Source organism: Streptomyces sp. P1-3 (assembly GCF_050613155.1).
Classification (GTDB): Bacteria; Actinomycetota; Actinomycetes; order Streptomycetales; family Streptomycetaceae; genus Streptomyces.
This window is the reverse complement of sequence record NZ_CP192512.1, coordinates 3,575,127-3,629,534: the sequence shown is the minus strand read 5'-3', so window position 1 is coordinate 3,629,534 and position 54,408 is coordinate 3,575,127. Positions and strand designations below refer to the sequence as shown.

The following is a 54,408-nucleotide window of genomic DNA, read 5'->3' as shown; positions in this document are numbered from 1 at the left end:
CGGCGCGGGCATCGCCTCGGGCCTGATCACCAAGGTGGCGGCGCGGCCGGTGCTGATCGCCGGACTGGCGCTGACGGTCACCGGGCTGCTGCTGATGTGGCGGGCTCCGGTGGGCGGCAGCTATGCCGTGGACCTGCTGCCCGCCTTCCTGGCCCTCGGACTGGGCTGCGGCATGTGCTTCGTGACGCTTCAGATCGCGGCGTTCGTGGGGATCGGCGAGGAGGAGGCGGGGCTGGGCGCCGGGCTCATCAACACCAGCCAGGAGACGGGCGGAGCGCTCGGCATCGCCGTCACGGCCACCATCGCGTACCAGGGGTTCGACGCCGACCTGGCCGCCGCCGGCGGGGACATGGACCTGGTGCGCAAGGCGCAGGAGTCGGCCAACCACGATGCCTTTCTGTCCGCCGCCTGCTTCGGCTTCGCGGCACTGCTGCTCGCGGCGTTCCTGATGCCGCGCGGAAAGGCGTCGATGAACTCGCAGCACGATGGGGAGCACGCCACACCGCAGCACGATGGGGAGCACGCCACACCGGAGGCGGTCACCGTCGCCCCTCGCGTTCCGTCGGAGAAGTGAGGTCGCCGGATTCCCCTTCTCCCGGAAGAGCGTGCGTTCTCCCGGAAGAGAGCGCGAGTTCTCGCGGAGGAGAGTCCAAGCGCGGCAGCCGAGAGGCCCCTTCCGCCGTGGGAAGGGGCCTCCGGCGCGCGCGGTGATACGGGTCAGGCGTGCCCGTATGCCCGCTTGAGTTGGTCCTTCGCCCGCTCCTCCGCGTTTATGGCCCGGGTCCTCTCGGTCGGCTTGTGGTGGTAGTGCGCGTTCAGGTTGTGGTCCCGTGCCTCACGGGCGGAGTCGTAGGCGACGGTCAGGCGGTCCATGACGTACCGCGGGTCGTGCCCCAGTCGGCAGATGGCCTTCGCGTCCGTGATCTTCTTCCACGTCGACTTGTTGTAGTCCGCGGCCTTCAGGTACTTCCGGCCGACGGAGGCGTCCAGGGCCTTGTCGTTGAGGCCGGAAGCCGCCTTGATCTTGGCGCGGCAGTCCGACGGGATGCTCGCGGCGTGGGCCGAGGCGACGGGCACGCTCAGGGCGCCGGCCAGTACCAGCATCGAGACCAACCCCGTTGTCTTACGCATGAGTTCTCCGTTTCAGTGATCAACTGACACGGAGAGGGACGGATTCTCCATGATCATCGGTTCCGGGGGTGGCCGTCAGCCGTTCGCCTTCCAGAACACCGGTTCCTTGTCGTAGTCGCCCGTGTAGGCGACCACCGAGGGCTTCTCGCCCTTGGGCAGCAGGAAGACGGCGCACTGCGTGGCGGTGGCCTTAGGAGCGAATTCCTCGAGGTCGCCGGCCGGGCACGGCTTGACGTCGTCGCCGAGGGTGATGACCTGCTTGCTCTCCTCGCCGCGGCCGTCGCGCAGCCTCGCGGGAACGGTCAGGGAGGGGTATTCGAGGCCGTTCTCGCCGATGTTCTTGAAGTCGAACGTGACGTAGTACGGCTGCATCGACCGCTCGGCGGCGTCCATCTTCACGGCGTCCAGATCGCTTTGCGAGCCCTTCGTCACGCTCTTGGCCGTGACCTCCATCGTGATGCTCCGGTCCGAGCCGCGCTTGTAGGTCAGGGCCGTCGTCTCGCCCAGTGCGAGTGTCTTGCCGGCGTCGCCGTCGACCTTTCGGCTCGCCGACGGCTTCGGCTTCTTGCCCGGCGTCTCCCCGGTGCCGGCCCCGCCGGTGGCGGCGTCCTCGTCGCAGGCGGTGCCGAGCAGGGCGAAGCCGGTCGCGAAGACGACCGCGGCGGCTGAACGTCGCATACGCATGGAAATGGTCCCCCGATGTGATGTCCGTGTGGTGTGCGCGTTCATCATGGCCGGGCCGGATGGCATGGGCATGCACGAAGATCCGTCCGCAGCGAGGCTGGGACGGCGCTGTTGCGGCCGCGCCGCGCCTGAGACCGCGCTGTTGCAAAGTAACTGGTCAAAGGGGGTATGGGCGCCCAGAAGCGGAGTCGCGGGGCGCGGCGGGGGAATGGATTTCCCATCGGCGGAGCATTGACGTAAGGTTGCGACATACCGACGCGGGGTGGAGCAGCTCGGTAGCTCGCTGGGCTCATAACCCAGAGGTCGCAGGTTCAAATCCTGTCCCCGCTACTCGTTCCGAGGGCCCGGCACCTGAGTGCCGGGCCCTCGGTCATTCTCTCTTCCCTTTCCGCGACAACCTCCGCCGTTCTCTCCTCCCTCTCCGCGACAACGCTGATGCCGCCGCTACGGCGTCGTCGGTGCGGGTCGGCGCGATTGTCAGTGGCGGGTGCGATGCTGCTGGGGCAGTGATCGCGGCTGTGCCGGACCGGACGGGGGTCGGTCCGGCACAGCCGCGATCGGAGGGCGATCGGCGGTGCGGCGCGCCGTCGGCTCGGCGTGTCGGTTCGTCGGCTTGGTGTGTCGGTCCGTCAGCTCGCCGCGGCCGTCAGCGGCAGCGCTTCGGCCAGGGCGCGCCACTCGCGCAGCGGGATGTCGTTGAGTGGGTCGGCCGTCACCACCTGGACCGCCAGATGGTCCGCGCCCGCCGCCAGGAACTCGTCGACCCGGTCCCGGACGGCGGCGGCGTCGCCGAGCGCGAAGACGGCGGAGAGCAGCCGGTCGCTGCCGCCGTCGGCGAAGTCGTCCTCGGTGAAGCCCAGTCGGACGAAGTTGTTGGTGTAGTTGGGCAGCGCGAGGTAGAAGGCGAGGTAGTTCCGGGCGATGGCCCGGGCGCGGTCGAGGTCCGGTTCGAGCACCACCTTGAGCTCCGGGGCGAGCACGGCCGCCTCGCCCAGGGCGGCGCGGGCCTCCGCCGTGTGCTCGGGGGTCACGAGGTAGGGGTGCGCGCCGACCGCGCGGTCGCGCGCGAGCTCCAGCATCTTCGGGCCGAGCGCTGCCAGGATCCGCCCGGCGGCGGGCACCGGGGCCGGGGCCGCGTCCAGGGCGGACAGATACTCCCGCATCGCGGAGTACGGCCGCGCGTAACGCTCGCTCCGCGCACTGTGGCTGACGCCCAGTCCCAGCAGGAAGCGGCCGTCGTGGGCGGCGTTGAGCGCGGCGTACCGCTCGGCGACCTCGGCCGCCGGATGGTCCCAGATGCTCACGATGCCCGTCGCGACGGTGATCCGGGACGTGGCCTCCAGCAGCACGCCCGCCTCGTCGGGGGCCGGGCTGCCACCGAGCCACAGCGTGCCGAAGCCGAGGTCGTCCAGCTCCGCGGCGGCTTCCGCGATCTCGCCGCGCCGGTCGGGGGCGGAGGACGCGCGCAGGACCGCGGTCCACACGCCAATGGTGCCGAGTGTCAGGTCAGTTGCCATGGCGCCGATAACCGGAGGGGATATCCGGTTATTCCCGGGAGCGCGCGGAGCGTGCGGCTGCCGTTCGGGCGCCTGGCCGGGGAGCGGCGGCGAGAAAAAAGGGTGTGCGGCACCCCGCCGGTTCCTGTACGGTGTATAACCCATGTCCTGTACGGCGTATAAGGAGCACGCGTGACGGCGACGTCAGCTGAAACCACCTCGTCACCAGAAGGAGCCCCGCGGAGCCACCCGCAGCGCTGGCTGATCCTCGGCGTCATCTGCCTCGCGCAGCTCACCGTCCTGCTCGACAACACCGTCCTCAACGTCGCGATCCCGTCCCTCACCGAGGATCTGGACGCGTCCTCCGCCGACGTGCAGTGGATGCTCAACGCCTACTCGCTCGTCCAGTCGGGCCTGCTGCTCACCGCGGGCAACGCCGCCGACCGCTACGGCCGCAAGAAGCTGCTGGCCACGGGGCTCGCCCTGTTCGGGCTCGGGTCGCTGGCCGCGGGGCTCGCGCAGACCTCCGGCCAGTTGATCGCCGCCCGCGCCGGGATGGGCGTCGGCGGCGCGCTGCTGATGACCACCACGCTCGCCGTCGTCGTCCAGATCTTCGACGACTCGGAGCGGGTGAAGGCCATCGGCCTGTGGTCCACCGTCAACTCGCTGGGCTTCGCCGCCGGTCCGCTCATCGGCGGGATCATGCTCGATCACTTCTGGTGGGGCGCGATCTTCCTGGTCAACATCCCGGTCGCGGTGGTCGGCCTGGTCGCCGTCATCGCCATGGTGCCGGAGTCCCGCAGCGGCACCGGCGATCGGCCCGACGTACTCGGCGCCATCCTGTCCACCATAGGAATGACCGGTGTGGTCTACGCGATCATCACCGGCCCGGTGCACGGCTGGACGTCGGGGCAGGTGCTGGGCTCCGCCGCCGTCGGGATCGTCGTCCTGGCCGCCTTCGCGGTCTGGGAGCTGCGGATACCGAACCCGATGCTGGACATGCACTTCTTCCGCAACCAGCGGTTCGTCGGCGCCGTCGCGGGCGCGATCCTGGTCGCGTTCGGGATGGGCGGCTCGCTGTACCTGCTCACCCAGCACCTCCAGTTCGTCCTGGGGTACGAGCCGCTGGACGCCGGGCTCCGCACGGCTCCGCTGGCGCTCACCGTCGTGGCCCTCAACTTCACCGGCCTCGGGGCGCGGCTGCTGTCGTGGCTGGGCACCCCCCGCACCATCGCGTCCGGAATGACCATGGTGTCCGCCGGGCTCGCCGCGATCGCGCTCCTCGGCGGTGACGGCTACGGCGGGATGCTGCTCGGGCTGGTCGTGATGGGCGCGGGCATCGCCGTCTCCATGCCGGCCATGGCCAACGCCATCATGAGCGCCATCCCGCCCGAGAAGGCGGGCGTGGGCGCCGGAGTCAACGGCACCCTCGCCGAGTTCGGAAACGGTCTGGGCGTGGCCGTCCTCGGCGCCGTCCTCAACTCCCGGTTCGCCGCCCTGATACCCGCCGCCGCGGGCGCGGTCTCGCTGCCCGCCGTCATGGCCACCGCGGACAGCGACGCAGAACGGTCCCGGATCTCCGACGCGTTCGCCGAGGGCCTCGAAACCAGCCAGCTGGTGGGTGCCGCGGCGGTGCTGGCGGGCGGCCTGCTCGCCGCCTTCCTGCTGCACCGCGCCGAGCGATCTTCACCGCAGGCCCAACCGGATCAGGACGCCGGAGCGCAATAGCATCGCCTACGCACCACCGGGCCTCGGAGAAAGAGAGCGCGCCATGGCAACCGGCAGCCGTGTCAGCAGTCCGCGTACGAGCGTCTGGCTCTCCGAGCGCCCGGCCCCGCGGCGCAAGACGGACCAGCAGCCGGACGGGCTCGACCGCGTGAAGATCGTCGCGGCCTCGGTCCGGCTGCTGGATGCCGAAGGGCTGGCGAAGTTCTCGATGCGGCGGCTCGCCGCCGAACTCGGCGTCACCGCCATGTCCGTCTACTGGTACGTGGACACCAAGGACGACCTGCTCGAACTCGCCCTGGACACGGCCATGGGCGAGGTCGCGCTGCCACCGGAGGCGGTCGAGCCCGCGGCGGCGCTCGCGCATCCGTTTCCGGTCGGGCAGCGCGACTGGCGCGACCAGCTGCGCCAGCTGGCCGGGGAGTACCGGAAGCTCATCGTCCGACACCCGTGGCTGTCGCCGCTGGTGGGCGAGTACCTCAACATCGGCCCGAACGCGATGGCCTTCGCGCACGCCGCCATGCGGGTGATGCGGAACAGTGGGCTGCCGGACGACAAGGTGCCTGGCGCGCTGTCGCTCGTCTACCAGTTCGTCTACGGCTACAGCACGATCGAGGGCCGGTTCGGCGCCCGCTGCCGGGCGGCGGGCGTCAGCGAGGACGACTTCCACCGGCAGGTGATGAACACGATCGCGGGACGCCCGGAGTTCGAGGAGTCGCGCGTCCTCGCGGAGGCCCGGGGCGGCGACACGGTCGCGGAGATGCGGGCGCGGGACTTCGCCGTCGCGATGGACTGCGCCATCGCGGGCATCGAGGCCCTGCGGGACGGCTGACCACGGCTCCGGCAGCCGGGTCCCCGTACGTACGGCGGTCGGCAGCCGGGTCCCCGTACGGCGCCGACTACGCCGTAGGCAGCCGTGTGCCCTGCACCGCCTGGATGTCCAGCTCCACCCGCAGCGTCGTGCCGATCGCCGCGATGCCCGCCGCGACCACCTGGTTGTAGTGCATCGCGAAGTCCTCGCGCCGCAGTTCGGTGGTGGCGCGGAACGCGGCCCGTACGCCGCCCCAGGGGTCCGGCCCCGTGCCCAGGTAGGCCAGGTCCAGGTCCACCGGCCGCCGGACGCCGTGCATCGACAGTTCGCCGTGCACCGTCCAGCGGTCGGGACCGGCGGGGGACAGCCGCGTACCCCGGTACTCCAGGAGCGGATGGCGCTCGACGTCCAGGAAGTCCGCCGATCGCAGATGGCCGTCCCGCATCCCGTTGCCGGTGTCGATGCCGGCCGCCTGGATCTCCGCCTCGACGGTCGACCGCGCCAGGTCCTCGGCGATCTCGATCCGGCCGCCGAACTCCGTGAACCGGCCGCGCACGCTGGAGATCCCCAGGTGCTGTGCGACCGCCGCCACCGTCGAGTGCGCCGGGTCCAGCGTCCACGGGCCCGGCGGCGGCAGCTCCACACCGCCCTGCCGCGCCAGCACCACGGTGCCGACCTCGGCACGGCCGGACGCGGTGACGATGGCGGTCGAGGCGGCCGGCGCGTAGCCGACGGCGGTCACGATCACCGTGTACGGGCCAGGGGCCAGCGCCTCCGCGACCCGTACGGCACCCTCCTCGTCGGCCTGCGCCCGCAGCACCTGTGCGCCCGTCATATCGGTGACGGTCAGCACCGCGTGCCGCACCGCCCAGCCGTCGCGCGTACGGATGCGTGCCCGCAGCCCCGCGCCCGTGGTCGTCGTCATCTCCGCTTCCCGCTCCCGTTCTCGTGGTGGTGCACGTGCCGCACATGGCTACGTGGTGCACGTGCCGCACGTCGTATCGGTCCTGGTGGCGGCGGGCGGGCTGTCCCCTGCCCGTCTGCTCCCGCCGCCACCAGGACCCTCTCTCCGCGGACCGTCCGTGGCCGGATCCGGTCCGGGACCGGGCTCCGGCGCGTCTCCGCTCGACGCGCGCCGGGGCCCGGGGCCGATGGGCCCGTCAGTCGCCGGGGTGGGCGAGCTCGACGTCGTGTCCGTCGACTCCGTCCCCGGTGACCGCGAGCGCGTCCGCGACCGGCGGATAGCCGCTCGCGATGACCGTGTAGCCGCCCGCGTCCAGGTCGGTGAAGGCGTACGCGCCGTCCTCACCGGTGGTGGTGGCCGCCACCACGTTGCCTGCCGCGTCGACCAGCGTGACCCGCGCGTCGGCCAGCGGCCGCCGCTCCGCCCCGGCGCGTACGGTGCCCCGCACGCGCGCGCCGGGCCGCAGCGCGATCCCGACCCGGGTGACGCCCTGGCCGGCGACCTCGACCGGCAGCGCGGCGGGCCGGAAGCCGGGCGCGTTCACGGCCACCGTGAAGGAGCCCGCGACCAGCTCGTCGAACGCGAACTCGCCCCGCTCGCCGGTCGCCCCGGCGGCGAGCACCTCGCCGCGTACGTCGGTGACGACGACCATGGCCGCCGCGACCGGCTGCCCGTCGGCGTCGGCGCGTACGGTGCCCGCCAGTCCGCTGGGGCCCGCCAGCGCGACGTCGTAGGCGAGGGGCTCCTCGCCGACCACGACGGTGGACGCCTGCGGCTGGTGGCCGTCGGCGGCCGCGATCAGTACGTATGAGCCGGGGCCGGGCGCGTCCAGCGCGTACGAGCCGTCCGCGTGCGCCACGGACCGGCCGAGCTGCCGCCCGGTGAGCGAGATCAGGGTGACGGCGGCCCTCGGCACGGCGGCGCCCTCGGCGTTCCGTACGAAGCCGTGCACACCTTGGCGGGGGCGCGGCTCCCCGGCGTCGCCGCCGGTGGAGACGTGCGTGGAGGCATCCGTGGCGAGGGCACCGGCCGTGGCGAGGGCGGGCGACTGGCCGCCCCCGCTCGCGGCCGCCGCGGCGGTGCGCGCCGACTCGGCCCCCGCACCGGCGTCCGCCGGTCCGGCGGGGCCGCCCGGATGCGCTCCGGCGCTGCTCCTCAGCGCGACCTCCTTGATGAACAGGGAGAAGAGGAAGGCCAGCAGCGCGGCGGGCGCGGCGTACAAGAAGACGTCCGCGACACCGTGCCCGTACGCGCTCTCGATCACCTCGCGCAGCGGCGGCGGCAGCTTGTCCAGGTCGGGGATGGCGCCGCCGCCCGTGCCGCCGTGCCCTGCCGCGCCCGCGGCCTTCGGCCCGAGGTCGGCCAGCCCGTCCCGGGTGTAGTGGGTGACCCGGTTGGCGAGCACCGCGCCCAGCGCCGAGACGCCCACCGCACCGCCGAGGGAGCGGAAGAAGGTGACGACGGAGCTGGCGGCGCCCAGGTCCTCGGGGGCCACCTGGTTCTGGGTGGCCAGCACCAGGTTCTGCATCATCATGCCGATGCCCAGGCCCAGCAGCGCCATGAAGATCGACAGGCGCCAGTACGGGGTGTCGTACCGCATCGTGCCGAGCAGTCCGAGGCCCGCGGTGAGCAGTGCGCCGCCGGCGACCAGCCACGCCTTCCAGCGGCCGGTCTTGGTGATGACCTGGCCGGAGACGGTCGAGGAGACGAACAGCCCGCCGATCATCGGGATGGTCATGACGCCGGACATGGTCGGCGACTCGCCGCGCGCCAGCTGGAAGTACTGGCTGAAGAAGACCGTGCCCGCGAACATCGCGACACCGACGAACATCGACGCCAGCGACGCCAGGGTGATCGTCTTGTTGCGGAACAGCCGCAGCGGGATGATCGGGTCGCTCGCCCTGGACTCGACGAGGACGAAGACCGCGCCGAGCGCCAGCGCCCCGCCGACCATGGCGTAGGTCTGCCAGGAGATCCAGTCGTAGTCATCGCCCGCGAGCGTGACCCAGATCAGCAGCAGCGAGACGGCGGCGCTGATGAAGAACGCGCCCGCCCAGTCGACCTTGACCTCCCGCTTCACCACGGGGAGCTTGAGGGTCTTCTGCAGCACGAACAGGGCGATGACGGCGAACGGCACGCCGACGTAGAAGCACCAGCGCCAGCCGAGCCAGTCGGTGTCGGTGATGACGCCGCCCAGCAGCGGACCGCCGACGGTCGCCACGGCGAAGGTCGCGCCGAGGTAGCCGCTGTAGCGCCCGCGCTCACGCGGGGAGATCATCGCGGCCATCACGATCTGGGCCAGGGCGGACAGGCCGCCCACGCCTATGCCCTGGACGACGCGGCAGGCGATGAGCATGCCGGTGCTCTGCGACAGGCCGGCGACCACCGAGCCCGCGACATAGATCACGAGCGCCACCTGGACCAGCAGCTTCTTGCTGAACAGGTCGGAGAGCTTGCCCCACAGCGGGGTGGCGGCCGTCATCGACAGCAGGGCGGCGGTGACCACCCACGTGTACGACGACTGGCTGCCGTGCAGGTCGGCGATGATCTCCGGGAGCGCGTTCGAGACGATCGTGGACGACAGGATCGCCACGAACATGCCGAGCAGCAGCCCGGACAGGGCCTCCATGATCTGCCGATGGGTCATCGGCTCCTGGGGGGCGCCGTGCGGGTGCCCGTGCCCGTGTCCGTGCCGCCTGGCGTGAGCGGGGTGCCCCGCGGGTCCCCGCACACCGCCGTCCGGTGTGGTCGTTGCCATGAAGTTCCTTTGCGAGTGCTACGTGTGTGCGGGTGTACGGGCCGTGCTCCCGGCAGGCCGCGCCGCGCAGTCGCGGGACCGCGGCTCGTCGAAGCTCGCCCGGAGTCTGGCCAGCAGCTCGTTGAGCCGGCCGACGTCGTCGTCGGACCAGTCGCTCAGGTGGGTGGCGAGCGCTTCCGTATAGCGCGCCGTGACCTGGGCCAGCAGCGTTTCGCCGCGGGTGCTGAGGCGCAGCAGCCGCGACCGCCCGTCCAGCGGGTCCGGACGCCGGTCGATCCAGCCCCGCGCCTCGACGTGCGCGACATGGCGGCTGGTGACGGACGTGTCGATGGTCATCAGCTCGGCGAGTTTGCTCATGCGCATCTGGCCGTAGCGGTCGAGAAGCATGAGGACGACGGCTGAGGCGGGTGGGCAGTCCTGCGGCAGGGCACGGCTGAGTTCGCGCTTGACGGCGCCGATCGCGCTCAGCTGCCGGGCCAGCTCCTCGTACTGGGTCTGGGCGGCCACGGGCACCTCCGAAACGTGATCAGTTGCTTGAGGCAACCGTAAAAGAGGTTGGTTGCTGAAGGCAAATGAAAAGGGGGTCGGAGGGGGTAAACAGCGGGCAAAAGTCGCCTCGGGGCGAGGTCAAGCAGCTGAATTCGAGCCAGGTGGGGGTGCCGGGTCGCGCAGCCGGGGGTGTGCGGGATTCCGCGTGTTCGCTAGGGTCGTGGCCCATGGCGAACAACCCCCACGGCTCCGACGGCAACTACGACCCGGCGGGCAGCACCCAGATGTTCCGCGCCTTCGTGGACGAGGCCGGTCCCCAGCAGACGACGCCCGCGTCCGGCGGCGGCCCCCGCATCGGCCTGATCGTCGGCGTGATCGTCGCGATCGCGGCGGTGGCGGGCGTCGCCTGGCTGGCGCTGGGCTAGTCCGCCGCCGGCGGGTCTCGCACCGTCACCGGGGCACCGCCCCCGTGACGGTGTCCACGGCGGTTCGGGACGCCTTGTTCGGGACGCCTCGTCCAGGGCGTCTCGTTCAGAGTGCTCCGTTCAGGACGCGTCGAAGGCGCGCGCCAGGGCGAGGCTGTCCTCGAACGTGATGTACCGGACGATCTTCCCTTCCTCGACCCTGAGGTGGAAGGCGAACGGCGAGTCGAAGACCTTCCCGGTGGCCTTGACGATCTGGCGCAGGTGCCCGATCACCACCGCGTCGGACCCGTCCACGACGATGCGGTTCACCGCGAACTCCTCCGGCTCCAGGTGGTCGGGGAGCGTCGCGAAGAACTCGACCGCTTCGGCGCGCGTGCGGCGCGGACCCGCCCACGGGACCACCTCCGCGCCGTAGATGTCCCAGTCGATCTCCTCGGCGATCAACTCGCTCAGCGCGTCGATCTCGCGGGCGGCCACATGGCGGTAGAACTGCTCCACGACGGCGCGGGTGTCACTCAAGTGGTGCTCCTCACAAGGCGGTTGTCGCTGTTGAAACAACAACGACAACACCACCCGCGACCGGGCTGTTCCCGGACGGCGGCGCTCAGCGGGGCGCCACGTCCTTCGTCACGACGTCGACCAGCTCGTCCAGCGTGAGCTCGGCGTGGACCGAGGTGAAGACGAGGGTCGGGGAGCCCGAATCCGCGGGCTTGTCCAGCGTGATGACCACGAACGGTTCGTCGAAGCTGTCGCAGCGCTGGGTGCACACCGTGTATCGCTGCGTGAAGGCGAGCGCCGGGCCCAGCGGGGTCCGCACCTTCCGGGCCGTGCGGGCCACGGCGGGTGGGATGTCGGCGGTCGTACGGTACGTGGGGTGCGTGCCGTTGATCGGCTTCTCGTTCGCGGACGGGTCGATCTCGCAGCCCGCGGGCTTGGCGGACCAGGAGAAGTAGCTGGTGCGGTCATCGCCGGAGGCGATCCAGACCGGCTCGTAGCACTCGTCCTTCCGCACGTCCTCAGGGGCGCCGCCGTCCGTGACCGCCACGCCCTCGGGCAGCGTGACGCGGAATCGGGGGACCGTGCCGCCCCCGGTGTCATAGGCCGTGCGCGGCTTCGCCTCGCGGTCCCAGCCCGACTCGGAGCGCGACGGCTTGTCGTGTGTGCCGCCGCCTTCGTCGTTCTGGCACCCGGCCAGCACGGTGATGCCGAGTGCGGCGACCCCGGCCATCCCCACCCGTATCCCCAGCCGCTTGCGCATGTACGTTCCCGCTTCCTCGCCCTGCCGGTCGCGCGATCACGCGACCGAGGGGAAGGGACGCGCCGACCCGGGCTCCGGTTCCGGGGTCGAGGTTCCGGGGTCCGGGCCTCAGCGCCACCGGGCGGAGACATCCCGCGTCTCGATGTGCATCCCCAGCGGCACGCGCCAGGAGTCCACGCACACCGTCCAGACCTTCTCCTTCTTCTCGCCGGCGGCGATCGGAACCGGTAGCTCCTGCGTCGTCTCGACCGTGCCCCAGTCGGTGCCGAGCCAGCCGATGATGTGCGTGGCGAAGGTGATCGTGCCGTCGCTCACGGGCCTGCCGCCGGTGTTGTGGACGGTGACCGCCACCTGCTCGCACCAGCGTTCGTCGGCGCTCGCGCGCTCGGGCTCGCCGAGGGTGAGGTAGGCCGGACCGTCGGGGGTCGAGGGCGGGCTCGGGCTCGGCGGCGGGGTGGTCGGGTGCTCCGGGTCCGACGGGGGTGTGCCCGGAGGGGTCGGACCGGGCGGCGAGGGGCGATCCCGGCCGGGGGAGTCGTCCCCCGGGCGCTGGCCCTCGGCGCCGGAGGGCCGGGGCGCAGGCGCGTCGGATCCGGTGCCGCCGGGGGATTCCGCGTCCCGGCGCGCGTCGGCACCCGTACCGGCACTCGTATCGGCTCCGGTATCGGCTCCGCTCCCCGATGGGCCGGGCGTCCGGCGCGACGGCGGGCCTTCGGAAGGGTCCCGGTCGCCGTCCAGCGGGACGAAGTCGATCCCGCCGCCCGGTGGTACCGGTCTCGTCGGGGCGCGGCCGTCCGCCGGTCCGGCGGCTCCCGTCGCCAGCTCGCCGTCGCCGCCTCCCGCGCAGCCACCGAGCAGCGCGGCGCCCAGGCACGCCGCGCACAGTGCCGCCGCCGGAGAGGAGTGGCGAGCGCTCCGTCCGCCTGTCGTCCAGCGTGTCAGCCGTCGCATCGGCACAGTGTTGCTGACGATGCGTCAGGTGTACAGGGCCGACTCAACCGCAAGTGCCGTACGGGCTTGCGGTACTGAGCCCGTACGGCACGTGAGGATCCGCGCGGCAGAGCGGGGCACGCTCGCGTCAGTCGGAGATGAGCCCCTCGCGCAGCTGCGCCAGCGTCCGCGTCAGCAGTCGCGAGACATGCATCTGGGAGATCCCGACCTCTTCACCGATTTGCGACTGCGTCATGTTCGCGAAGAAGCGCAACATGATGATCTGCCGCTCTCGCGGCGGGAGTTTGGCGAGCAGCGGCTTGAGCGACTCCCGGTACTCCACGCCCTCCAGCGCGCTGTCCTCGTACCCCAGGCGGTCTGCCAGCGAGCCCTCGCCGCCGTCGTCCTCGGGCGAGGGCGAGTCCAGCGAGCTGGCGGTGTAGGCGTTGCCCACGGCGAGGCCGTCGACCACGTCCTCCTCCGACACCCCCAGGGCGGCGGCGAGTTCGGTGACGGTCGGGGAGCGGTCGAGCCGTTGGGAGAGTTCGTCGCTGGCCTTGGTGAGCGCCAGCCGCAGCTCCTGGAGTCGGCGCGGCACCCGCACCGACCAACTGGTGTCGCGGAAGAAGCGCTTGATCTCGCCGACGACGGTCGGCATCGCGAACGTCGGGAACTCCACGCCCCGTTCGCAGTCGAACCGGTCGATCGCCTTGATCAGGCCGATGGTGCCGACTTGGACGATGTCCTCCATCGGCTCGTTCCGGCTGCGGAAGCGGGCTGCCGCGTACCGCACGAGGGGGAGGTTGAGTTCGATGAGGGTGTCGCGTACGTACGTACGCTCCGCGCTGTCCCGGTCGAGGGCGGCGAGCCGCAGGAACAGGGTGCGGGAGAGGGTGCGGGTGTCGATGGCGTCGCAGTCGTCAAGCACGTGCGGTGCGTCGTTGGTGAGCACCTTCGAGCTGCCCAGTTCTGCGGACATGCCACCCCCTTGAGGTCGCGGACGGATCCCAGCAGCGCTCCGTGCGTGCGCAGCCTCCCCCTGAATACCGGAGGACGGGCCACGGCAAACGCGGTTTCTGCAGAATGTCACATGTCGGCAACACGCTGTAGCGCCATATCGACATTCATACCCGGAACCTGCGGACTCCGGGTACCCCGAACCGGTTAGGTCTCGATCCGATTTGCGGACCGGAGCCGGGCGAAGCTCCGGGACAGCAGCCGGGAGACGTGCATCTGCGAGACGCCGAGCTCCGCGCTGATCTGGGACTGCGTCAGGTTGCTGTAGTAACGCAGCAAAAGGATGCGCTGCTCGCGCTCGGGCAACTGGACCAGCAGATGCCGTACGAGGTCGCGGTGTTCGACTCCGGCCAGCGCCGGGTCCTCGTAGCCGAGCCGGTCCAGCAGGCCCGGCAGCCCGTCGCCCTCCTGCGCCGCCTCCAGCGACGTGGCGTGATACGAGCGCCCGGCCTCGATGCAGGCGAGCACGTCGTCCTCGGTGAGCTTGAGCCGCTCGGCGATCTCGGCGGTGGTGGGGGAGCGGCCGTGCAGCACCGTCAGGTCCTCGGTGGCGCTGTTCACTTGCACCCACAGCTCGTGCAGTCGGCGCGGGACGTGCACGGTGCGCACGTTGTCGCGGAAGTAGCGCTTGATCTCGCCGACGACGGTCGGCATCGCGAAGGTGGGGAACTGGACGCCACGGTCCGGGTCGAAGCGGTCGATGGCGTTGATCAGGCCGATCGTGCCGACCTGGATCACGTCCTCCATCGGCTCGTTGCGGCTGCGGAAGCGGGCGGCGGCGTAGCGGACGAGCGGCAGGTTGGCCTCGATCAGGGCGTCGCGCACGCGCATGTGCTCGGGGGTGCCGGGTTCGAGCGTGGACAGCTCGGTGAAGAGCACCTGGGTGAGGGCGCGGGCATCGGCGCCCCGGCTTCTGGGCGTACCGCGCTCGGCCGGCCCGTCGCCGTGCGCGTCCCCCTCGCCCCCGTCTTCGCCTCTCTCGCCCTCCAGCGTCTCTGTCGCGTCCCTCCCGGCCTCTTCGTCCCTTCCGGCCCTCCCGTCCTCAGGCGCGCCGTTCGCGGCTCTGGGTCCGTTCTCGCTGCTCTCGCTGGGGAAGGGGGTTCTGTGAGCAGTACGGGCCGACACGGTCACGCCACCCCTTCTCGCCTTCTCGGTCCATACACCCGGCAAAAGCGGTCATAGCATCACAAGACATGTGCACTGTGTGCAAGCACCGCATAATGCCGTGTTGGTGGGGTAAAAAGGGCCGACCCCCCGTCCCAGGACGAGGGGTCGGCCCTTTCGGCGCGGCTCAGAATTCGTAGTCGGCGATCACCCAGGTGGCGAATTCCCGCCACTGCCCCGCGGCTTCCTGGTGGGCCGGGTGTTCGATATAGCGCTTCAGCGCGTCGGTGTCCTCGACGGCGGAGTTGATCGCGAAGTCATAGGCGATCGGCCGGTCGGTGATGTTCCAGGCGCACTCCCACGCCGTCAGCTCCGGGATGATCCCGCCGAGCTTCCGGAACGCCTCGACCCCGGCGACCACACGCGGCTCGTCGCGCTCCACGCCGTCGTTGAGCTTGAAAAGGACCAGGTGGCGAATCACTGCGGCGACCTCCGTACGGCGAGCGGGCCGCAGGTCACTCGACCAGCGCGGTCATGAAATCGCCGATGCTCTCTGCGGCTTCCGATATACCCTCGAAGCCTACCTGGACCAGGTCAGCGGCCCGTTCAGGGGTTTTGATGATGGTGAACAGCACGAAGACGATGAGCATGTAGGTGATGACCTTCTTCGCCTGTGCCATCTTCGTGCCGCCTCCCCTACGGTCTTTGCGCGATCGCGTGAGTCTATCCACACGTACGGACGATCCGAACGGATGATGCGATCATTCTGCCGGTCGGCGTGGCGGCGACGGGACGCGGACCTCTCGGGACCGGCGCCGCATCGGGGCCGGACCGGCCCCGAGGACGAGTGCGTGTACGAGAACGTGATCGCGAACGAGCACGAGTACGAGACCGAGACCGCGAACGAGAGCAGCGAGGCGACCGTGGCCGTATGTGACGACACCTCCCACCTCGCCCTGGTGCTGCGCCCGCCCGCGGCGCCGCCCCGTGCCGCCGTCCCGCCCCGTGCCGCCGTCCTCTTCCTGCACGGCGGCAGCGCGGACGGTTTGGCGCCGCCCCGGCCGTGGAACCTCCCGGACGCCCGGATGCGCCCGTTCGAGCGTGCCGTCGTCCGTGCCACCGCCCGCCACGACGTGGCGATCGGCCGGGTCCGCTACCGCCACCGCGGCTGGAACGGCACCCGTGACGACGCGGCCCGCGACGCCTCCCAGGCCCTGGCCGAACTCGGCCGGCGGTTCGGCGACGACATCCGTGTGGTCCTGGTCGGGCACTCGATGGGCGGCCGCGCCGCGCTGCGCGCCGCCGCGCACCCGCTCGTAGACGCCGTGGTGGCCCTCGCTCCGTGGTGCCCGGACGGCGAGCCCGTCACCCACCTGGGCGGCCGCCGCCTGGTGATCCTGCACGGCGACCGGGACCGTACGACCGATCCCCGCGCCTCGGTGGACTTCGCGCTGCGGGCCAGAGACAGCGGTGCCACCGCGTGCACGCTGCTGATGCCGGGCGGCGACCACGCGATGCTCCGCCGCGCCGCCGCCTGGCACACGCTCACCACGGGTACGGTCACCGGCCTGCTGGGCCTGGCCGCGATGCCGCGCGTGGTGGCCGCGGCCCTGTCCCGGGGAGACCGGGGCCGAGGCCGGAACCGCGACTGGAACTGAGACCAGAACCGAGACCGGGGAACGCGAAGGGCCCCACCCGTGCGGGTGGGGCCCTTCGCTTCGCTGGCGGTAGCGGTGGGATTTGAACCCACGGAGGAGTTGCCCCCTCACACGCTTTCGAGGCGTGCTCCTTCGGCCGCTCGGACACGCTACCGAGAGAGAGCTTAGCGGACGGGGGGCCGTGCTCCGAAATCGGTTCCTCAGGGCTTGCGGGCGAGCGTGCGGAAGAAGTCGGTCAGCAGCCCGGCGCACTCGTCGGCCAGCACCCCGTGGATCACCTCGGGACGGTGGTTGAGCCGCCGGTCCCGTACGACGTCCCACAGCGAGCCCACGGCGCCCGCCTTCTCGTCGACCGCCCCGTACACGACCCGGTCCACACGGGCCAGCACGCTCGCTCCCGCGCACATGGTGCAGGGTTCCAGCGTCACCACCAGCGTGCAGCCGGCCAGCCGCCACTCGCCGGTGGTCCTGGCCGCCGCGCGCAGCGCGAGGACCTCGGCGTGCGCCGTGGGGTCGCCGGTGGCCTCGCGCTCGTTGCGGCCCCGGCCGAGCACCGTGCCGTCCGCGGCCAGCACGACGGCGCCCACCGGCACGTCACCCGTCTCCGGCGCGCGTACGGCCTCCGCGAGGGCGAGCCGCATCGGGTCGCGCCACGGGTCGCGTACGGGGTCGGGCTCGCGCGCGGAGTCGGGTCCGGGGGCGGGGGTCGGCCGGGGAGCGGTCATGGCACCAGTGTCGCCTTCCGCGGGGCGGCGGACGGCCCGCCGCCCCCGGGACGCTCAGCGCACCGCTTCCAGGACGTCCGTGCAGCCCAGCATGTCCGCGACGACGGTCAGCGCGTCGCCGTCCAGGGACAGCAGGTCCTTCTTGCTGAGGCCGAGGTCGGCCAGCAGGCCGAGATCGCCCAGCGGCCCGTGCGGAACCGGTTCCTCAGCGGCCGCGTCGGCGTCGTCGGCCTCGGGCTCGCCGTCCTCCGTGCCGTCGAGGTCCAGACTGTCCAACTCGTCGGTACCGTCCTCGTCCCGGCCGAGCAACTCGTCGGTGAGCAATGCGCCGTACGAGCTGCGGGCGGCCGCGGCCGCGTCCGAGACGTAGATGCGCGGGTCGTCCTCGCCCTCCAGGCGGACGATGCCGAACCACGCGTCTTCCTGCTCGATGAGGGCCAGCACCGTGTCGTCGTCGACCGCGGCCTCACGGGCCAGCTCGGTCAGGTCTGCCAGGGTCTCCACATCGTCGAGCTCTGTGTCGCTCGCTTGCCACCCGTCTTCGGTGCGCGCGAGCAGTGCGGCGAAGTACACCGTGACTCTCCCACTGGTCATAGGCGTGCCGGGGCGGACAGGGCGATGCCCCGTCCATTCGGAATCGTGGCAGAAACCTCGGCATTGCGAGAGGTCTTCCGCGCTGCGTCGTGCACCAGTCCTAGGAGATGTGGCTCACGGGACGCCGGTTGCGGGGCATCGGGCGCCCGCTCACGCGGCTCGGTACCCGCTTGCCGGTAACCCGTTCGCCGCCCCCGGAAAGCCTGCTGCGGCCACTGGAAGGCCCGCTGCGACCCCCGGAAGACCCCGCTGCGACCACTGGAGGGTCCACCGCTACCACCGGAAGGTCCGCATCCGCATGGCTTGGCGCGCCCGCGCTGTGCGGGCGCGGCGCGGCTGGACCCGGTCGCGCAGCTCCTTGGCCTCGTTCAGCTCGCGCAGGAACTGGGCGCGCCGCCGTCGCCGCTCCGCGGCTATCTCGGCCGTTTCCTCGCCGAACTCATCCCGGTCCGCCATCCGTCACACACCACCTCGGTCCGAGGTTCCCGCTCACCCGCGCCGGCCCACTCCGCGGACAGTCGGGGCGTATGCCCCCACTTTCCCCCGAACCGGTGGTTTGATGCCAGTGCGGCGGCCAATGGTCGGAGGGTGACGGGCGGGCACTCGCGCCCGGAAGCTCGGTTAATGTCGATGCCATGCGGATCCACGTCGTCGACCACCCGCTGGTGGCGCACAAACTCACCACGCTGCGCGACAAGCGCACCGACTCCCCCACCTTCCGGCGTCTCGCCGACGAGCTGGTCACCCTGCTCGCGTACGAGGCGACCCGCGATGTGCGCACCGATCAGGTCGACATCCAGACCCCGGTGACGGCGACGACCGGCGTGCGGCTCTCCCACCCGCGACCGCTGGTGGTGCCGATCCTGCGGGCCGGTCTCGGCATGCTCGACGGCATGGTGCGGCTGCTGCCGACCGCCGAGGTCGGTTTCCTCGGCATGATCCGTGACGAGGAGACGCTGCAGGCGTCGACGTACGCGACGCGGATGCCGGACGACCTCTCGGGCCGCCAGGTGTACGTGCTGGACCCGATGCTGGCCACCGGCGGCACGCTCGTCGCGGCGATCAGGGAGCTGATCTCGCGCGGTGCGGACGACGTCACCGCGATCTGCCTGCTGGCGGCCCCCGAGGGCGTCGAGGTGATGGAGCGCGAGCTGGCGGGCGCGCCGGTCACGGTGGTGACCGCAGCGGTGGACGAGCAGCTGAACGACCAGGGGTACATCGTCCCCGGCCTCGGCGACGCCGGGGACCGGATGTACGGCGCGGCGGGCTGACCGGGCTGTTGCCCCTGTAAACCCTTTCGCTCGGTAGCCGGTAGCCGGTAGCCGGTAGCCGGTAGTCCGTAGCCGTCGCCCTGCGGCCTCGGTTTCGGGCTCCCGTCCTCTTCGCCCTCGGTCTCTCCCGCCGTCAATGCCGGGGGAGACCGAGGACGCCCGTCGTCCTCAGCAGTGATCGTCCGACGAGTGCTTCGGCACGGGCCGGGACAGCGCGGTCAGCGCCTGGTCCGCGTCCTTCTTCTTGGCCAGCTCGCTGAAGCCCTTGCCGATGATCAGGTCGACGTCCTTGCCCTCGCGCGCGTCGTGCTTGGTCCGGGCGCCCGGGAGCTGCGTTCCCAGGACGTCGAAGGCGCCGTCGGCGGCGGCGGGGGCGCCCAGCAGCAGCCCCGGCGTCTTGACCTTCTTGTCGTACTCCGCCGGCGCGTTGCCCACTTGCCCGATCTTGAAGCCGCGCTTCTTCAGCGCGTCGGCGGTCTCCTTGGCCAGCCCGGTGCGCTGCGTCGCGTTGTAGACGTTGACGGTGATCTCGCCGGGCTTCGGCAGCGCCTTGCCCGGCACCGTCGCGGCCCGGGAGGACGTCGACCCCTTCCCCGCCTTCGAGGGGGTGCCCGCGCCGTCGGCGCCGTCACCGCCGGGTGCGCGGGCGCAGTCGCCCGAGGCGTCCCGCCCGGCCGCGCTCGCCTTCGTGTCGCCGTCGCCCGAGAAGACGTCGATGAGCTGCCATGTCCCCCAGCCGGCCAGGCCGAGCGCGAGAGCCGCGCCGACGCCGGCCAGTGCGATCTTGTGGTGACCCCGGGGCCGGCGCATCCGCGGATAGCGATTACCCGTGATGCGGTACTTTCCGCCCATTCCAGGAGGCGTGAGCATGCTCATGAGCGCAGCGTAATGCCGCATGCGCGTCATGCCTACTAGATGATCAATTGTTCACGCGCGGGCCAACCCGAAAGGGCCAACCCGAATGGGCCAGCGGCGTGGCGAACCGGCCGCGGGCGGCGGGCCTCAGCCCAGTTCGAGCACGCGCGCGTGCAGCACCTGGCGCTGCTGGAGTGCCGCCCGTACGGCACGGTGCAGCCCGTCTTCCAGGTAGAGGTCGCCCTGCCACTTCACGACGTGGGCGAACAGGTCGCCGTAGAACGTCGAGTCCTCCGCGAGCAGCGTCTCCAGGTCGAGCTGCTGCTTCGTCGTGACCAGTTGGTCAAGACGTACCGGGCGTGGGGCAACATCCGCCCACTGGCGGGTGCTTTCCCGGCCGTGGTCGGGGTACGGCCGCCCGTTTCCGATGCGCTTGAAGATCACACGGAAAGCCTACCGGTCAAGTGGGTTCCGGCGCAGCCACGGCGCGGGAGTGCGAAGGTGGCATACAACGGCAAATCGGGAGTTACGCATGAACGAGAGGCCCTCGGCCCGCCGCGACTCCGCGCAATCTGCCGCCGAAGGCGCGGCCACCGAGGGGGCCGCGACCGGCGCCGGGGCCGCTCATGTGCCCGATGTGCCCGATGTGCCTGATGTGCCCGGTGGGATCGCCGCCGAGCTCGCCGCGGCCTACGCCTTCCCCGGTCCCGCCCTGGACCTGGGCGCGCTGCTCTGGGGTGGGGCCTGTCTGCGCGACGCGCCCGTCCGGGTTCCGCTGTCGGTCCTGAACCGGCACGGGCTCGTCGCGGGGGCCGGCGGCACCGGAGCGACCCGGACGCTCCAGCTCATGGCCGAGCGGATCTCGGCGCACGGCGTCCCGGTCTTCCTCACCGACGTGGACGGCGACCTCTCGGGCGTGTCGGTGCCCGGCACCGGCGGCGAGGAGGTCGAGCGGCGGATGGCCGAGGTCGGCGAGGAGTGGACCGCGCTCGGCTATCCGGCCGAGTTCTACGCGCTCGGCGGGCTCGGCACCGGCATCCCGCTGCGCGCCACCGCCACCGCGATCGGGCCGGTGCTGCTGTCGAGGGCGCTCGGCCTGGAGCGGGACCGGGAGCGGTCGCTGGAGAGGGTCTTCCAGTACGCGGACGGCAAGGGCCTGGAGTTGACCGGCCTCAGTGACCTGCGGGCCCTCGTCGCCTCCCTCGCCTCCGAGGGGGCGGAGGGCGTGCCCACTGGGCTCACGGACGTCGGCGGGCCGTCGGCGGCCGCCGCGGGGGCGGTCCTCGGCGTGCCCGAGTTCGACGCGAACGAGCTGCTGCGGATCGCGCCGGACGGTCGCGGCGTCGTCTCCGTACTGGAGCTGGCCGCCGTTCGGGACGCCTCGCGGCTCTGCTCCGCCTCCCTGATGTGGCTGCTGGCCGATCTCTGCCACGAGCTGCCGGACGTCGGCGACGTCGGCGTCGACAAGCCCAGGCTCGTCTTTTTCTTCGACGGGGCGCGCCCGCTCTTCGACGGCGCCTCCGAGGCGTTCCGGGCGTCGGTCACCCGGACGATGCGGCTGCTCGGTTCGAAGGGCGTGGGTGTGTTCTTCGTGACGCGAGGCCCGCACGAGGTCCCGGCCGAGGTGCTCGGTCGGCTCGGCACCCGGGTGCAGCACGCGCCGCGCACGGGGACCTCGGACGACGACGCCGAGGCGCGCGGGGCGGCCGTGCGGGCACTGCCCCGTGCGGCATACGACCTGGAGGAACTCCTCACCGGGCTCGGGACGGGGGAGGCGGTGGTGACGGTACCGAGCGGGCAGGGCGCCCCGACCCCGGCCGCGGCGGTCCGGCTGCGGGCGCCGCAGTCGCTGATGGGGTCGCTCGGGGCGGCCGAACTGGAGCACGCGGTCGCCGGCTCGGAGCTGTTCGGGCGTTATGCACAGGCTGTGGATCGCGGGCCGGGCTCCCGGACGGGTCCGGCCGGGCGCCCGGGCTCGCGGCCCGGCCAGGAGATCGCGCGCTCCCTGCTCGGCACGGCTCCTCGCGGCCGCTGAACGTCCACCGACGCGCGGAGTACCCCGTCGGGGCGCCGGACAGCACCGCTGCCCGGCGCCCCGAGGCGTCGTATCGGAATCGTCACTCGGTCACGCGGTCGTGGTCATGGTCGTCGTGCAGGCCGCCGCCGCTGCCCGCGTCGCCCTCCGTCGGCACGCTCTCCACCGGCTCGGTCAGCGAGCTCAGATCGTACGCGTACGTCCCCACCGCGTTGGCGATCACATCGATGTTGGTGCCGAAAGTCGACATGTCGATATTGGAGAGGTTGTCGCAGGCGGCGTGGTAGCAGGCGTCGTAGGCCGCGCCCGCGGTACCGCCGTACTTCGCGGCCTGCCCGGCCGTCTTGACGCCCTCCGCGCCGGTGAAGGTGCCGCCGGACGGGATGCCCGCCGCGATGAACGGCCCGTAGTCCGAGCGCCCGGTGAAGTCCGTGCCCTCGTGCGGCGCGCCCCGCCGGTCCAGGAAGTCGTTGATGTTCCTCTCGATCTGCGCCGAGCCCTCGGGGCCGGGGCCCTCGCCCACGCCGTCGGAGTTGTCGCCGTCGTACACGAACTGCCCGTGGTTCGGCGACGCGATCATGTCGAAGTTGAGATAGAGGGCGATCCGGTCGCGCTGCGCCTCGCTCAGCCCGCCGACGTACGCCTTGGAGCCGAGCAGCCCCAGTTCCTCCGCCGACCACCACGCGAAACGGATCTTGTGGTCGGGCTTCTTGTGGGTCTTCGCCAGTTCCAGCGCGACCTCCAGCAGGCCGGCCGAGCCCGAGCCGTTGTCGTTGATGCCGGGGCCCGCGATGACGGAGTCCAGGTGGGCGCCGAGCATCACCGTACGGCGGTCGTCGCCGCCGCGGGTCTCGGCGATGACGTTGTTGGTCGTCCGCTTCTGCTGGAGCTCGCGGATCTCGAAGCCGACCCGCACCTCGCCGCGCGCCGCCTCCGCCGCCAGCGCCTCGCCGTCCGCCCGCGTGACGCCGCCGGTCGGGATCCGGGCGGCCCCCGCGTCGCCGAGGGTGCCGGACAGCGCGCCGTCGGTGTTGTTGTAGACGATCGCGCCGACCGCGCCCGCGTCCGCCGCCGCGGCCTGCTTGGCGGCGAACGCGCAGCCACCGCGCTTGATCAGCGCGATCTTCCCGGTGAAGGTCCCCGACGCGTAGTCGGACGCCTCGCAGCCGGTGGTCTCATCGACCGGCACCGCGGCGACGGCGGCCGTGATGCCGCCCACCGGGGTGCTCTTGGTGTACGACATGGCCTTGATCGCGACCTCGCGCGGATGGGGCGCGACGACCGCGAGCTTCTCGGCCAGGGTCTCGATGTACGTGAACTCGAACGGCTCGTACGAGACCCGGTAGCCGGCCTTCCGCAGCACACCCTTGACGTACTCGGCGGAGGCGTCATGGCCGGGCGAACCCGCGGCGCGATGGCCGCCCGAGGCGTCCGCGATGGCCTGGAATCTCTCCAGATGGGCACGGGCGTCGTGGGCCGAGGATCTCTTCACCAACTGGCGTGCGAGGGCTGCGCCTTTGGCCGGGCCACTGCCACCCGGTGACGATGACGACGGCGACGCGGTGGCGGGGGAGGCGGCGGAGAGCAGCAGCGGGGTGGCGAGCGCCGCGGCCGCCAGGGCGGCTATCGCCCGGCGCGCGGGCGGCAGGGTACGCAGGTCCACAGGGGTCGGTCCTTTCCGACGTAGGGCTGGGACGGGGTCCCGAGTCGCCAGATCCTGCCCCGGCGGCGGCCCGGTGAAGCGCACGCGGGGTCAGCGGGGCTTCTCCCCGCGCGCCTTCGCCTCCTTCGCCGCCCGCTTCGCCTGCTGCTTGTACGCCCGCACCTTGCCCAGCGACGCGGGCCCGGTGATGTCGGCGACCGAGCGGTAGGAGCCCGCCTCGCCGTACGCGCCCGCGGCCTCACGCCATCCGCTGGGCTGTACACCGAACTGCTTGCCCAGCAGCGCGACGAAGATCTGCGCCTTCTGGCGGCCGAAGCCGGGAAGCGCGTTCAACCGGTCCAGCAACTCCGCCCCGCTGCCCGCGTCGCGCCACAGCCCGCTCGCGTCACCGCCGTAGTGCTCGACCAGGTACTGGCACAGCAGCTGCACCCGCTTGGCCATCGCCCCCGGATAGCGGTGCACGGCGGGCTTCTCGGACAGCAGTGCCGCGAAGCGCTCGGGGTCGTAGACGGCGATCTCATGGGCGTCCAGATCGTCCCGGCCCATGCGTCGCGCGATGGTGTACGGGCCGGAGAAAGCCCATTCCATGGGGACCTGCTGGTCGAGGAGCATCCCGGTGAGGATGGCCAGCGGGCTGCGGCCGAGCAGGGCATCGGCCTCCGGCTGCTGCGCGAGCCGAACGGTGGTGTCCATGGGCGGTCGGGGCGCGGTGCGCGAGGGCCGCAGCCCCGCCCTCCTTTCACTGCGTGAGTGCCCGTCCCCCACTGCGGTCATTCTCGGCACGGCGCGAGACGCGCGCCAGTCAGAGACGCCGGCGCCGGCGCCGTCCAGCGAGCGGCCCGCGCACCGCTCTGAGAGGGTGTCAGCCCGCCCGCACCGCGTAGTCGCCCAGCGAGGGCTCCAGCAGATCGAAGGCGGCACGGCCTTGCTCGGCCACCGCGGCCGCTATCGCGTCGTCGCTCTGCCCGGCGAGCGTGCGCCGCTGGAGCTCCGCGAAGAGCAGCCGGTGGACGCCGCCGAACTGGGCTGCCGCCACGCGCGGCACGATGTCGTCCGGACCGGCGCCCGTCTCGGCGGCGAGGACCTCGGCCAGCGCCCGCTCCCGCTGCTCGTGCAGATCGCGCAGGCGGGCGGTGAGGGTGGGGCTCTCGGCGACCATGCTGGCGAAGACGGGCCCGGAAAAGCCGATGACGGGGTCGCGGCGCTCCACGGCGGCGAGGAAGGCCCGGCGCAGCGCGGCGAGCGCGGACTCCCCGGGAGCCCGCTCGCCGACCGTGGCCGCCGGCCCCGCGACGAACTCGTCGGAGCGGTCGAGAGCCAGGTCCTCCTTGCGCGGGAAGTAGTTGGTGACGGTCATCTTGGCGACGCGGGAGGCCGCCGCGATGTCGGCGATGGTCGTCGCGTCGAAGCCGCGCTTGAGGAACAGCCGGGTCGCGTGGTCGGAGATGGCCTGCCGGGTCTCGCGCTTCTTCTGCTCGCGCAGGCCGGGGGCCTTGGCCTTGTCGCTCATGCGTTCGCCTCCTCCATGTCCATCCTCTCCCTCTGGTTCGGGTCCGGACTGGTGCGGGTCCGGAAGATTTTTGGGTCGGACCTCATTTTAGGTTGACGACAGGCTAGGGCGGATCTAATGTTATGTCGAACCTAAGAAGTGTCCTGAGTGTGCCTGGGTGTCCCGAGCGCCTTGCCCGATCCTTGTGTCCGCTCTTCGAAGGAGCCCCTTTTGCGCATCACCTCCTCTGCCATCTGCCTCACCGTCGACGACGTGGCCGCGTCCGCCGACTTCTTCACCCAGCACTTCGGCTTCCGTACGGAGATGGAGGCGGACGGCTTCGCCTCGTTGGGGCGGGACGACGCCGCGCCGAACATCGTGCTGATGCGGCGCGGTGTCGACGTGCTTCCCGCGAACATCCGCGACCGGCGAGCCGAGGGCGTCATCGTCGTCTTCACCGTCGATGACCTCGCGGGCGAAGAGGCGCGGCTGCGCGCGGAAGGCGTCGACATCACCATGCCGCTGCGGGAAGAGCCGTGGGGCGAGCGGCTGTTCATGGTCACAGGGCCAAATGACCTGATAGTCGAGTTGGTTGAGTGGGTGACACCGGCGTCTTCCGCTTCCGCTGAGCCCGGCACCCCTGCTTGACCCTCACGCCACGTCAGGCTCCAGGCTGGAACCCGTCGCGAAAGGCGGGACGGTGAGCTATTCGGTGAGCTATTCGGTGGGGCAGGTCTCCGGGTTCGCGGGGATAACGGTGCGTGCCCTGCACCACTACGACAGGACCGGGCTGCTGACACCCAGCGAGCGCAGCCCGGCGGGCTACCGGCTCTACAACGACGCCGACCTCGCCCGGCTCCAGCAGATCCTGTTCTACCGCGAACTGGGCTTCTCTCTCGATGAGATCGGGGCCATCCTCCAGGACCCGCAGGCGAACGTGCTGGACCATCTGCGGGCCCGGCACCGGCTCCTCAACGAGCAGATCGACAAGCTGCGCAGGCTCGTGGAGGTGGCCGAGCACGCCATGGAGGTCCAGCAGACGGGGGTCGAACTGACCCCGCAGGAGCGGTTCGAGGTCTTCGGCGAGGTCGCCTTCGATCTCAGTTACGCCACCGAGGCGCATCTGAAGTGGCAGGACAGCGAGGGGCATCGGCGCTCGATGGCCCGTGCCGCCGCACACACCAAGGAGGACTGGCGGCAGATCATGGCGGAGGCCGCGGACTGGCGGAAGCGGCTCCTCGCCGCGTTTGATGCCTTCGAGGCGGACGAGGCGGACGAGGCGGACGAGGCGGACGAGGCGGACGAGGCGGACGAGGCGGACGACGGCGGCCTGGCCATCGACCTCGCTGAGGAACACCGCATGCACGTCAGCCGCTGGTTCACGCCCTGCCCGCCGGAGATGCACCGCCGGATCGCCGACGACTACATCGCGGACGCGCGGGCCTTCGCCCTGGTGGTTCCCGCCTCCGAACAGCGTCCGGGGCTGGCCGCGTACCTGCATGCCGCGATCCACGCCAACGCCGCCCGCCGCACGGTGGACTGAGGCGGTTCCGGCATCTGCGCTTCGGGCACCCGAAGCGCGCCCGAAGCGGGGCGGAAAGCGAGGTAGCCCCCGTCAATCGAGGAGTTCTGGCCAGGATGAGGATTCTGATCACGGCCGCCGGATCGCACGGCGACGTCGTTCCGTACACCGGGCTCGGTGTGCGTCTGCGGGAGGCGGGCCATGAGGTCACGCTCGCCACGCATCCGTCCTTCGCGGCGCGGGTGGCGGAGTGCGGGCTGGGTTTCCGGCCGCTGCCCGGGGACCCACGCACCGATGCTGCCGGGCCGATCGCACCGTCCGGCGCGCCCGATCCGTGCGGCCCGGCTGCCGAGGCGGATGTGGCCGCCGCGTCCGGGGAGGGGGCGCGGTCGGTCGGGGCCGGTGAGGGGCCGCGTACGCGGGCCCTGCTCCGTCAGGCGTCCACCGCGATACGGCACCTCGGCGAGGGCCTCGCCGACGCCGCCGAGCCCGGCACGGAGCTGCTGCTGCTCTCCAACACCACCGCCACGCTCGGCCGCCACGTGGCCGAAGCGATCGGCGCCGACTGCTTCGGTGTGGCCCTGCAACCCACGGCGCCCACCGGGGACTTCCCGCCCGTGGTCGGCCCCACCCGGTCCCTGGGCCGCTGGGGCAACCGGGCCGCCGGCCGGCTCGCACTGCGCGTGGTCGACCGCCTGCACCGCGATGCGGTGCGCGACCTGCGAGATCGGCTCGGCCTGCCGGCGGCGACCGGTGGGGGCGCGGGGGCCTCCACCGTCCACCGTCGGCGGACGCGCTCCGGGGCCGGGGCCGCCGGGGCCGGGACCGGGGCGCCGGTGCCGTATGGGCTCAGCGCGATCATGCACGGCTTCAGCCCGGTCCTGGTGCCGCGCCCGGCGGACTGGGGCGCCGGGCTGGACGTGGTCGGCACCTGGTGGCCACACCTGCCGCCGGACGCCCGGCTCCCGGCCGCGGTGGAGGAATTCCTGGATGCCGGACCGCCGCCCGTCCTCATCGGGTTCGGCAGCATGGGCGGCGGTGCTGGGGAGCGGTTGAGCGCGATGGCCACCGAGGCGCTGCGCCGGGCGGGGCTGCGCGGAATACTCCAGTCCGGCTGGGCCGGGCTCGCGGCCTCCGGAGACGACGTGCTGACGGTCGGAGAGGTCCCGCACGCACTGCTCTTCCCGCGGATGGCCGCCGTCGTCCACCACGCGGGCGCGGGCACCACCGCGGCCGCGCTGGGCGCGGGGGTGCCGGCCGTGCCGGTGCCGGTGACGGCGGACCAGCCGTTCTGGGCCCGGCGCGTCGCCGCCCTGGGCGCGGGTGCCGACCCGATCCCGTACAAGGCGCTGACAGCCGACCGGCTCGCGGAGGCACTCCGACGGGCGGTCCACGACGGTACGTACCGCGAACGGGCAGCGGCCGCGGCCCGGCGCATGACCACGGAGGACGGCGCGGGACGGGTGACCGAGGTGATCGGGAGGCTCAAGCAGACGAGTTGACGGCCGGGTCCGGCTTGGGCCGGCTTGGCTCGTGCGGCTACGGCTGAGGCCTGGCTCGGACCCGGCCTGACTCGTGCTGCCACGGCTGGGTCCGGCTCGGACCCGGCGGCCTGTGCCGCTACGGCTGGGTCCGCGTGGACCGGCTCGGCCCGTGCTGCCACTGCTCGGCCTCGCTTGGACCGGCTCGGCCCATGCCGCTACGGCTCGGCCCGGCTGTGGCCCGTTCCGGCCCCGTGCCCGCCACGGCTCGGCCCTACTCGGACTGTCCCGGCCCCGTGCCCGCCACGGCTCTGCCCGGCTCGGACCAGCTTGGTCCGTGCCGCTACGGCTCGGCCCCGCGTGGACCGGTCAGCCCATCCCGCTACGCCTCGTCCCGGCTCGGCCCGTCCCGGCCCGCCCCGGCCTGGACCCGCACCCCTTCGGCCGCCCGGGGCGCATCCCCGCCGGGCTCAACGCGCGCCGGGCGCGGGCCCTTTCTCAGGGGCCCGCGCCCGGTGGTGGCGGTCAGCCGTGGTCAGCCCTGGCCGGCCTTGCTGCCGTGGTTGGCCTTCTTCTTACGGCGGGCCTTCTTCTTGCGGGCGCGCTTGGATGGGTACGGACTCCTCGGAGTTGGCAGGGGAGAGGGGGATCAGGCGGCCTGGCCGGCGAGTTCCTCGGCGAGCTTGACCAGGCGGCGGACGGTGCGCGGTTCGTTGGCGACGGGGGCGGCCGGGGAGAGCGCCGTGCGGTCGTAGTAGGCGCCCGGTTCGAGCTCGGTGGCCGGGTCGCACAGCCGCGCCACGCGTGCGGCGCCCTCCGCGGCGGAGTCGCCCTCGTGCCCGTACAGCGGGAGCAGCGCCGTCTCGCAGACGCCCGGGTGCACGCTGACCGCGGTGCCACCGGAGTCGGCCGGGAGCGCCGCGCGGGCGAAGACCGTCAGGGCGAGCTGCGACTGGGCGTAGGCGGCGAGCCGCGAGTAGCGGCGGACGCGGTTCGGGTCGGACCAGGAGATGGACGCGGTGCGGTGCATCGACGACGACACGTTGACCACGCGGCTTCCCGGGCGCGCGGTGAGCGGCCCCGCGAGGCCGCGGGTGAGGACGTATGCCGCCAGGAAGTTGACCTGGAGCGAGAGTTCGATCCCGTCCTCCGTGATCGTGTGCCGCTCCGGGGCCGCGACGGCCGCGTTGTTGACGAGCACGTCGATGACGGGGTGCGCGGCCGCGACGGCCGCGGCCATGGCCCGCACCTCCGCCAGCCGTGAGAAGTCCGCGACGGCGAGATCCACCCGCTTCGGGTCGGCCCCCGCCGCGACGAGCCGCTCCACCGCCGCACCGCCGGACGCGGTGTCCGGGGCGTGCAGGACGACGGTGCAGCCCTGATCGCTGAGGAGGCGGGCGGTCTCCCACCCGATGCCGGAGGTGGCTCCGGTGACGAGCACGGTCCTGTCGGTGGGCACAGCTGAAGACATGGTCGATTCCTGGAAACGGGCACGGCGGAGCGGCCCCCGGCCACGGGGGAGTCCGAGCGTGCGAAACGGTGCGGAAGCCGTCCCCGCGGGTCAGCGGAGCGGCGGCCGAGTACGGGCGGTCCGGTACGCGATACGGCTATCCGGTACGGGGACGCGGGTATCCGGTACGGGGACGGCGGGCGCGCGGTGCGCGTATCAGAACCAGTACGGGTACGGGTACCAGCAGCACTAGGAGTGCGCGTACTGGAACCAGTGCGCGTGCGAGTGCGCGTACAGACGCGAGTACGGGTTCGAGGAGCGTGTCCGCGGCGCGTCAGCGCGCCGGCGGCCGAACAGCGCGCTTCGCCGGCGGCACCGTATGAGGTGGCCGGTCGTGATGGCGCGGACCGCTGTTCATGACGTCCATCCAAGGCGGAGGGCATCCGGGACTTCAAGGGCGCCGGGCCGTCCTTGACGACGCCCTGATGCCGCACCCGGACGCGATGGTTCCCGTGTCCGTCAACGGCGCGTCAATGTCGTGTCAACGGTGGACGGTACGCCGTCAGCGTCGTGTCATGAGGGGTCGGACGCCAGGGGGGCTCGGGCGTAGCCTCACCGGCAGGCTCCGGTCCTCCTCCCCGGACCGGGCCCATTACTTTCCGAGGATCCCGAGGAAAGGGTCCTCAAGGAGGATTCCCATGGCAGAAATGCTCTACGGAGACGATCCGGAGCCTTCTGATCGTTTCCCGGCCGGACCGCTGTACGTGCCTGTCCGGTCGGGACCCGCGGGGTGTGCGGCCCGCCTGTTCCGCACACCACTCGGCGGTCGTACGGCCGTCGGCTTCACCACCGAGCGGCGGCTGATCGCCGTTCTCGGCCCCGAACAGGCCTGGATCCGGCTGGCGGAATGCGCGCTTCGGGCGCTGGCCGAGCCGCTGGGGGTCGGCGCGGTCACGGTGGATCCGCAGTTCGCCGCGCCCGCCGCCTCGCCCTCGCCCGCCCCCTCTCCCACGATCGCCTCCTCTCCCGCGCCCGCCCGTCCCGCGATCGCCGCTTCTCCCTCGCCCGCCGCCTCGTCCCCGCCACCGGGGGCCGAACGCCCCTGGCACGGCTGGGATCCGCGCGGCGCGGAGCCGCCGGCACCGGTCCTCAGCGCCCCGGCGGGGCTGCGGGGGGCGGGACGATGACCACACCGCTTGTTCCCGGCCCCGCCTCGGCTCGTCCGGTGAGCGCAACAGGCGCAACAGGCGCAACGGGCGTAACAGAGGCAACAGGCGTGTTGGGCGCCGACGGCGCCTCCGGCCCCGTCCCCCGCGGACACGCCACCGCCGACCTGGCCGTCTGGCCCGCCACGACCGCCCGGCTGCCGCACGGCGACCTGGCCGTGGGCGGCGTGTCGCTCGTCGAACTGGCCGACCGCTTCGGTACGCCCACGTATCTGCTGGACGAGGACGAGGTGCGGACCCGCTGCCGTACCTACCGCCACGCCTTCCCGGAGGCCGAGGCCGAAGTCCTCTACGCGGCCAAGGCGTTCCTGTGCCGCGCCATGGCGCACTGGGTGGGCGAGGAGGGCCTGGGCCTCGACGTGTGCTCCGCCGGGGAGCTGGAGCTCGCCGTCACGACGGGGTTCCCGCCCGACCGGATCGTGCTGCACGGCAACGCCAAGAGCCGCCACGACCTGGAGACCGCGCTGCGGCTGGGCGTCGGGCGCATCGTGCTCGACAGCTCGTCGGAGATCGCCCGGCTGGCGGCCGCGGTGCCCCAGGGCAGCCGCCAGAAGGTCATGGTCCGGGTGGTGCCGGGGATCACCGCCGGCGGCCACGCCAAGATCCGGACCGGTGCGGAGGGGCAGAAGTTCGGGTTGTCGATCACCGATGGCTCGGCGCAGCACGCCGTGACCCGGATCCTGGACCAGCCGCGGCTGGAACTGACCGGTCTGCACTGCCACCTGGGCTCGCAGATCACCTCGGCCAAGCCCTATCTGTCGGCGGTCCGCCGCATGGTCGGCCTCATGGCCAGGATCCACGAGCAGCACGGTGTCACGCTCCCCGAACTGGACCTCGGCGGTGGACACGGCGTCGCCTACCGGCCCGGCGAGCCGTCCCTGGACATCACCGCGCTGGCCCGGCGGCTGCGCGCCGCGCTGGTCGAGAGCTGCGCGGCGGCGGGGCTGGCCGTGCCCCGGCTTCTCATCGAACCGGGCAGGGCCGTCGCGGGCCCGGCCGGGGTCGTGCTGTACCGGGTCCTCGCGGTCAAACGGTCAGGCGGGCACACGTTCGTCGCCGTGGACGGCGGGATGAGCGACAACCCGCGGCCCGCGCTGTACGGGGTCCGGTACGCGCCCGCGCTGATCGGGCGGCACTCGACGGCGCCTCCCGTCACGGCGGACGTGGTCGGCCGGCACTGCGAGGCGGGCGACGTGCTCGCCACCGGCGTCCCGCTGCCGGGCGACGTGCGCCCCGGTGACCTGCTGGCCGTACCCGTCGCGGGCGCCTACCACCTGGCCATGGCCTCCGGCTACAACCTGGTCGGCCGCCCGCCCGTGGTCGCCGTCGCGCAGGGCCGGGCGCGGCTGCTGGTGCGGCGCGAGTCCCTGGACGACATCCGCAGCCGCGACGTCGGCCTGTGAACAGCCGCGACGTCGGTCTGTAGACAGCCGCGGCGTCGGCCCGTTAGCGCGTCCGGGGCCCCGGAGCGGCCGCGCCTAGGCGGTCGTCGCCGGAAGGGTGAAGGCCGCCGTACGGACCTTTCCGTCGTGCTTGAAGTCGAGGAAGAGGCGGTACGTGCCGGCGCTCGGCGCGGTGGCGGTGAACGAGATGTCGGGGCCCGGCCCGGTGGCGGCGTCGCCGGGCGCGCCGCCGGGGTGGACGTGGAGATAGGCGAGGTCGCCGGAGCGCAGGGCGACCAGGTGGCCGTAAGCCTCCAGGTAGGGCTGGAGATCGGTGACGGGGCGGCCGTCCCGGGCGACCGTGAGCGTGAGCTCGCGGGCCTCGCCCGGGGTGAGGCCGCCCCGCAACGTGACGGTGTAGCCGTCCACGGTGGCGGTGCGCGCGGTCGCGGACACGTCGGCCGGTTCGTACGCGCCTGAGGCGGCCAGATCGGCGCCGAGGGTGAGGTTCCGTCCGTCTCCGGCGGCCGGGGCGAAGTCGGCGAGCACGCGGTAGTCGCCCGCCTTGGGCAGGTCCACCGTGGTGCGCCAGGTGCCGTCGCCGGAGCGGGTGGGATGCAGGTGCCGGAAGGTGCCCAGGTCGCGCGCCGCCAGGATCAGGTGGAGCTCCTTGCCGTGGCTCTCGCGGTAGGCGGTGACCGGGCGGCCGTCGCGGTCGCGGACGGTGAAGCGGAGTTCGGCGCGCCGGTCGGCCTCGACGCGCGGGGTGCGCAGGTCGAGGGTGTATCCGGACTCCGAGATCTGCAGCCCGCCCGCCGGGTGGTCTGCCCGGCCCTCCCCACCTGTCCGGTCCGGGTGGCCTTGATCGGCCGCGTGGCCGCCGTGGTCGCCGCGGTCCCCGTGATCCCCGTGGCCGCCGCGGTCTCCACGACTCTCCTGGTCCCCCTGGTCCCCCTGATCCCCGTGGTCCCTGTGGTGTTCCGTGCGCTCGGCCGCAGATATGCGGTCGACCGAGCCGCCCACCGCGTAGGCGGTACCGAAGGTCGCGGCAAGTGCGGTGGCGAACGCGCCGACCTTGAGCCCCGTGTTCATGGCGATTCCCTTTCTCTGCCCGTCTCCCGCCCAAGATACCCCCGGGGGGTATCAAGTCAAGTGGTTCACCGGCTTGCGTCTAATACCGGGTGGGGGTATACCTGACATCGCAATACCCCCGTAGGGTATGTAGTCGAGGAGAGAGTCCGAGGAGCGGTGATGACAGCCACGGTGACCGGCACGGCCGAGGTGGAACTGGCCATCGGCGGGATGACCTGCGCCTCGTGCGCCGCCCGCGTCGAGAAGAAGCTCAACCGCATGGACGGGGTCGAGGCCACCGTCAACTACGCGACCGAGAAGGCGAAGGTCACCTACCGCCGCGACATCGGCGTGGCCGATCTGATCGCCACGGTCGAGGCCACGGGCTACACCGCGACTCCTCCCGCCCCTGCCCACGCCCCCGCCCGTACGCGGGCCGCGGGCCCGGACGGCTCCGCGGTGGAGGAGGCCGACGCGGCGGACGAGCTGCGGCCGCTGCGGCAGCGGCTGGTCACCGCCGTCGTCCTCGCCGTTCCCGTGATCGTCCTGGCCATGGTGCCGGCCTGGCAGTTCGAGTACTGGCAGTGGCTGTCCCTGACGCTCGCCGCGCCGGTGGTGACGTACGCGGCGTGGCCGTTCCATCGCGCAGCCCTCACCAACGCCCGGCACGGCGCGGCCACCATGGACACGTTGATCTCGGTGGGCACCGGCGCCGCGTTCCTGTGGTCGCTGTGGGCGCTGTTCCTCGGCACCGCCGGCACCCCCGGCATGACCCACGGCTTCGAGCTGACCATCGCCCGCACCGACGGCGCCGGCAACATCTACCTGGAGGCGGCCGCCGGGGTGACCGCGTTCATCCTCGCCGGGCGGTACTTCGAGGCCCGCTCCAAGCGCAAGGCGGGCGCGGCCCTCAAGGCGCTGCTGGAGTTGGGCGCCAAGGAGGTCTCCGTCTTGCGCGACGGGCGCGAGGAGCTGATCCGTACCGAGGAACTCGCCGTCGGCGACCGGTTCGTGGTCCGGCCGGGCGAGAAGATCGCCACCGACGGGGTGATCGTCGAGGGCGGCTCGGCGGTCGACGCCTCGATGCTGACCGGCGAGTCGGTGCCGGTGGAGGTGGCGGTCGGGGACGCGGTCACCGGCGCCACGCTCAACGCGGGCGGACGGCTGGTGGTGGAGGCCACCCGGGTCGGCGCCGACACCCAGCTGGCCCGGATGGCCAAGCTCGTGACGGACGCCCAGAACGGCAAGGCCGCCGCCCAGCGCCTCGCCGACCGGATCTCCGCCGTCTTCGTCCCCGTGGTCATCGCGCTGGCCCTGGGCACCCTGGGCTTCTGGCTCGGCAACGGCGCGGGGCTGACCGCCGCGTTCACCGCCGCCGTGGCCGTACTGATCATCGCCTGCCCCTGCGCCCTGGGCCTGGCCACCCCGACCGCCCTGATGGTCGGCACCGGGCGCGGCGCGCAGCTGGGCATCCTGATCAAGGGCCCGGAGGTGCTGGAGACCACGCGCAGGGTCGACACGATCGTGCTGGACAAGACCGGCACCGTCACCACCGGCAAGATGACCCTGCTGAAGGTCCACACCGCGGACGGGCAGGACGAGGCGGAGGTGCTGCGGCTGGCGGGTGCGCTGGAGCACGCCTCCGAGCATCCGATAGCTCGGGCGGTCGCCGCCGGGGCCGAGCAGCGGGTGGGCGCCCTGCCCACGCCTGAGGACTTCGCGGGCGTCCCCGGCCTCGGTGTCCAGGGCGTCGTCGACGGCCACGCCGTGCTGGTGGGGCGGGAGGCCCTGCTCGACGAGTGGGCCATGGAGCTGCCCCCGGAGCTGGCGGGAGCCAAGTTGGAGGCCGAGGCCGCGGGACGCACGGCCATCGCGGTGGCCTGGGACGGCCGGGCCCGCGCCGTACTGGAGGTCGCCGACGCGGTCAAGGACACCAGCGCGGAGGCGGTCCGGCGGCTGCGCGCGCTGGGCCTGACCCCCATCCTCCTCACCGGCGACAACACCGCCGTCGCCCGGGCGGTCGCCCGCGAGGTCGGCATCGACGAGGTGATCGCCGAGGTCATGCCGGAGGACAAGGTCGACGTCGTCAAGCGGCTCCAGGCCGAGGGGCGGAGCGTGGCCATGGTCGGCGACGGCGTCAACGACGCCGCCGCGCTCGCCCAGGCCGACCTCGGTCTGGCCATGGGCACGGGCACCGACGCGGCCATCGAAGCGGGTGACCTGACCCTCGTCCGCGGCGACCTGCGCACCGCCGCCGACGCCATCCGGCTCTCCCGCCGCACCCTGGGCACCATCAAGGTGAACCTCTTCTGGGCCTTCGCCTACAACGTCGCCGCCCTGCCGCTGGCCGCGAGCGGTCTGCTCAACCCGATGATCGCCGGAGCGGCCATGGCCTTCTCCTCCGTCTTCGTCGTCGGCAACAGCCTCCGCCTGCGCCGTTTCCAGGCCGTCGGCTGACGGGGAGCACGGGCGAACGTGCGCGATACGGGGACCGTAGGATGCCGGGCATGAGACGTCAGCGGTGGCCTGAGGCCCGGCCCGGATGGGCGCGGGCCTGGTTCCTGACGCTGACGCTCGCGGTACTGGCCGGTCTGGCGGCGATGCACGGACTGGGCTCGACGCCACCGGCGGCCGCGACCACCTCGCCGTCGGCGACCACGGTGACGGCGGCGGGCGCGGTCGTACGGGCCCATGCCGGCGCCGCGTCGGAGCACGCCATGCCCGCTCCCGCTCCCGCCGCCGTACGACAGGCCGTACGACAGGCCGAGGACTGCGCGCACGCGGACGCCACGCGAGTGGACGACCACGGCCAGGGCCACGGTGGCGGGCACACGGAGCACGCCGACCCCACATGCGCGGCCGGCGGTACCGGCACCGGGCCGGTGCTGCCCGCGCTGCCGCCCTCCCCGGTCCCGGCCGTGGCCGACGGGGCCCCGGTCGAGCGGGACGCCGTGACGGCGGTGGGCGGCCGCGCTCCTCCGTCGCTGAGCGAACTGCAACTCCTGCGCATTTAGAGGCACCCGCGGTGCCCGGCCCTTCCTCCGCAGCGGGGATCGCCGGACGCCGCTCCGGCATGCCCATCAGCGCGTACACGCGCATCAGCGAGCGCGTACGCGCATCACGCGTACGAACACCAGGAGTTGCCCACCATGACCACTTCACGCATGACCAACCGCTCCCTGGCCCGCCGGGCGGCCGCCGCCGTCGCCGTGGCCGCCGCGGCCGCGGTGCTCGCCGCCTGCGGCGGAAGCGACGACAAGGGCTCGGGCGGCCACTCCGGCCATGGCAAGGACGCCACTCCCTCCGCGACGGCGTCGCAGAGCACCGGCAAGACCCACAACGCCGCGGACGTCGCCTTCGCGCAGGGGATGATCCCGCACCACCGGCAGGCGGTCGAGATGGCCGACCTGGCGGCCGACCGCGCCTCCTCGCAGAAGGTCAAGGACCTCGCCGTCAAGATCAAGAAGGCGCAGGACCCGGAGATCAGGACGATGTCCGGCTGGCTCACCTCGTGGGGCGAGCAGACGCCCGCCGAGGGGGCGAGCTCGCACCACGCCGGTCATGACATGCCCGGAATGATGGGCGAGGAGGACATGGCCCGGCTGGAGAAGGCGTCGGGCAAGGCGTTCGACACCGCGTTCCTGGAGCTGATGATCGAGCACCACCAGGGCGCGGTGCAGATGGCCGGTACGGAGCGGAGCAAGGGCTCCCACCGGGCGGCCAAGGACATGGCCGAGGACATCGTGTCCTCGCAGAGCGCGGAGATCACCCAGATGAAGACGCTGCTCGGCAAGGACTGACCCGCGTCCCCCGGGCGGCGCCGCCACGCAGGCGGCGCCGCCCGGCGGCACGGCAGGTCGGCGGCACCGCCGCCCGGCTGCCCGCAGTGCACGAAGGGGAGGACACGAAGGGGAGCAGGGGCGGGACATTCTTCTTCTTTCGGGTACAGAGTGATCAATGCCCTGGACACACCCGATGGAGGAGGCCGGCCATGGCACAGGACACCGATGTCGTCGTCATCGGGATGGGCGTGGGGGGTGAGCACGTCGCCGGGCGGTTGGCCGAGTCCGGTCTCGACGTCGTCGGGGTGGAGGCGGAGCTGGTCGGCGGGGAGTGCCCGTACTGGGCCTGCGTCCCGAGCAAGATGATGATCCGCGCCGGGAACCTCCTCGCCGAGGCCCGGCGCATCGCCGGTATGGCCGGGCAGGCCCGTGTCACCTCGGACTTCGCCCCGGTCGCGGCCCGGATCCGCGATGAGGCGACGGACGACTGGAACGACCAGGCGGCCGTGGACCGGTTCACCGGCAAGGGCGGCCGGTTCGTGCGCGGCCGCGGACGGCTGGCCGGGCCCGGCCGGGTCGGCGTCGACGGCCGGATGTTCACCGCCCGGCGCGGCGTCGTGCTCGCCACGGGCAGCCGACCGCAGATCCCGCCCGTACCGGGCCTGGACACGGTGCCGTACTGGACCAACCGCGACGCTGTCTCGGCCAAGGAACCGCCCGGCTCACTGATCGTCCTCGGCGGCGGCGCCGTCGGCCTGGAACTGGCCCAGGCATTCACGCGCTTCGGCACCCGGGTGACCGTCGTGGAGGCGATGGGCCAGCTGCTGCCCGCGGAGGAACCCGAGACCGGCGCCCTGCTCGCGGAGGTGCTGGGCGCGGAAGGCGTCACCGTACGCACCGGGGCGCGGGCCACCGCCGTACGCCATGACGGACACGCCGGTCGCGCCGGGAACACCCAAGGTGCCGGACACGCCGGACACGCCGGAGGCGCCTTCGTTCTCACCCTGGACGGTGGCGACGAGGTCACCGCCGACCGCCTGCTGGTGGCCACCGGGCGGCGGCCCAACCTGGTCGGCCTCGGCCTGGAGACCATCGGTCTCGACCCGGCCGCCCGCGCCCTGCCAGTGGACGGGCAGCTGCGCGCCGCGGAGGGCGTGTGGGGGGTCGGCGACCTCACCGGCCTCGGCGCCTTCACCCATGTGGCGATGTACCAGGCCGAGATCGCCGTACGCGCCATCCTCGGCGCGCCGGGTCCGGGCGCGGACTACCACGCCCTGACGCGGGTCACCTTCACCGACCCGGAGGTCGGCTCCGTCGGACTGACCGAGCGCGCGGCCCGCGAGCACGGGCTCCGGGTCCGGACGGGCACCGCCCGGGTGCCCTCCTCGGCGCGCGGCTGGATCCACAAGGCGGGGAACGAGGGCCTGATCAAACTGGTCGAGGACACCGACCGCGGGGTGCTGGTCGGCGCCACCTCCGCCGGGCCCGCCGGCGGCGAGGTCCTCTACGGGCTCGCTGTGGCGGTGCAGGCCGAGGTGCCCGTCGACCGGCTCCGCCACATGATCTACGCCTACCCCACCTTCCACCGAGGGGTGGAGGACGCGCTCGCCGCCCTGGCCCGCGACTGACGGGCGCCCCTCAGCGGACGATCTTGACGCCGAAGCGGGCGCCGCCCAGGCCGAACTGGATCGCGCTGTGCATGTGGGCGTACATCTCCATGCCCCGGGCGCACACGAGGCCGCCGAGGTCGAGGATGTCGGTCCAGCCGTAGGACTTCAGCAGGTCGGTCGCGACCTGCTTGGCGTCCGCGTCCTCACCGGCGACGAACATGGTGTGGTCGCCGCCGCCGATGGCCTTGGGGGCGACGACGGTCTCCTGCTCCTGGGTGACGAAGGACTTCACGACCTTGGTGTCCGGCAGGGCGCGCTGGATCTGCTCGCCGAGGCTGTCGATGTCGCAGGGGTCGAGCTTCGGCATCACGCCCCAGGGGGTGGGCCACGGGTGCTCGACATCGGGGTTGTAGACGAAGGGAACGGCGTAGTCGATCAGCACCTTCCCCGCCAGTTGGTCGGCGATGGCGGTCAGCGCCCGGACGGCGTTGTGGCCGTCGATGCCGTTGATGATCACGTCGGCGGCGGCCGCGGCCTCCGCGAAGGTGGCGAGCCGGATGCCGGGGTGCTCGGCGAGCCACTGCTTGTAGGGCGGGTTGCCCATCATGTCGGGCTCGGTGCGGGCGAGGGTGGCCTCGGGGTCGCGGGTGCCGACGGTGACGTCGTGGCCGAGCTCGGCGAGCTTGGCGGCGTGCGCGCGGCCACCGCCGCCGGTTCCCAGGACTGCGATCTTCATCTTCGTGGCTCCTCGTGTGGTGCGGGGGCGACGGGTTCAGCCACCCCTCCAGCAATCGATACATTTGTACTGTAGGAGATGAGTCGAATATGCGCAATACGGGCATATGTGTCTTACGGCGTGCGAATCGGGGTCCATGCGCGACGGATCGGAGTGATACATCCGTACTACGATGGTGCGCCCCGACGGAATCCGGAGACTGGAGGCGGCGATGGCCGACAAGGCGGCCCCCAAGCGGCGGCGCGATCCCCAGCGGCGGATCGAGGAGATCGCCGCCGCCACCGAGCGCGTCATCGCCGCGCGCGGCATCGAGGGGCTGACCCACAGGGCCGTCGCCGAGGAGGCGGGGGTGCCGCTGGGGGCGACGACGTACCACTTCGCCACCAAGGACGACCTCATCGAGGCGGCCCTGCGGCGCTCCGTCGACCGGTACGCCGCCTATCTGGACGACTGGGTCGCCCAGCGGCCCGGGCTCACCGCAGAGCAGCTCGTGGTGCTGCTCACCGATGTCCTGATGGGCTGCTTCGGGCCGGACCGCGACGAGCGGACCGTGGAGCTGGAGCTCTTCATGGCCGCGCTGCGCCGCCCCGCGCTGCGGCCGATCGCCGACCGCGACATCGAGCTGACGACCAACGCCCTGCTCGCGTACGTCGACCAGGACACCGCCGCGGCCGCCGCCGCCGCGATGACGGGCCTGACCCTGCGCGGCCTCGCGGGCAGCCGGCCTCCCACCCGTACCGAAGTGGAGGCCGTCCTGCGGCGCGTCCTGACGCCCAACCCCGCCCTGCCGCCCGCCCCCACGCGTGAATGACGGGGCGTCAGGCCGACGTCACGGCAGCGCCAGGCAGAGTGCGTCCAGCGCGGCCGCGTAGGCGTGGTCGGGCGGGGTGCCGTAGCCGATGACGAGGCCGTCGCGCGGCGGCATGGCGGCGGCCGGGTGCCGGTAGTCGGAGAGCCCGTCGACGGCGAGGTCCAGGCGGCGCGCCGAGCGCAGGGCCGCCGGCTCGGTGCCCGGCGGGAGTTCCAGTACGGCGTGCAGTCCGGCGGCGATGCCGCTGACCCCGATGTGCGGGGCCCGCTCGGCGAGCGTGGCGACGAGCTGGTCCCGGCGGCGCCGGTAGACCTGGCGCATGCGGCGCAGCTGGCGGTCGTACGCGCCGGAGGCGATGAAGTCGGCCAGCGTCAGCTGTTCCAAGGCGCTCGACCGCAGTTCGCGGGCGCCTTTGGCAGCGAGGACGGCGTCGACGAGCCACTCGGGTACGACCATCCACCCCAGGCGCAGGGCGGGGGAGAGGCTCTTGCTGGCCGATCCGAGATAGACCACCCGGTCGGGTTCGAGGCCCTGGACCGCGCCGATCGGCTGCCGGTCGTAGCGGAACTCGCCGTCGTAGTCGTCCTCCAGCAGCAGGCCGCCGCCGGCGCGGGCCCAGTCGACGACCGCCGCCCGGCGCTCGGGGTGCAGGGGCCCGCCGGTCGGGTACTGGTGGGCGGGCGTCAGCAGCACGGAGTCGGCGCCGGTGGCGGGCAGTTCGCCGATCCGCGCGCCGCCGGAGTCGACCGTGAGGGGGACGGTGTCCAGGCCGGCCCTGGTGAGCAGGTCGCGGTGGAAGCCCAGGCCGTACGACTCGACCGCGACCGTGCCGCGCAGGCACCCGCCGAGCAGGCGCAGGGCGTGGGCGAACCCGGCGCAGACGATGATCTGGTCCGCGGTGGCGCGTACGCCGCGCGCCCGTGCGAGGTACTCCGCCAGCGCGGCGCGCAGCTCGCGGCGGCCACGGGGGTCGCCGACCCCGAACGCCTCGCTCGGCGCGGCGCTCAGCGCGCGCCGCGCGGACGTGAGCCACGCCGCCCGGGGAAACGCGGACGCGTCGGGGGAGCTGGGCATCAGGTCGTGGACCACGCGGCGCGGGGCCGGGGGCTTGCGGCGTACCGGTCTCGGGGCGAGGGGCAGGGCGCGCCGGGCGACGTACGTACCCGATCCCTGACGGGCGGTGAGCCAGCCCTCGGCGACGAGTTCCGCGTAGGCCTCGCCGACCGTGTTGCGGGCGATGCCCAGATCGGCGGCGAAGGACCGGTACGGGGGGAGGCGGGTGCCGGGAGCCAGCCGACCGGAGGAGACGGCGTCCCGCAGGGCGCGCATCAGCTGCTCCCTGCGGCTCCCGGCGCCGTCCAGCACCAGGTGCAGATCGGCGCCCGCTCCCACCTCTGCCGGCTCCATGGCCCGCCTCCCCGACGTCCGCTGAATTGCCCCATTGAATCACTGAAGAAATGCACCCTGTCCAGGGCTCATTCGGCACGTAGGTTCATGACATGACAGCGATTCAGATTCCCCAGCGCATGGACTTCACCAAGGTCGCCCCCAAGGTCTTCAAGGCGGTCCTGGCCCTCGACGCGGCAGCCCGCGAGGGGCTCGATCCGGTGCTGCTCGAACTCGTGCAGATCCGCGCGTCCCAGATCAACCGGTGCGCGTACTGCATCGACTACCACACGGGTGACGCCCGCAAGGCGGGCGAGACCGAGGAGCGGATGCATCAGCTCAGCGCCTGGGAGGAGTCCAGCCTCTACACCGCGAAGGAGCGTGCCGCGCTGGCTCTCACCGAGGCGGTCACCCGGCTGCCCGAGGGCGTACCGGACCACGTCTACGACGAGGCGGCCCGGCACTTCGAGGAGTCGGAGCTCGCCCACCTCATCGCGCTGATCTTCACGGTCAACACCTGGAACCGGATGAACGTGACCACGCGCAAGACCCCCGGCACGATGTAACGCCGCAGCTCTTCGGCGGGTCAGTCCTCTTCGGGGGCCGCGATCTCTTCCTGGGAGGCCGCGATCTGCTCCGCCGCCCAGGTCGCCCACTCGCGCTGCATGGTCATGAAGCGCAGGCCCCATTCGAGCGTGATGCGGCCGTAGACGGTCAGGCCGGTCCCCTCGCCCCACGGCACCTTGTCGTTGATCGCGCGCAGCTCGTTGTAGAACCCGTCGAAGCGGGTGGCGAGCGCCTGGAGGTGGTCGAGGGCCTGCTGGTCCCGGACCGTCCCGAGGAGGAAGACCCGGAGCAGCATGTCGCTGCGCCGCACGGTCACCGGTTCGGTCTCCAGCAGCCAGTGCCGCAGCTCCTGACGGCCCGCGTCGGTCACGGCGTACTCCTTGCGGCCGCGCGGGCCCTCGGCCGACACCGACAGCAGGCCGGCGTCGGCGAGGCGCGCCAGTTCGCCGTACAGCTGGCTCTGGGTGGCGGGCCACACGTTCGCCAGCGAGGTCTGGAAGGTCTTGAGCAGGTCGTACCCGCTTGCCGGACGCTCGGTGAGCAGTCCCAGTACGGCGTGTCGAAGGCTCATGCCCGCATCCTACCCCTCACATTCCACCTTTGACATGTCGATGAAGGAGGTTCTAGGTTTCACCTGTCACTATTGGAATGTCGGAGGTCGAGCATGTCCCAGGTCCGCGGTTTCCTCCCCTGGATCGCGTTCGTCGTCATCGCCACACGGGTCGACTGGAGGTACGGCGCCGTGACCGGCCTCGTGCTGGCGGGCGCGTTGCTCGCCGCCGACCGCAGGGCCGGCCGAGCCTGGGACGGGATGGTGATCGAGGTGAGCGGCGTGGGGTTCTTCGCCGTCCTGGGAGTCATGGCCTTCGCCGCCCCCGACTCGCCGCTCAAGGACTACGCTCCCGCGATGTCGCTGGCGTGGCTGGCCGCCACCGCGTGGATATCGCTGGCCATACGCAAGCCGTTCACCCTCGGAATCGCCCGCCGCGCGGCACCGCCCGAGGCCTGGGGGCTTCCGCTGTTCTACCGGATCAACGCCGTCATCACCGCGGTGTGGGCCGCCGCCTTCACCCTCAACGCCGCGGCGCTCGCCGTCCTGCTGCACCAGGCCCCGCACGCGACGGCCGCCGTCATCGCCGTCAAGGTCGCGGGCTTCGTCCTCCCGGCGCTGTTCACCGCCCGCTACCCGGCCATCGCCCGCGCCCGCGCCGGAGTCTGAGCCGCGATGTGGCGCGCGGCCCCCAAGTCTCCGTGGAACGACGGCACTCTGGTGTCCTGACTCCCCTCCCCTTACCTTGACGGCATCGAACGACTTGCCATGTCCTCGTCCGATGAAGTCCGATGACTTCAGACAAGAGGTGAGTCTTGTTCCTCCGCCGCACACGCCTCGTCGCCTTGCTCCTCGGCCTCCTGGCCGCCGTCACCGCGGGACCGGCCGGGGCGATACCCGACGCCGCGTCCCGGGCCCCCGGCTCGCGACCGCCCCTCGTCCAGCCGATCGACCCGCAGCAGTGGCGCAACCCCGATGACATGACATGGGCCGAGTACCGCTCGGTCCCCGGCACCGACTGGGCCGACCCCGACGTCAAGCCCACGAAGCGCACGTTCAAGGGCGCCCTGGTGCTCCTGGACTACCCCGACGAGGAGTTCTCCGTCAGCAAGCCGGCCGGCTCCGCCCGGTTCGGCAATCCGCTGCCGAGCGCCGCCGGCATCCCCCGCGAGCGACTGCCCGGGTTCTACCGGGACTTCCTCAACAAGCCCGGTCCGCTCAACCACGGCCACACCATCAACGAGTACTGGATGGAGGACTCCGGCGGCCGCGTCGGTGTCGAGCTGACCGCCTTCGGCGTGTACCGCATGCCGTGGAAGTCGTACCAGTACGGCGTCGAGCCCGGCATGAACCCCGCCGCCTGCCCGCGCGGGGACAGCTGCGGCAAGGACATCCGCGCCGACGGCAAGCGCGCCTGGACCGCCGACGTGGGGCCCGACAGGCCCGCCGACTTCGACTTCGTCTTCTACCTGACCGCCGGAGTGGACGAGTCCTCCGCCTGGCAGGAGTTCGGCCAGATGAGGTTCGCGTCGCCGCAGGACGTGCCCGCCGCCTGGGGACCGCCGTCCCCCACCCCGGACGGCGGCAACGCCGCCCGTACCCGCTACGTGCCATGGACGTCCTGGCAGGCGGCCGCCCGCATCTGGCCCAACGCCGCGAACGGCTCGTCCACCCAGGCGGAGAGCTCCGGCATGGCCACCTTCGCGCATGAACTCAGCCACATCCTGGGCATCGGGGACAACTACAACAACCCGTACGGCACCCCTGTGAGCCGCGCCTACACCGGCATCTGGGGCATGCTCTCCCGAGGCTCGTTCAACGGCCCCGGAGGGCCGCACACCCGCTGGCGGATACCGGCCACCGGCGGCGGCTCGATGGGCGCCCAGCACGTTCTGCGGGACAAGATCAAACTCGGCATCGTCGACGAGAAGAACGTCCTGCGCCTCGACCGCGACGCCCTGAAGGACTCCGGCCTCGTCGTCGCCCGCGTCACCGCGCGCTCCGCGCCACCGGGCGAGAAGGGGCTCAGCGGCGTCAACATCACCATGGGCCGCGACCTGTCCCCGACCTGCGACCGCGAGACCGACCCCCTGTGCGACGGCGGCGGCTACGACAACTACACCGTCGAGGTCGTCGACCGCATGGGCATGGACTCGTTCACCCCGGACAGCGGAGTGCTGCTCAGCAAGACCAAGAACGCGGACCGGGCCCCGTTCGCCTGGGTGATCGACGCGCACCCCGAGGACATCGACCTGGTGGACTTCACGCGCCCCGACGGCACCGAGCAGAAGATCACCATCGGCGACTACCGGCAGCTCAGCGACGCGCTCTTCCACGCCGGGGCCGACTCCGGCAGCTCCTACGAGTACGTCGACGAGGCCAACCGCCTGCACTTCTACGTCCTCGACGTGCGCCGGGACGCGTCGGGAGTGCTCTCGTACGACGTCGGTGTGAAGTCCCTGGACGGCACGGACCCGCAGGACCGCGGGCTCGCCCTCGGCCCCGGCACGCCGCACGGCAGGCCCGCCGACGGCCGCGCCCTGTGCACCTTCGACCTCGCCAACACCGCCGATCCCACCCCGGCCTCCGGAGGGGGTCACGCCGAGGACGTCAGCCCGTATCTCTCCTCCGACGTCTACCGGCTCTCCGCCACCACCTCAGGACGCGGCTGGTCCGCCTGGCTCCCCAACCGCCTCGCCACCGCCCCGTCCGGCGCCTCGGTCCCCGTCGACGTCGCCGTGACCGCGAAGGCGTCCGCCGCTCCCAAGGGCAGGGTCACCCTGACCGCGCGCTCGGAGAGCGACCCGGCCAAGACGGCGAAGGCCACCTGCTCGCTCACGAAGTCGGGCAGGTGAGGCAGGCCGAGTACGGTCAGCTTCCGGCGGGGGCCAGCAGGGCGTCCGCCACGGATGTGCGCGCGTAGAGGACCGAACGGCCCGTGCGGTGGGCGGTGACCAGGCCCGCCTTCCGCAGGGCTGTGAGGTGTTGGGAGACCCCGGCGGCGGACAGGCCGGAGTGCCGGGCGAGTTGGGTGGTGGAGGCCGGCGTGTCGAGTTCGGTCAGGAGCAGGGTGCGGGAGCGGCCCAGGACGGCGGCGACCGCGTCGGCGGAGGCCGTGGCCCGCGGCTCCCACAGGGTGCCGATACCGCGTGCCGGATAGGCGAGTTGCGGCGGCTCCGGCGGCACCGAGCGGGTGAGCACCCGCGGCCAGGCGAACGCCGAGGGCACCAACAGCAGTCCCGAGCCCGCCTCGGCGCGGGTCAGCGCGCAGTGGCGGCGGACGAGGCGCAGGCTGCCGTCGTCCCACCGCACGGACTCGTGCAGTTCGTCGAGGACCTGCGCGACGCCGTGTTCGGCCACCTGCCGCGCCCGGTGGAACACGTCGGCTTCGAGGAGTCGCCGGATCCGGGCCCAGTAGGGCGCCAGCGCCAGCTCCCAGAAGGTCTCGATCTCGGTGGCGACCTTCTCCAGCGCGGCTTCGGGAGCTTCGTACAGCAGCCTGACCCGCGGAGACCGGACGGGGCCGCGCCCGGCGCCCAGCGTGTCGAGGTCGGCCCGCACCCGCTCGGGCGGAGTCCGGCGGATCGCCTCCAGCTCGGCCGCGAGTGCGGGAAACGGGGTGGCGGGCGTCGGGTTGAGGAAGTCCGCCAGATAGCCGGCGGCGGGGATCAGCGCCGCCAGCCAGCCGCGGTCGAGCCCCGCCTCCACCAGCCGGGGCCGTACCTGCGCGGCCCATCGCCGGTGCGGCGGCGGCTCGGTCCCGGCCCGGTGCAGCAGCCGGAAGCTGGTGACGACCTCCCACATCGGGGAGACCGCGAAGCGCGTCTGCGCCAGGTCGGTGGTGGAGAAACTGAGTTTGGATTCCATCTGCCCCTAGCCATCCGGTTCCGTGCTGTATTCACCCTTTACCGGCCCACTGGATTCGGTCTGAGCTTAATCAATGGTGTGCGATGGGGCCCCGGCCGCAGTCTCCTCGCATGCTCTCCACCTTTCGCGGACTCCCGCCCACCGTCTGGACCCTCTTCGCCGGCACGATCGTCAACCGGCTCGGTTACCTGGTCACACCGTTCCTGGTCTTCTTCCTGGCCGCGCGCGGCGTCACCGGCACCCAGACCTCGTACGTCCTCGGCGCCTTGGGCGCGGGCAACCTGATCGGCCCGGCGGTCGGCGGGCTGCTCGCCGATCGGATCGGCCGCCGCCCGACGATGCTGCTGGGACTCGTCGGCGCGTCGGCGGCACAGGGTGCGCTGTTCCTGGCGCCGGGCGTGGTGTCGATGGCCGCCGCGGCGCTCCTGATCAGCGCGGCGGGCGCGATGGTCGGCCCCGCCGCGTACGCGCTGATGGCCGACTCCGTGGACGCGGAACGCAGACAGCGGGCGTACGCCCTGTTCGGTTGGGGCGTCAACATCGGCACGGCCGCGGCAGGCGTGCTCGGCGGCTTCCTCGCCGCGCATGGCTACTGGCTGCTCTTCGCGGTCGACGCCGGGACCATGCTGGTCTACGCCGCCGTCGTCGCCACCCGGGTGAGCGAGACGCGGACCGTGGCGAAGAACCCGGCGCAGGCGCACGACGGCACCGGCTACGGGGTCGTCCTCCGCGACCGTCTGCTGCTGGCGCTGCTGCCGCTGTTCGGGATCCAGCTCTTCGTCTACTCGCTGACAGAGGTCGCCCTGCCGCTGGCCATCCACGACAGTTCGCTCTCCCCGGCCGTCTACGGGGCGATGGCGGCGGTCAACGCGATCCTGGTGGTCGTCGTCCAGCCGTTCGCCACGGCCTGGCTCGCCCGGCTGCCCCAGCTTCCGGTCCAGGCGGCGGGCAGCGCGCTGATCGCCGTCGGCGTGGCGCTGACCGGCGTCGCGGACAGCGTCGCGGGCTACGCGCTGTCGGTGGTCGTCTGGTCCCTGGGCGAGGCGTGCGTGGCCGGGATCGCCTCCGCGATCGTCGCCAACCTCGCCCCGGCCCACGCCCGCGGCCGCTACCAGGGAGCCTTCCAGTGGACCTGGGGTGTCGCCAGGTTCACGGCCCTCACCCTGGGCGTGACCCTCTACACGGGTCTCGGCGCGGCGGTCCTGTGGTGGACCGCTCTTCTCGCCGGCCTCCTCTGCTCGGCCGTGACGCTCGCCCTCGGGGGACGCGTCAGCCGCCGCACGGCCCATGCACTCGCCGCCTGAGGGCAGGCGCCGCGGCGGCAGGCGGTGCCCGTCCGCCGGCCCGATCCCGGGCAGTACCGCACCGGGTTCCCCGCGAGGCCGACCGCGTGGACTCATCGCCAAGAACTGTGGACGCTGTGCCAACGACTTCCGGCGGTGTCTCCGGCAAGCTGGGTGACGGCTGCCGCCGAGCCGTGAGTTCACTGCGGAGAGCAGGCACGACGGGCGGAGCGGCAAGTACGGGGGATGACGGGGGATCACGGGGGCAACGGGGACAACGGGGGCAACGGGGGATCACGGGGGACAACGGGGGAACCACATCACCATCGCCGTATGGCGGAACGGAAGGGCTCTGGCGCGCGCCAGAGCCCCTCCGTGGTTCCGGGACCGCGCTGGCCGCCGCCCTGGACGACGCCACGTGCGACCTGTCGGCGTGGTTACGCCGCGCCGTGGCCACCCCGCGAGGTGGCCGATACCGTGGCCGACGCGTGGCCGATGCCGGTTGATCGCCGAGACGGGCGACGTCACACTCCGGGCGCGGGCCGCACGGCGATCCCGTTCCGCTCGAGCAGCGCGGCGGTCACCCCGTCTCCCGGCACCAGCTCCCCGGCGAACGACCCGTCGTACACCGAACCCCGTCCGCACGACGGACTGCGCGGCATCAACAGCGCCTCCGTGCAGCCTCCGTGCCGCGCCGCCGCGAGTGCGCGCCGTGCTCCGTCCACGAACTCCGCCGTCACGTCCCGCCCGGTGTCCTCGACGACCCGCGCCGTCCCGTCGAGCACGTCGTGCCCGTCGCCGCCCACCAGCTCCGCGGGCCGCCGCGGCGTCGCGAGCCCGCCCGCGACCTCTGGGCAGAAGGCGACGACGTCGCGACCGGCCACCGCCTCCTCGATCTCCGACGACGCCGTGTCGCGCCCGTCGAACCGGCAGGGCACCCCGCGCAGACACGCGCTGACCAGGATTGCTTCCATGCCGCCCAGGCTAGCCACAGCGGTCTGCCGGTCCGGTCGGCCAGGGGTCCCAGGAGGAGGTGCCGTGGATGGTGTCGACGGACTGTACGGCGCATCCCATGCGGTCGACGGCGGACAGGACCGCCCGGCGGGCCCGTTCACCGCTTCGGCTGGCGGCGGCACCCGTTCGATGATGCGGGCGAGCGGACCGTGTGCGTCGATCACGAGCACACCCTGGAGCCGATCACGAGCACACCTTGGAACCGAACCGGCGTGCGCGACCTGTGCGGCTGCGCGCACCCGGTGACTGATGCCCCTCTGCCCGGTCAGCGGTCCCGTGGTGCCTACGAAGTCCGGCTGGTCCCCTCGAAGAAGCCGGTGACGCGCTCGGCGTAGGCGTCCGGGTGGCTCACGTGGGGGATGTGCCCGGCTCCCTCGAAGGTGTGCGTCCGCACCTGGGGCAGCGCTCCGGTGAGGCGGGCGGCGATGACGGCGAACCACGGCGGGCTCTCCGTGCCCGTCGTCAGCAGGGCGGGCGCGGTGTAGCCGGACAGGCGGCCCAGGTCGAGGTCCGCCCACCCCGGGTCGGACTGCTCGTCCAGGAAGGTGGGCGCGTTGGCGACGAACGTCTCGCGGAGCTGTTCCGGCAGCTGGTCCCATTCACCGGGCCCCAGGGCGACCTCCTCCACGAACTGACGCGCTCCCGCGAGGGTCTCGCCCGCCCGCAGGTGGGCGAGGACGGATGCGATCTTGTCCCGGGTGGCCGCCATCACCGGCAGCAGCTCGGGGTCGTCGGCCACGACGCCCAGGAGCGGGGGCTCGTGCGCGACGAGGCCCCGGAAGAGTTCGGGGCGCCGGGCCGCCAGGCCGAGCGCGGTCGAGGCGCCGAAGGAGTTGCCCGCGACGTAGGCCGGCGCGAACCCCAGGGTCTCCATCAGGACGGCCAGGTCTTCCTCGTCCTCGAACCGGGATCCCCGCCCCGGCGGGCGCTCGCTCTGGCTGTGCCCCCGCCGGTCGTAGACGAGCACCCGGAATCTCAGCGCGAGGGCGCGCAGGACCGGGGCCCAGTTGCCGTGATCGCCCCAGGAGCCGTGCACCAGGACCAGCGGATCGCCGTCCCCGCCCACCTCGTAGAAGAGTTCGACGCCGTTCACTCCGACCCGTGGCATGCCCGGTCTCCTTACCGACAGGCGGCGGCCGCTACGGGGCCATTGAGTCACCGCACGCTCCGCCCGAACAACCGCGGCGGGCCGAACATCACGCGTCCGGCCGACCAGCGCCCCCGGAGCGGATCAAGCCGCCGCAGGTTGGAGGAGCAGCTGGGAGGAGCCGGAGGACGCAGCCGGGAAGACGCCGGAGGTCCCGGACCGCCGAAGCTGTCCGGCCGCCGCCCGCTTGGCGCGGATGGCCAAGATGCCCGATCAGGAAGACGCTGGGACATCTTTCGAAGACAGAAGGATATTCATCGGATCGTTCGATCTTCCTAGAGTCGAAGACATCAGGAACCGGCCGAACGAGGGTCCGGCGAAACGAGAGGCAGTCCTCCCATGCGCGCAGTCATCCAGAAGTCCTTCGGCGGCCCCGAGGTCCTCGAGACCGTCGAGACCGAGCGCCCCACCCCGCTCGGCGGCGAAGTCCTCGTCCGCGTCCACGCGAGCGGGGTCAACCCGGTCGATGTGGCCGTCCGTTCGGGTGCGTACCCGCTCCTCGGCGAGCCGCCGTTCGGCGTCGGCTGGGACATCTCCGGCGTCGTCGAGGAGGCCGGTCCGGGTGCCCGGTTCAAGCCGGGCGACGAGGTCTACGGCATGCCGTTCTTCCCCCGAGCCGCCACCGGGTACGCCGACTACGTCGCCGTCCCCTCGCGGCAGGTGGCCCGCAAGCCCGCCACGCTCGACCACGTGCACGCCGCCGCCGTTCCGCTCGCCGCCCTCACCGCCTGGCAGGGCCTGGTCGACGCGGCCCAAGTGACCGAAGGCCAGCGGGTGCTGATCCACCGCGCGGCCGGGGGCGTCGGCCACTTCGCCGTCCAGATCGCGAAGGCCCGCGGCGCCCACGTCATCGCCCTGGCGAGCGAGCCCAAGCACGACTTCGTGCGCGGCCTGGGCGCCGACGAGGTCATCGACTACCGGACCACCGACTACACGGAGGCGGTGCGCGACGTCGACGCCGTCTTCGACTCCTCCTCCGAGGGCACACGGGCCCTGGACGTACTGCGGCCCGGCGGCACCCTCGTCAGCATCATGGAGCACTGGAACCAGGAACTGGCCGCCCGGATCGAGGCCGCCGGCCGGCGCTTCGCAGGCGTCTCGGTCGAGCCCGACTACGCGTCGCTGGAGGCCATCGCCGCACTCGTCGACGCGGGCCGCATCCGCCCGCACGTCGCCGAGACGTTCCCCCTCACCGACGCCGCCAAGGCCCATGAGCTGGTGGCGTCCGGCAGGGTCCAGGGCAAGGTCGTCCTCACCGTCGCCTGAGCGACCTCCTAAGGTGGAGGCCGGACGAGGGCAGACGTTGGACGCGGGCAGCGGGGGAGGAGGGGGAAGGCGTTGGACATCCTGACCGAGGCACTGAGTTCCATGCGGACCGGGCATCCCACGTCCGTACGCACCGAGGGCCGCGCCCCCTGGGGCCTGCGCCTCCCCCCGGTCGCCGGCGCCGGCTTCCACGTGGTGCTGTACGGAACGTGCTGGCTGGTCCCGCTGGAGAACGCCTCTGGCGGGAGTGCCACTGGCGGGAGTGCCACTGGCGGGAACGCCACGGGCGGGAAGGCCACCGGCGGGAACGCCACTGGCGGCAATGCCTCCGGCGGGAACGCCACGGGCGGGAATGCCACGGGCGGCAATGCCTCCCGCGCGAACGTCACCGGCGCGAACGCCTCCGGAGCGGAGCCGATCGCCCTGAGCCCCGGCGACGTGGTCTTCCTGCGGGACGGCCGTGGCCACATCCTCGCCGACCACCCCTCCACGCCGGCCGAGGTGGAGCGGCCCGACCAGTACCGGCCGAGTTCACCGATCGGTACGGTCACGCTCGGCGGCGACGGTCCCCGTACCAGCCTGCTGTGCGGCAACTACCACTTGGACCAGGGCCGTCCGCACCCGCTCGTCCGCCAGCTCCCCGAGATCATCCACCTGCCCACCAGGCACGGCCGGCACCCCGAGCTGAGCGCGGCGGTCCAACTCCTCGGTGCGGAGCTGGAGAACCCCAGACTCGGATCGACCGGCATCGTCCCCGCGCTGATCGACTCGCTGCTCCTCTACATCCTGCGCGCCTGGCTCGACGACCAGCCTCCCGCGGCCGCCGCGGGCTGGGCCGCCGCGCTCGGCGACTCCGCCGTCGCCCCGGCCCTGACCGCCATGCACGAGGCTCCCTCGGCGCAGTGGACAGTCGAGTCGCTGGCCGACCGGGCGGGGCTGTCCCGCGCGGCCTTCGCCCGCCGCTTCACCACGCTCGTCGGCGAACCGCCCATGGCGTATCTGACCCGCTGGCGCCTGACGACCGCCGCCAAGCTCCTGCGCGAGTCCGAGGCCCCGCTGACCACGGTCGCCGCGCGGACCGGATACGGCTCCGAGTACGCCTTCGCGAAGGCATTCAAGCGCGAGTACGGCCAGGCCCCCGGTGGCTATCGCCGCGGGGCCCGCACTGCCTCAGGGGCCGGTCAGCACCCCTGAGGGCGACGTGGTGGTCGTTTCGGCCTTGCATTCCCCGCTCGCGGGCCCAGGCGTCGTACAGCGCGGAAATCTGCGCGTGCCCGTCCACGAAGTCCTTCGCGTCCGTTTTGACGGCCGCACGTCAGCGGCGGAGCGGCTCGCTCACCAGGTTCCGGACGCCGCTGTACGGGGCGAACGCGACCAGAACTGCAACCAGGCCGGTCGTTCCCCTCCTGCGATCTCGGGCATGTGGCGAGGTCACGACGTCAGGGCGGTGGGGGCGTTCCCGAGGGCGGCGGCGAGGAGGGTGCGGAGGTGGTCGGCCTCCGGGATGAGCGTGGCCTCGATCTGGTCGTCGGTGCGGCCGGCCAGGGTGAGTTCCTGAATGCGCCGGAACAGCAGGCGGTCCGCCGCGGCGATCAGGGCGGCGCCGGCCCGGGGCGCGATGGCCGGGTCGGGGTCCGGGGCGGCGGCGGTCAGCGCTGCGGCGAGTGCCTCCTCCCGCAGGTCGTGCAGTTCGCGCAGCCGTGCGGTGAGGGTGGGGCTGTCGGCGACCATGCGGGCGAACGCGGGGCCGGTGAAGCCGACGACGGGGCTGTGTTCCAGCAGGGCGGCGCGGAACGTCCGCCCCAGGGCGGTGAGCGGCTCTTCGCCGGGCCCGCGCTCGGCGACGGTCCGGGCCAGGCCCTCGGTGAACGCCTCGTGGTGGTCGAGGGCCAGGTCTTCCTTGCGGGGGAAGTAGTTGGTCACCGTCTTCTTGGACACGCGGGCCGCGGCGGCGATCTCGGCGATGGTGGTCTGCTCGAAGCCCTGCTCGATGAAGAGCCTGGTGGCGCAGTCGGAGATCAGCTGCCTGGTCTCCTGCTTCTTGGACTCGCGGAGCCCCATCTCGGTAGTCATGGAGCAATCTTACCCCCGTCGCAAAATTATGCTTGACGTTCGTTCGGGACTCGATCTAAAGTTACGTCCGTTGCAAAGTTCGCCCTAACGAACGGACTGGGATGCGCAAGCTCACCTACTTCGTCGGCACCACCATCGACGGCTACATCGCCGCCCCTGACGGCGACTTCGACTTCTTCATGCCGCACGTCACCGAGGACTACCTCCCGCACCTGATCGCCGAGTACGCGGAAACCCTCCCGACCCCGGGCCGCGCCGCCCTCGGCATCCCGGACGTGCCCAACACCCGATTCGACACCGTGCTCATGGGCCGCAGCACCTATGCCCCGGGGCTGGCTGCCGGCCTCACCAGCCCGTACGCCCATCTGCGGCAGATCGTCCTCTCCCGCTCGCTCACCACCAGCCCGGACCAGGCCGTCGAGGTCACCGACGAGGACCCGCTCACCCTGGTGCGCAAGCTCAAGCAGGAGGAAGGGCTCGGGATCTGGCTCTGCGGCGGTGCCGATCTGGCCGGTCAACTCCTGCCCGAGATCGACGAGCTGATCGTCAAGCAGTACCCGATCGTGGCCGGCACCGGCATCCCGCTCTTCCGAGCCGACTTCTCGCCGCGCACCTTCAAGCTCACCGACAGCCGCGTGTTCGAGGGCGGCAACGTCGTCCTCACCTACGCCGTGGCGTCCGACTAGAGCCGGACTCGCCCAGGACATCAGTACGCGATTCACCGCCCGAACCTGCCACGCCCGTACCTGCCAGGAGTTGCCCTGAACGTCACCGCCTCCACCCTGTCCCTCACCGTCGCCGACGTGGACGCCTCGCGTGTGTTCTTCTGCACCCACCTCGGCTACCAGGTCGCCATGGCCGCCGACGGCTTCGCGTCCCTGACCCGCGGTGATGCCGGCGCCGACATCGTGCTGCTCCGCCGCGGCAGCGAGGTGCTCCCGCCCGAGCAGCGCGACCAGCGGGCCACGGGCCTGATCTTCGCGCTCACCGTCAGCGGCATCGAGGCCGAGGAGCGGCGCCTGCGCGAGGCCGGCGCCCCGATCACCATGCCGCTGCGCGAAGAGCCCTGGGGCGAGCGGCTGTTCCAGCTGACCGACCCGAA

The 54,408-nt window shown here is 72.4% G+C and carries 55 protein-coding genes and 2 tRNA genes (2 of these 57 running past the window's edge); 26 read left to right on the top strand and 31 right to left on the bottom strand.

What is annotated here, in order from left to right:
* Positions 1-574, top strand: partial view of an MFS transporter gene (locus ACQUSR_RS15410; RefSeq protein WP_431043134.1) — the end only. It extends 977 nt beyond the left edge of the window; 574 of the gene's 1,551 nt are visible here — the last part of the coding sequence; its start codon lies off the left edge, out of view; the stop codon is at positions 572-574.
* A 143-nt stretch (positions 575-717) separates the two neighbouring features.
* Here the strand turns inward: ACQUSR_RS15410 and ACQUSR_RS15405 are convergent, their stop codons facing one another.
* Both ACQUSR_RS15405 and ACQUSR_RS15400 read right to left on the bottom strand, forming a co-directional pair.
* Positions 718-1,131 (bottom strand): hypothetical protein, encoded by a 414-nt coding sequence (locus ACQUSR_RS15405; RefSeq protein ID WP_431043133.1) that lies wholly within the window; start codon positions 1,129-1,131, stop codon positions 718-720.
* 75 nt (positions 1,132-1,206) lie between these two features.
* Positions 1,207-1,809 (bottom strand): hypothetical protein, encoded by a 603-nt coding sequence (locus ACQUSR_RS15400; protein WP_431043132.1) that lies wholly within the window; start codon positions 1,807-1,809, stop codon positions 1,207-1,209.
* Positions 1,810-2,071: 262 nt separating this feature from the next.
* Here ACQUSR_RS15400 and ACQUSR_RS15395 point away from each other — a divergent pair.
* Positions 2,072-2,145 (top strand) — tRNA-Met (locus ACQUSR_RS15395).
* A gap of 299 nt (positions 2,146-2,444) precedes the next feature.
* Here ACQUSR_RS15395 and ACQUSR_RS15390 read toward each other — a convergent pair.
* A complete protein-coding gene (locus ACQUSR_RS15390; RefSeq protein WP_431043131.1) occupies positions 2,445-3,332 on the bottom strand; it encodes an LLM class F420-dependent oxidoreductase in 888 nt (295 codons plus the stop codon).
* Between the two features lie 171 nt (positions 3,333-3,503).
* Here ACQUSR_RS15390 and ACQUSR_RS15385 point away from each other — a divergent pair, with 171 nt between their 5' ends.
* A complete protein-coding gene (locus tag ACQUSR_RS15385) occupies positions 3,504-5,039 on the top strand; it encodes an MFS transporter (RefSeq protein ID WP_431043130.1) in 1,536 nt (511 codons plus the stop codon).
* 43 nt (positions 5,040-5,082) lie between these two features.
* A complete protein-coding gene (locus tag ACQUSR_RS15380; RefSeq protein WP_431043129.1) occupies positions 5,083-5,868 on the top strand; it encodes a TetR/AcrR family transcriptional regulator in 786 nt (261 codons plus the stop codon).
* 67 nt (positions 5,869-5,935) lie between these two features.
* Here ACQUSR_RS15380 and ACQUSR_RS15375 read toward each other — a convergent pair whose 3' ends face one another.
* The 3 genes from ACQUSR_RS15375 to ACQUSR_RS15365 all read right to left on the bottom strand — a co-directional run bounded on the left by ACQUSR_RS15375 (position 5,936) and on the right by ACQUSR_RS15365 (position 10,076).
* Positions 5,936-6,772, bottom strand: coding sequence for a YceI family protein (locus ACQUSR_RS15375; protein WP_431043128.1), 837 nt, complete (start codon positions 6,770-6,772; stop codon positions 5,936-5,938).
* 235 nt (positions 6,773-7,007) lie between these two features.
* Positions 7,008-9,569, bottom strand: a complete 2,562-nt coding sequence (locus ACQUSR_RS15370) for an MFS transporter (protein WP_431043127.1) — start codon at positions 9,567-9,569, stop codon at positions 7,008-7,010.
* Positions 9,570-9,587: 18 nt separating this feature from the next.
* A complete protein-coding gene (locus ACQUSR_RS15365) occupies positions 9,588-10,076 on the bottom strand; it encodes a MarR family winged helix-turn-helix transcriptional regulator (protein ID WP_431043126.1) in 489 nt (162 codons plus the stop codon).
* A 209-nt stretch (positions 10,077-10,285) separates the two neighbouring features.
* On the opposite strand from ACQUSR_RS15365, the gene ACQUSR_RS15360 reads away from it, so the two are divergent.
* The gene (locus ACQUSR_RS15360; protein WP_431043125.1) at positions 10,286-10,483 is read left to right on the top strand and encodes a hypothetical protein; all 198 of its coding nucleotides are present in this window, start codon (positions 10,286-10,288) and stop codon (positions 10,481-10,483) included.
* A 120-nt stretch (positions 10,484-10,603) separates the two neighbouring features.
* Here the strand turns inward: ACQUSR_RS15360 and ACQUSR_RS15355 are convergent, their stop codons facing one another.
* The 7 genes from ACQUSR_RS15355 to ACQUSR_RS15325 all read right to left on the bottom strand — a co-directional run bounded on the left by ACQUSR_RS15355 (position 10,604) and on the right by ACQUSR_RS15325 (position 15,472).
* Positions 10,604-11,002, bottom strand: coding sequence for a nuclear transport factor 2 family protein (locus ACQUSR_RS15355; RefSeq protein WP_431043124.1), 399 nt, complete (start codon positions 11,000-11,002; stop codon positions 10,604-10,606).
* Between the two features lie 85 nt (positions 11,003-11,087).
* Entirely contained in the window at positions 11,088-11,741 is a 654-nt protein-coding gene (locus ACQUSR_RS15350) for a hypothetical protein (protein WP_431043123.1), read from the bottom strand.
* A gap of 108 nt (positions 11,742-11,849) precedes the next feature.
* A complete protein-coding gene (locus tag ACQUSR_RS15345) occupies positions 11,850-12,692 on the bottom strand; it encodes a hypothetical protein (protein ID WP_431043122.1) in 843 nt (280 codons plus the stop codon).
* Positions 12,693-12,819: 127 nt separating this feature from the next.
* On the bottom strand, positions 12,820-13,650 hold the full coding sequence (locus tag ACQUSR_RS15340; protein ID WP_431043121.1) for an RNA polymerase sigma factor SigF: 831 nt from the start codon (positions 13,648-13,650) through the stop codon (positions 12,820-12,822).
* A gap of 185 nt (positions 13,651-13,835) precedes the next feature.
* Entirely contained in the window at positions 13,836-14,678 is an 843-nt protein-coding gene (locus ACQUSR_RS15335; protein WP_431047611.1) for an RNA polymerase sigma factor SigF, read from the bottom strand.
* Positions 14,679-14,979: 301 nt separating this feature from the next.
* Positions 14,980-15,273, bottom strand: coding sequence for a Dabb family protein (locus ACQUSR_RS15330; protein ID WP_304463055.1), 294 nt, complete (start codon positions 15,271-15,273; stop codon positions 14,980-14,982).
* Between the two features lie 34 nt (positions 15,274-15,307).
* Positions 15,308-15,472, bottom strand: a complete 165-nt coding sequence (locus tag ACQUSR_RS15325) for a hypothetical protein (RefSeq protein ID WP_431043120.1) — start codon at positions 15,470-15,472, stop codon at positions 15,308-15,310.
* A gap of 171 nt (positions 15,473-15,643) precedes the next feature.
* Here ACQUSR_RS15325 and ACQUSR_RS15320 point away from each other — a divergent pair, with 171 nt between their 5' ends.
* The gene (locus ACQUSR_RS15320) at positions 15,644-16,450 is read left to right on the top strand and encodes an alpha/beta fold hydrolase (RefSeq protein WP_431043119.1); all 807 of its coding nucleotides are present in this window, start codon (positions 15,644-15,646) and stop codon (positions 16,448-16,450) included.
* A 64-nt stretch (positions 16,451-16,514) separates the two neighbouring features.
* Here ACQUSR_RS15320 and ACQUSR_RS15315 read toward each other — a convergent pair.
* From ACQUSR_RS15315 to ACQUSR_RS15300, 4 genes are all read right to left on the bottom strand, one after another.
* Positions 16,515-16,604 (bottom strand) — tRNA-Ser (locus ACQUSR_RS15315).
* A gap of 46 nt (positions 16,605-16,650) precedes the next feature.
* Positions 16,651-17,175 (bottom strand): tRNA adenosine(34) deaminase TadA, encoded by a 525-nt coding sequence (gene tadA, locus ACQUSR_RS15310; protein WP_431043118.1) that lies wholly within the window; start codon positions 17,173-17,175, stop codon positions 16,651-16,653.
* Between the two features lie 54 nt (positions 17,176-17,229).
* A complete protein-coding gene (locus ACQUSR_RS15305; protein ID WP_431047609.1) occupies positions 17,230-17,748 on the bottom strand; it encodes a hypothetical protein in 519 nt (172 codons plus the stop codon).
* 294 nt (positions 17,749-18,042) lie between these two features.
* Complete coding sequence (locus tag ACQUSR_RS15300; protein ID WP_431043117.1) at positions 18,043-18,225, bottom strand: hypothetical protein; 183 nt, start codon at positions 18,223-18,225, stop codon at positions 18,043-18,045.
* A 179-nt stretch (positions 18,226-18,404) separates the two neighbouring features.
* Here ACQUSR_RS15300 and upp point away from each other — a divergent pair, with 179 nt between their 5' ends.
* The gene (gene upp, locus ACQUSR_RS15295; protein ID WP_431043116.1) at positions 18,405-19,040 is read left to right on the top strand and encodes a uracil phosphoribosyltransferase; all 636 of its coding nucleotides are present in this window, start codon (positions 18,405-18,407) and stop codon (positions 19,038-19,040) included.
* A gap of 168 nt (positions 19,041-19,208) precedes the next feature.
* Here upp and ACQUSR_RS15290 read toward each other — a convergent pair whose 3' ends face one another.
* Both ACQUSR_RS15290 and ACQUSR_RS15285 read right to left on the bottom strand, forming a co-directional pair.
* Positions 19,209-19,916, bottom strand: a complete 708-nt coding sequence (locus tag ACQUSR_RS15290; protein WP_431043115.1) for a LytR C-terminal domain-containing protein — start codon at positions 19,914-19,916, stop codon at positions 19,209-19,211.
* Between the two features lie 126 nt (positions 19,917-20,042).
* Complete coding sequence (locus tag ACQUSR_RS15285) at positions 20,043-20,339, bottom strand: type II toxin-antitoxin system VapB family antitoxin (RefSeq protein WP_003986294.1); 297 nt, start codon at positions 20,337-20,339, stop codon at positions 20,043-20,045.
* An 88-nt stretch (positions 20,340-20,427) separates the two neighbouring features.
* On the opposite strand from ACQUSR_RS15285, the gene ACQUSR_RS15280 reads away from it, so the two are divergent.
* Complete coding sequence (locus tag ACQUSR_RS15280; RefSeq protein ID WP_431043114.1) at positions 20,428-21,930, top strand: helicase HerA-like domain-containing protein; 1,503 nt, start codon at positions 20,428-20,430, stop codon at positions 21,928-21,930.
* 82 nt (positions 21,931-22,012) lie between these two features.
* On the opposite strand, the gene ACQUSR_RS15275 is transcribed toward ACQUSR_RS15280, so the two are convergent.
* The 3 genes from ACQUSR_RS15275 to ACQUSR_RS15265 all read right to left on the bottom strand — a co-directional run bounded on the left by ACQUSR_RS15275 (position 22,013) and on the right by ACQUSR_RS15265 (position 25,103).
* Positions 22,013-23,593 (bottom strand): M28 family metallopeptidase, encoded by a 1,581-nt coding sequence (locus ACQUSR_RS15275; RefSeq protein WP_431043113.1) that lies wholly within the window; start codon positions 23,591-23,593, stop codon positions 22,013-22,015.
* A gap of 90 nt (positions 23,594-23,683) precedes the next feature.
* A complete protein-coding gene (locus tag ACQUSR_RS15270; protein WP_431043112.1) occupies positions 23,684-24,286 on the bottom strand; it encodes an HhH-GPD-type base excision DNA repair protein in 603 nt (200 codons plus the stop codon).
* A 169-nt stretch (positions 24,287-24,455) separates the two neighbouring features.
* On the bottom strand, positions 24,456-25,103 hold the full coding sequence (locus ACQUSR_RS15265) for a TetR/AcrR family transcriptional regulator (protein WP_431043111.1): 648 nt from the start codon (positions 25,101-25,103) through the stop codon (positions 24,456-24,458).
* Between the two features lie 210 nt (positions 25,104-25,313).
* On the opposite strand from ACQUSR_RS15265, the gene ACQUSR_RS15260 reads away from it, so the two are divergent.
* The 3 genes from ACQUSR_RS15260 (at position 25,314) to ACQUSR_RS15250 (ending at position 28,106) form a co-directional block, all read left to right on the top strand.
* Entirely contained in the window at positions 25,314-25,730 is a 417-nt protein-coding gene (locus tag ACQUSR_RS15260) for a VOC family protein (protein ID WP_431043110.1), read from the top strand.
* A 64-nt stretch (positions 25,731-25,794) separates the two neighbouring features.
* Positions 25,795-26,625: a MerR family transcriptional regulator gene (locus ACQUSR_RS15255; protein WP_431047607.1), complete on the top strand. Its 831-nt coding sequence runs from the start codon at positions 25,795-25,797 to the stop codon at positions 26,623-26,625.
* 95 nt (positions 26,626-26,720) lie between these two features.
* On the top strand, positions 26,721-28,106 hold the full coding sequence (locus ACQUSR_RS15250; protein ID WP_431043109.1) for a glycosyltransferase: 1,386 nt from the start codon (positions 26,721-26,723) through the stop codon (positions 28,104-28,106).
* Positions 28,107-28,734: 628 nt separating this feature from the next.
* Here the strand turns inward: ACQUSR_RS15250 and ACQUSR_RS15245 are convergent.
* The gene (locus ACQUSR_RS15245) at positions 28,735-29,556 is read right to left on the bottom strand and encodes an SDR family NAD(P)-dependent oxidoreductase (protein ID WP_431043108.1); all 822 of its coding nucleotides are present in this window, start codon (positions 29,554-29,556) and stop codon (positions 28,735-28,737) included.
* A 677-nt stretch (positions 29,557-30,233) separates the two neighbouring features.
* On the opposite strand from ACQUSR_RS15245, the gene ACQUSR_RS15240 reads away from it, so the two are divergent.
* Both ACQUSR_RS15240 and lysA read left to right on the top strand, forming a co-directional pair.
* Complete coding sequence (locus tag ACQUSR_RS15240; RefSeq protein ID WP_431043107.1) at positions 30,234-30,722, top strand: SAV_915 family protein; 489 nt, start codon at positions 30,234-30,236, stop codon at positions 30,720-30,722.
* The gene (lysA, locus tag ACQUSR_RS15235; RefSeq protein WP_431043106.1) at positions 30,719-32,164 is read left to right on the top strand and encodes a diaminopimelate decarboxylase; all 1,446 of its coding nucleotides are present in this window, start codon (positions 30,719-30,721) and stop codon (positions 32,162-32,164) included. Before ACQUSR_RS15240 ends, lysA begins: the two co-directional genes overlap by 4 nt.
* A 75-nt stretch (positions 32,165-32,239) precedes the next feature.
* Here lysA and ACQUSR_RS15230 read toward each other — a convergent pair whose 3' ends face one another.
* On the bottom strand, positions 32,240-33,235 hold the full coding sequence (locus ACQUSR_RS15230; RefSeq protein WP_431043105.1) for a hypothetical protein: 996 nt from the start codon (positions 33,233-33,235) through the stop codon (positions 32,240-32,242).
* A 159-nt stretch (positions 33,236-33,394) separates the two neighbouring features.
* Here ACQUSR_RS15230 and ACQUSR_RS15225 point away from each other — a divergent pair, with 159 nt between their 5' ends.
* The 4 genes from ACQUSR_RS15225 to ACQUSR_RS15210 all read left to right on the top strand — a co-directional run bounded on the left by ACQUSR_RS15225 (position 33,395) and on the right by ACQUSR_RS15210 (position 38,624).
* The gene (locus tag ACQUSR_RS15225) at positions 33,395-35,671 is read left to right on the top strand and encodes a heavy metal translocating P-type ATPase (protein ID WP_431043104.1); all 2,277 of its coding nucleotides are present in this window, start codon (positions 33,395-33,397) and stop codon (positions 35,669-35,671) included.
* Between the two features lie 50 nt (positions 35,672-35,721).
* On the top strand, positions 35,722-36,228 hold the full coding sequence (locus ACQUSR_RS15220; protein WP_431043103.1) for a DUF6153 family protein: 507 nt from the start codon (positions 35,722-35,724) through the stop codon (positions 36,226-36,228).
* A 135-nt stretch (positions 36,229-36,363) separates the two neighbouring features.
* On the top strand, positions 36,364-37,014 hold the full coding sequence (locus tag ACQUSR_RS15215; RefSeq protein WP_431043102.1) for a DUF305 domain-containing protein: 651 nt from the start codon (positions 36,364-36,366) through the stop codon (positions 37,012-37,014).
* A gap of 191 nt (positions 37,015-37,205) precedes the next feature.
* On the top strand, positions 37,206-38,624 hold the full coding sequence (locus tag ACQUSR_RS15210; RefSeq protein ID WP_431043101.1) for a dihydrolipoyl dehydrogenase family protein: 1,419 nt from the start codon (positions 37,206-37,208) through the stop codon (positions 38,622-38,624).
* A 10-nt stretch (positions 38,625-38,634) separates the two neighbouring features.
* Here the strand turns inward: ACQUSR_RS15210 and ACQUSR_RS15205 are convergent, their stop codons facing one another.
* A complete protein-coding gene (locus ACQUSR_RS15205) occupies positions 38,635-39,342 on the bottom strand; it encodes an NADPH-dependent F420 reductase (protein ID WP_431043100.1) in 708 nt (235 codons plus the stop codon).
* A 211-nt stretch (positions 39,343-39,553) separates the two neighbouring features.
* Here ACQUSR_RS15205 and ACQUSR_RS15200 point away from each other — a divergent pair, with 211 nt between their 5' ends.
* Complete coding sequence (locus ACQUSR_RS15200; RefSeq protein WP_431043099.1) at positions 39,554-40,153, top strand: TetR/AcrR family transcriptional regulator; 600 nt, start codon at positions 39,554-39,556, stop codon at positions 40,151-40,153.
* An 18-nt stretch (positions 40,154-40,171) separates the two neighbouring features.
* On the opposite strand, the gene ACQUSR_RS15195 is transcribed toward ACQUSR_RS15200, so the two are convergent.
* The gene (locus ACQUSR_RS15195; protein ID WP_431043098.1) at positions 40,172-41,560 is read right to left on the bottom strand and encodes a PLP-dependent aminotransferase family protein; all 1,389 of its coding nucleotides are present in this window, start codon (positions 41,558-41,560) and stop codon (positions 40,172-40,174) included.
* Positions 41,561-41,652: 92 nt separating this feature from the next.
* Between ACQUSR_RS15195 and ACQUSR_RS15190 the strand changes: the two genes are divergently transcribed.
* Complete coding sequence (locus tag ACQUSR_RS15190; protein WP_431043097.1) at positions 41,653-42,105, top strand: carboxymuconolactone decarboxylase family protein; 453 nt, start codon at positions 41,653-41,655, stop codon at positions 42,103-42,105.
* A gap of 20 nt (positions 42,106-42,125) precedes the next feature.
* Here the strand turns inward: ACQUSR_RS15190 and ACQUSR_RS15185 are convergent, their stop codons facing one another.
* Positions 42,126-42,677, bottom strand: coding sequence for a PadR family transcriptional regulator (locus tag ACQUSR_RS15185; RefSeq protein WP_431043096.1), 552 nt, complete (start codon positions 42,675-42,677; stop codon positions 42,126-42,128).
* Between the two features lie 93 nt (positions 42,678-42,770).
* Between ACQUSR_RS15185 and ACQUSR_RS15180 the strand changes: the two genes are divergently transcribed.
* Both ACQUSR_RS15180 and ACQUSR_RS15175 read left to right on the top strand, forming a co-directional pair.
* Positions 42,771-43,325, top strand: coding sequence for a hypothetical protein (locus ACQUSR_RS15180; RefSeq protein ID WP_431043095.1), 555 nt, complete (start codon positions 42,771-42,773; stop codon positions 43,323-43,325).
* A 146-nt stretch (positions 43,326-43,471) separates the two neighbouring features.
* Positions 43,472-45,511 (top strand): M6 family metalloprotease domain-containing protein, encoded by a 2,040-nt coding sequence (locus tag ACQUSR_RS15175; protein WP_431043094.1) that lies wholly within the window; start codon positions 43,472-43,474, stop codon positions 45,509-45,511.
* A gap of 16 nt (positions 45,512-45,527) precedes the next feature.
* Here ACQUSR_RS15175 and ACQUSR_RS15170 read toward each other — a convergent pair whose 3' ends face one another.
* On the bottom strand, positions 45,528-46,523 hold the full coding sequence (locus tag ACQUSR_RS15170; RefSeq protein ID WP_431043093.1) for a DUF5937 family protein: 996 nt from the start codon (positions 46,521-46,523) through the stop codon (positions 45,528-45,530).
* Positions 46,524-46,633: 110 nt separating this feature from the next.
* Between ACQUSR_RS15170 and ACQUSR_RS15165 the strand changes: the two genes are divergently transcribed.
* Positions 46,634-47,827 carry an MFS transporter gene (locus ACQUSR_RS15165; protein ID WP_431043092.1) on the top strand — a complete coding sequence of 398 codons (1,194 nt, stop codon included), beginning with the start codon at positions 46,634-46,636 and terminating at the stop codon, positions 47,825-47,827.
* Between the two features lie 503 nt (positions 47,828-48,330).
* On the opposite strand, the gene ACQUSR_RS15160 is transcribed toward ACQUSR_RS15165, so the two are convergent.
* Complete coding sequence (locus ACQUSR_RS15160) at positions 48,331-48,780, bottom strand: DUF523 domain-containing protein (RefSeq protein WP_431043091.1); 450 nt, start codon at positions 48,778-48,780, stop codon at positions 48,331-48,333.
* A 323-nt stretch (positions 48,781-49,103) separates the two neighbouring features.
* Positions 49,104-49,928: an alpha/beta fold hydrolase gene (locus tag ACQUSR_RS15155; protein ID WP_431043090.1), complete on the bottom strand. Its 825-nt coding sequence runs from the start codon at positions 49,926-49,928 to the stop codon at positions 49,104-49,106.
* 378 nt (positions 49,929-50,306) lie between these two features.
* Here ACQUSR_RS15155 and ACQUSR_RS15150 point away from each other — a divergent pair, with 378 nt between their 5' ends.
* Positions 50,307-51,233, top strand: a complete 927-nt coding sequence (locus ACQUSR_RS15150; protein ID WP_431043089.1) for an NADP-dependent oxidoreductase — start codon at positions 50,307-50,309, stop codon at positions 51,231-51,233.
* A gap of 72 nt (positions 51,234-51,305) precedes the next feature.
* Positions 51,306-52,427, top strand: a complete 1,122-nt coding sequence (locus tag ACQUSR_RS15145) for a cupin domain-containing protein (RefSeq protein WP_431043088.1) — start codon at positions 51,306-51,308, stop codon at positions 52,425-52,427.
* Between the two features lie 237 nt (positions 52,428-52,664).
* Here the strand turns inward: ACQUSR_RS15145 and ACQUSR_RS15140 are convergent, their stop codons facing one another.
* Positions 52,665-53,294 carry a TetR/AcrR family transcriptional regulator gene (locus ACQUSR_RS15140; protein WP_431047606.1) on the bottom strand — a complete coding sequence of 210 codons (630 nt, stop codon included), beginning with the start codon at positions 53,292-53,294 and terminating at the stop codon, positions 52,665-52,667.
* 113 nt (positions 53,295-53,407) lie between these two features.
* Here ACQUSR_RS15140 and ACQUSR_RS15135 point away from each other — a divergent pair, with 113 nt between their 5' ends.
* Complete coding sequence (locus ACQUSR_RS15135) at positions 53,408-53,992, top strand: dihydrofolate reductase family protein (protein ID WP_431043087.1); 585 nt, start codon at positions 53,408-53,410, stop codon at positions 53,990-53,992.
* 30 nt (positions 53,993-54,022) lie between these two features.
* Positions 54,023-54,408: the 5' portion of a VOC family protein gene (locus ACQUSR_RS15130; RefSeq protein WP_431047604.1), read on the top strand. The gene runs 454 nt beyond the window's last position; 386 of the gene's 840 nt are visible here — the first part of the coding sequence; its start codon is at positions 54,023-54,025; its stop codon lies beyond the right edge, outside the window.

Excerpts from the sequence above, each read along its gene's own strand:
- ACQUSR_RS15155 (WP_431043090.1), bottom strand. The coding sequence starts at position 49,928 with ATGCCACGGGTCGGAGTGAACGGCGTCGAACTCTTCTACGAGGTGGGC.
- ACQUSR_RS15340 (WP_431043121.1), bottom strand. The coding sequence starts at position 13,650 with ATGTCCGCAGAACTGGGCAGCTCGAAGGTGCTCACCAACGACGCACCG.
- ACQUSR_RS15230 (WP_431043105.1), bottom strand. The coding sequence starts at position 33,235 with ATGAACACGGGGCTCAAGGTCGGCGCGTTCGCCACCGCACTTGCCGCG.
- ACQUSR_RS15210 (WP_431043101.1), top strand. The coding sequence starts at position 37,206 with ATGGCACAGGACACCGATGTCGTCGTCATCGGGATGGGCGTGGGGGGT.
- ACQUSR_RS15245 (WP_431043108.1), bottom strand. The coding sequence starts at position 29,556 with ATGTCTTCAGCTGTGCCCACCGACAGGACCGTGCTCGTCACCGGAGCC.
- tadA (WP_431043118.1), bottom strand. The coding sequence starts at position 17,175 with ATGACCGCTCCCCGGCCGACCCCCGCCCCCGGACCCGACTCCGCGCGC.
- ACQUSR_RS15205 (WP_431043100.1), bottom strand. The coding sequence starts at position 39,342 with ATGAAGATCGCAGTCCTGGGAACCGGCGGCGGTGGCCGCGCGCACGCC.
- ACQUSR_RS15185 (WP_431043096.1), bottom strand. The coding sequence starts at position 42,677 with ATGAGCCTTCGACACGCCGTACTGGGACTGCTCACCGAGCGTCCGGCA.
- ACQUSR_RS15135 (WP_431043087.1), top strand. The coding sequence starts at position 53,408 with ATGCGCAAGCTCACCTACTTCGTCGGCACCACCATCGACGGCTACATC.
- ACQUSR_RS15405 (WP_431043133.1), bottom strand. The coding sequence starts at position 1,131 with ATGCGTAAGACAACGGGGTTGGTCTCGATGCTGGTACTGGCCGGCGCC.
- ACQUSR_RS15345 (WP_431043122.1), bottom strand. The coding sequence starts at position 12,692 with ATGCGACGGCTGACACGCTGGACGACAGGCGGACGGAGCGCTCGCCAC.
- ACQUSR_RS15270 (WP_431043112.1), bottom strand. The coding sequence starts at position 24,286 with ATGGACACCACCGTTCGGCTCGCGCAGCAGCCGGAGGCCGATGCCCTG.
- ACQUSR_RS15150 (WP_431043089.1), top strand. The coding sequence starts at position 50,307 with ATGCGCGCAGTCATCCAGAAGTCCTTCGGCGGCCCCGAGGTCCTCGAG.
- ACQUSR_RS15360 (WP_431043125.1), top strand. The coding sequence starts at position 10,286 with ATGGCGAACAACCCCCACGGCTCCGACGGCAACTACGACCCGGCGGGC.
- ACQUSR_RS15190 (WP_431043097.1), top strand. The coding sequence starts at position 41,653 with ATGACAGCGATTCAGATTCCCCAGCGCATGGACTTCACCAAGGTCGCC.
- ACQUSR_RS15165 (WP_431043092.1), top strand. The coding sequence starts at position 46,634 with ATGCTCTCCACCTTTCGCGGACTCCCGCCCACCGTCTGGACCCTCTTC.
- ACQUSR_RS15225 (WP_431043104.1), top strand. The coding sequence starts at position 33,395 with ATGACAGCCACGGTGACCGGCACGGCCGAGGTGGAACTGGCCATCGGC.
- ACQUSR_RS15390 (WP_431043131.1), bottom strand. The coding sequence starts at position 3,332 with ATGGCAACTGACCTGACACTCGGCACCATTGGCGTGTGGACCGCGGTC.
- ACQUSR_RS15160 (WP_431043091.1), bottom strand. The coding sequence starts at position 48,780 with ATGGAAGCAATCCTGGTCAGCGCGTGTCTGCGCGGGGTGCCCTGCCGG.
- ACQUSR_RS15170 (WP_431043093.1), bottom strand. The coding sequence starts at position 46,523 with ATGGAATCCAAACTCAGTTTCTCCACCACCGACCTGGCGCAGACGCGC.
- ACQUSR_RS15250 (WP_431043109.1), top strand. The coding sequence starts at position 26,721 with ATGAGGATTCTGATCACGGCCGCCGGATCGCACGGCGACGTCGTTCCG.
- ACQUSR_RS15180 (WP_431043095.1), top strand. The coding sequence starts at position 42,771 with ATGTCCCAGGTCCGCGGTTTCCTCCCCTGGATCGCGTTCGTCGTCATC.
- ACQUSR_RS15140 (WP_431047606.1), bottom strand. The coding sequence starts at position 53,294 with ATGGGGCTCCGCGAGTCCAAGAAGCAGGAGACCAGGCAGCTGATCTCC.
- ACQUSR_RS15280 (WP_431043114.1), top strand. The coding sequence starts at position 20,428 with ATGAACGAGAGGCCCTCGGCCCGCCGCGACTCCGCGCAATCTGCCGCC.
- ACQUSR_RS15375 (WP_431043128.1), bottom strand. The coding sequence starts at position 6,772 with ATGACGACGACCACGGGCGCGGGGCTGCGGGCACGCATCCGTACGCGC.
- ACQUSR_RS15370 (WP_431043127.1), bottom strand. The coding sequence starts at position 9,569 with ATGGCAACGACCACACCGGACGGCGGTGTGCGGGGACCCGCGGGGCAC.
- ACQUSR_RS15240 (WP_431043107.1), top strand. The coding sequence starts at position 30,234 with ATGGCAGAAATGCTCTACGGAGACGATCCGGAGCCTTCTGATCGTTTC.
- ACQUSR_RS15265 (WP_431043111.1), bottom strand. The coding sequence starts at position 25,103 with ATGAGCGACAAGGCCAAGGCCCCCGGCCTGCGCGAGCAGAAGAAGCGC.
- ACQUSR_RS15200 (WP_431043099.1), top strand. The coding sequence starts at position 39,554 with ATGGCCGACAAGGCGGCCCCCAAGCGGCGGCGCGATCCCCAGCGGCGG.
- ACQUSR_RS15400 (WP_431043132.1), bottom strand. The coding sequence starts at position 1,809 with ATGCGACGTTCAGCCGCCGCGGTCGTCTTCGCGACCGGCTTCGCCCTG.
- ACQUSR_RS15215 (WP_431043102.1), top strand. The coding sequence starts at position 36,364 with ATGACCACTTCACGCATGACCAACCGCTCCCTGGCCCGCCGGGCGGCC.
- ACQUSR_RS15380 (WP_431043129.1), top strand. The coding sequence starts at position 5,083 with ATGGCAACCGGCAGCCGTGTCAGCAGTCCGCGTACGAGCGTCTGGCTC.
- ACQUSR_RS15325 (WP_431043120.1), bottom strand. The coding sequence starts at position 15,472 with ATGGCACAGGCGAAGAAGGTCATCACCTACATGCTCATCGTCTTCGTG.
- lysA (WP_431043106.1), top strand. The coding sequence starts at position 30,719 with ATGACCACACCGCTTGTTCCCGGCCCCGCCTCGGCTCGTCCGGTGAGC.
- ACQUSR_RS15300 (WP_431043117.1), bottom strand. The coding sequence starts at position 18,225 with ATGGCGGACCGGGATGAGTTCGGCGAGGAAACGGCCGAGATAGCCGCG.
- ACQUSR_RS15220 (WP_431043103.1), top strand. The coding sequence starts at position 35,722 with ATGAGACGTCAGCGGTGGCCTGAGGCCCGGCCCGGATGGGCGCGGGCC.
- ACQUSR_RS15290 (WP_431043115.1), bottom strand. The coding sequence starts at position 19,916 with ATGAGCATGCTCACGCCTCCTGGAATGGGCGGAAAGTACCGCATCACG.
- upp (WP_431043116.1), top strand. The coding sequence starts at position 18,405 with ATGCGGATCCACGTCGTCGACCACCCGCTGGTGGCGCACAAACTCACC.
- ACQUSR_RS15350 (WP_431043123.1), bottom strand. The coding sequence starts at position 11,741 with ATGCGCAAGCGGCTGGGGATACGGGTGGGGATGGCCGGGGTCGCCGCA.
- ACQUSR_RS15195 (WP_431043098.1), bottom strand. The coding sequence starts at position 41,560 with ATGGAGCCGGCAGAGGTGGGAGCGGGCGCCGATCTGCACCTGGTGCTG.